This window comes from Mesorhizobium sp. M0800, assembly GCF_040320095.1.
Classification (GTDB): Bacteria; Pseudomonadota; Alphaproteobacteria; order Rhizobiales; family Rhizobiaceae; genus Mesorhizobium.
On record NZ_JAMYOZ010000006.1, the window covers coordinates 1 to 57,090 of the forward strand.

The following is a 57,090-nucleotide window of genomic DNA, read 5'->3' on the forward strand; positions in this document are numbered from 1 at the left end:
CCCGAGATCATCCAGTCTCGTCGGTAGTCCCCTCAGAACGGTCTCCCGTTCTAGTATACTCAACTACTCCCCTCCAGCCCTACTCCCCTACTCCCCTACTCCCCTACTCCCCTACTTCCCCACTACACATTCAGCAGCAAATACTCCCTCTCCCACGGGCTGATCACTTCCATGAAGGTCTCGAATTCCGCTCGCTTGATCGCCGCATAGGTGGCGGCAAATGACTTGCCGAGCAGCGCGCCGAGTTCTTCGTCAGCCTCGAACAGGTCGACGGCTTCGAGCAGGCTGCGCGGCAGGTCGATCTGGTCTTCGTTGGCGGTCGTCAGAACCGGCGGCTCGGCCTTGATCTTGTTGGTCATGCCGATCAGCCCGCAGGCAAGCGATGCCGCCAGCGCCAGATAGGGGTTGGCGTCGGAGGAGGGGATGCGGTTCTCGACGCGCCGCGCCGCCGGGTCGGAGCGGGGCACGCGGAAGGCCGTGGTGCGGTTGTCGTAGCCCCATTTGTTGTTGACCGGCGCCGAGGCCGACTGCGTCAGCCGCCGGTAGGAATTGACGTAGGGCGCAAACATCACCAGCGCGTTGGGCACATGTTTCTGCATGCCGCCGATGAAATGGAAGAAGGCCTCGGTCTCCGAGCCGTCCTCCGCCGAAAAAACGTTCTTGCCGGTCTTCTTGTCGATGATCGACTGATGGATATGCATGGCCGAACCGGGCTGCCCTTGGATCGGCTTGGCCATAAACGTGGCGTAGATCTCGTGCTTGAGCGCCGCCTCGCGGATGGTTCGCTTGAACATGAACACCTGGTCGGCGAGCTCGATCGGATCGCCGTGACGCAGATTGATTTCGAGCTGGCCGGCGCCCTCCTCGTGGATCAGCGTGTCGATCTCCAGGCCCTGGCTTTCGGAGAAATGGTAGATGTCGTCGATCAATTCGTCGAATTCGTTAACCCCGGCGATCGAATAGCCGGCGCCGCCGCCGATCGGCCGTCCCGATCGACCTACCGGCGGGGTCAGCGGATAGTCCGGATCGGGGTTCTTGCGCACCAGGTAGAACTCGATCTCGGGTGCCACGACCGGCCTGAGCCCACGCTTGTCATAGGCGGCAAGCACGCGCTTCAGCACGTTGCGCGGCGTGAACTCGACCGAGCGGCCGTCCTGGTGGACGAGGTCGCAGATAACCGCCGCGGTAGGGTCCTCCTCCCACGGCACCACCGTCAGCGTCGAGAGGTCAGGCATCAGCTTGAGGTCGCCGTCGTCCTCCGGATAGTGGAAGCCGTTGCCGTCCTCCGGATAGCCGCCGGAAATCGTTGTCATGAACACCGCCGAAGGCAGCGCCAGCGAGGTGTTGGAGGTGAACTTCTTCGATGGCATCATCTTGCCGCGCGCAACCCCGGCCTGGTCGGGTGTGATGCATTCGATATCTTCGATGCCGCGCCATTCCAGCCAGGCGCTGACTTCCTTCCAGTTCTTGACGCCACGTTGGTTTTTCACGAAGGCAGGCGTGCGGGCGCGTCCTCCGCGGCTCGACGGACGGACTTCCTTTTTTGCAGGCGGCATCAATCACCAGATTTGTTGCAGATTGTGGAGTATAGCCGTTGCCGACGACGAAAGGGAAGGGGAGCCGGCTGGCGTCCGCCTCGATAACCGGGGAACACAACGACTTCCGGACAAAAGCCTCCTGGTCTAGGGTCGGCGTCCCGCAACGCTGCAATTAATGGTCCCCATGCAACACAGCCGCAAACTGACAACGATCGGCTTCGATGCCGACGACACGCTGTGGCAGAACGAACAGTTCTTCCGCGTGACCGAGCAGCGCCTCGCCGCGCTGCTCGCCGACCACGCCGAGGAGGATCGGATTTCGGCAAGATTGCTGGAGGCCGAGAAGCGCAACCTCGCGGTCTACGGCTTCGGCATCAAGGGGTTCACCCTGTCGATGATCGAGACGGCGATCGAGGTCACCGAAGGCCAGGTGCCTGCCTCAACCATTGCTGAAATTCTCGCCGCGGGCCGCGAGATGCTCAGCCATCCGATCGAGCCGCTTCCGCATGCGCGCGAGACCGTGGAAAAGCTGGCCGGCGCTTACCGCCTGGTGCTGATCACCAAGGGCGACCTGTTCGACCAGGAACGCAAGCTCGCGCAATCCGGCCTGGGCGAGCTGTTTGATGCCGTCGAGATCGTCAGCGACAAGAGCGCGGCCACCTATACCCGCATCTTCAGCCGCCACGGCGACGGCCCGGAAAAGGGTATGATGGTCGGCAACTCGCTCAAATCGGACGTCGTACCGGCCATCGAAGCCGGCAGTTGGGGCATCCACGTTCCGCATGATCTGACCTGGGTGCTGGAACATGTCGAGCCGCCGGTCTCGGCACCGCGCTTTCGCCAGATAGCCAATCTCGGTGAACTGCCGGGCTTGATCGAGCGTATCGGCGAGATTGATTGATCAGGTCTGCAGCCGAGGCATCACGGTAGGCGTCAATTGCGGCTAATTGCGATCAGCCGGTCGATCACCGGCTGCAGCCGTTCGGTGGTGATCGGCTTGACGACCACTGCATCGAAGACGCTGGACAGGCCCAGGCTCTCCGGCGTGCCGGTCTTGACTGAAAGCAGGATCACCGACGGAAGCGATCTGCCTGACGCCCTTCGCAGTGCATCGATACCCGACAGCAAGGCGTCGCAGTCCCCATTCTCCGCACCGCCGTCGAGAACGACAGTCCCAGGAATCAGCGCGTGCAAGGCCTTTGCCGCGGTTTCGGGAGTTTCCGAGATCGGTTTGAGGCCGGACCGCTCGACGATTTTTGAAACCACGACGCGGTTGATCGGTGATTTTCCGACCACCAGCACCCGCGAGAAATCCGGGACCATCCGCGTCTCCATGTCCCGACTGACGAAAGGCAGCTGTTTTGCAGTCTCGATATCGCGATTCGCTGGGCACATGGCGGGGCAGGCCGTTGTTCAATGTTTCAATGCAGGGTTGAAACTCGAGAGGTAATTGGCGTGAGATCACTGCTCATGTCAAGCTCAAATGGCGTATCAGGAGAATATCGCAAGAAACATTAAAATTAAAATTAAGTGCTTTTCTTTGCCGCCGCCCGAAGAAGAAGTTCCCACCACAACCGGGCAGGCTCAGCTAAGTTTGGCTTTGCAGCGCGAACGCACGAACTCGCAGCCGTAGCCGGGTTGACGTAAGGTTGGACGAAGGCGAGTCGGGCCTGTCGCGAGCTTGTCGTATCGCCTCGCCGGACTACCCTTCCTCGTTGGCTAAGCACGTCTCTTTGACCGACGGGAGATGACGATGGAACTCGTGACTCACAAGAAATTCAAAAATGGCCGGTTGATGCCATGGGGAAAGGGTACGGTCGTTACCGGCGCAAAGGGGTTTGTCTACCTTTCCGGAAACACCGCGACGGCCGAGGACTACGATCCGATCGGCAAAAGCGGCGGCGCCGCCATTGGCGATGCAGCGGCACAGTGGCGCGCAATTCTCACCAATATCAAATCAGACCTGGAGGAGCTTGGCAGTGCGCTCGAGCATCTCATCCGGCTGACCTTCTTTGTTAAGGGGCCATTTCCAGATGGCGGCGTGCTGAGCTCGCCCAATTTTTCGCTTGGACGTCTTGGACGAATTCTTTGCCGTGCACTGCCCGAAGCACTGCAGCTACAACAACCCGCCGCCCTCGGAAGTTATTGGCGTTGCAGCGCTTGCGCAGCCTGATCTTGTCATTGAAATCGTTGCATTAGCGGCTCTGCCGGATTAGGCAAAGCCGCGGCGTGCAAGGTGCGATAGCATGCGCTCAAAAGAGGCGCGGTGCTATCGAGTTTGTCTGTCGTGGCTCCGCTGTGTGACGATGACCGGGATCAGCAGATCGCCCCAGTTGCCGTCGCCGCCATGGTGCCGTGCCGAGCGCACCAGTTCGACCGAGACGCCTGCCTCGACCGCCTTCATCACCGACTGATTGAGCCTGTGCAGATCGTTCGCCAGCATGCGGATGGTCGCCTGCTGGTCGACATTCATGCTGGTGGCCTGCTCTTCGGCCCGTTCCTTGACGCGGCTTATCGATGCCATTGGCCTTCTCCCTGTGTTGCCATGCCTGTTGTGTTGCCATGCCCGTTTGGGCGTTCCCTCTGTTCGTCTGCTATTCCGCCGCCGGCCTGAATTGGGCGCGCTCGGTCGATCCCTGCATGGCCGTGGTCGAAGACTGGCCACCGGTGATCGCCATCGAGACGGCATCGAAATAGCCGGTGCCGACCTCGCGCTGGTGCTTGGTGGCGGTATAGCCATTGGCTTCCGCGGCGAATTCCGCCTGCTGCAGTTCCGAATAGGCGGCCATCTGCCGCTCCTTGTAGCCGCGGGCGAGCTCGAACATGCCGAAGTTGAGCTGGTGGAAACCTGCCAGCGTAATGAACTGGAACTTGTAACCCATGGCGCCGAGTTCCTTCTGGAACTTCGCGATCGTTGCGTCGTCGAGATTCTTCTTCCAGTTGAAAGACGGCGAGCAATTATAGGCAAGCAGCTTGCCCGGATGGTGCTTGCGCACACCCTCGGCAAACGTCCTGGCCTGCGCCAGATCGGGCTTGGAGGTCTCGCACCAGATCAGGTCCGCATAGGGCGCGTATGCGACGGCGCGGGCGATGCAGGGCTCGATGCCGTTGCTGACACGATAGAAGCCCTCCGCGGTGCGGCCGGCGCCATAATCGACGAAGGGCTGGTCGCGCTCATCGATGTCGGAGGTCAAGAGCTGTGCCGCTTCAGCGTCGGTGCGCGCCACGACCAGCGTCGGCGTGCCCATGACGTCGGCGGCAAGCCGCGCGGCGTTGAGGTTGCGGATGTGTGCGGCGGTCGGGATCAGTACCTTGCCGCCGAGATGGCCGCATTTCTTCTCCGAAGCCAGCTGGTCCTCGTAATGGACGCCGGCCGCACCCGCCTCGATGAACGCCTTCATGATCTCGAAGGCGTTGAGCGGCCCGCCGAAGCCGGCTTCCGCGTCGGCGACGATCGGCGCGAACCAGGTGTCGACCGACAGCCCGTTGCCTTCCGAAGTCTCGATCTGGTCGGCGCGCTGTAAGGTGCGGTTTATGCGCTTGACCAGTTCGGGCGCGGCATTTGCGGGATAAAGCGACTGGTCCGGGTACATGGCGGAAGCGGTGTTGGCATCGGCGGCGACCTGCCATCCTGACAGATAGATCGCTTTCAGCCCGGCCCGCACCTGCTGCATCGCCTGGTTGCCCGACATGGCACCCAGCGCGTTGACGAAATCCTCTTCATGGATGAGCTGCCACAGCCGGTTTGCCCCCATTTCGGCGAGGCTCTGCCGGATCTGCACCGAGCCGCGCAGCCGCTTCACGTCGTCCGGCGAATAGGGCCTTTCGATGCCATCAAAGCGGCCTTGCGGCGCCGACGGGACGAGGTTGTAAAAGTTGGTCATTGATCACTCCAGGCGGTTTTGATGCCGGTTTAGGAAGGCGTCGCAGAGGGAAAATATGTGCGCCATATGTGTGACATCATTTACACGTCGGCACGACGCAAGCGAGGTAAACCTCCTGATCAGTCATAAAATAAGGGAAAACCTGTGTTGTGTTTGACTGATGAGAGCTGTAAATATGTCATGATTGTAAAGACAGCCATGCCATCGGCGGATGTAAATTTCTGTCAAGGAAACTCGATTGGCCGACCACAAAATCTTTGCCGGGCCGCGCATTCGTCGCATCCGCAACGCCAAGGGGCTGACCCAGACGGCGATGGCCGAAGGGCTCGGCATCTCGCCGTCCTATCTCAATCTCATCGAGCGCAACCAGCGGCCGCTGACGGTGCAACTGATCCTGAGGCTGGCAACCGTCTACAAGGTCGACCCACATGAATTGCAGGGCGAGGCGAGGGGGTCGGTCGCCGATTTGAAGGAAGTGTTTTCAGATCCGTTGCTGGCCGGCGAACTGCCGGGCGACCAGGAACTCATCGAGCTTGCCGAGGCGGCGCCAAACGCTTCCGCCGCTGTCATAAAGCTGTTTCGCGCCTATCGCGAGCAGGCCGAGCGATTGTCGGATATCAACGAGCTGCTCGCGCGTGAGGGCAAGGCGACCGCACTCTCCGGTGCCCGGCTGCCGATCGACGAGGTGCATGAGATTTTCGAACGCCGGCCGAATCATTTTGCCGCGCTCGAAGAGGAAGCCGAGGCATTCACGTCGGTGCTCGATCCTGGCGACGATCTGTTCAGTGCGTTGAAGGCTTGGCTGCGGCGTGAATTCGGCATCGTCGTCAAGGTACTGCCGGTCGCCACCATGCCCAACTGGCGCCGTCGCTATGACCGTCACTCGCAACGCCTGTTCCTGTCCGAGCGGCTGTCGCCATTCGATCAGCTGCGCGAGGTGGCTATGGAGGCCTGCCTGATCCGCATGAGCGTCGCTGTCGCCGCCGAGATCCAGGCGCTGAAGCTGACCACGGACGAAGCCCGCCGGCTGGCGCGTTTCGAGCTCGGCCGCTATGCCGCGCACGCTCTGATCATGCCCTATCAGCCTTTTCACGCCGCTGCGGTCCGCACCCGCTACGATATAGACATGTTGCGGTCGCGCTTCGGCGTTTCCTTCGAGCAGGCGGCGAACCGGCTGACCACGCTGCAGCGGCCGGGTGCGTCGGGTGTGCCGTTCTTCATGCTCGAGGTCGACAGTGCCGGCAATCGGTTCCGCAAGGCGGGCAGCCACGGCTTTCCGCAAAGCCGCTTCGGCGGCGGCTGTCCGAAGCTGCCGGTCCATGCCGCCTTCGCCCAGCCCGGCCAGATCCTGGTCGAGGCAGTGGAAATGCCCGACGGCGCGGCGTTCCTCTGCATGGCCCGCACGCTCGAAGGGCCGCAGGGCTCGTTTGCCGAGCGCCCGCGGCGCACCGCGCTGTTGCTCGGCTGCGACATCGGTTTTCGCGACGAGGTCGTCTATGGAGCGGCATTGCCGGGGCCGGCCGCCATCGGCAAGACCGGACAGAGCGCCGCTGCGCTGGCGACACCGGTCGGCCCTGCCTGCCGGCTGTGCGAACGCATCGGCTGCCTCGCCCGCGCCGAGCCACCCGTTACACGCCCGCTCGGCCTCGACGAGATGGTCACGGGACTGTCGGCGTTCGATTTCCAGTGATTCGGCTCCAGCAATATTGCGGCTGAATCTTCGACCAAAGGACCTCATCTGTTCCTGCGGCGGCAACCAGTAAGCTGGTTCGCGGTTGCCGGCCAAAATATTGATTCAGCCAAAATATTGATTCAGCCCGAATATTGATTCAGCATTGACGGTACGGTATCAAAAAAAGAACTGCGCAACGGTCGGGGGATCAATGATGGGCAGGACAGTTTTTTGGCTTGGCTTGGCGCTCGCGTTTTCGGCCGATCCCGCATTGGCTGAAAAGTCCTCGGATTTCTTCAATTCCTATCAACACTACAATGATGCCGGCAAGGCGTTCCTGGACAAGATCGATCCGAAGACCGGCGCGATAAATCTTGCCGAAGGCATCCATCTCGACCTCAAGGACAAGTTCTATTTTCTGGACAAGAAGGACACGCTCTCCGTCCTCACCGAAGCCTGGGGCAATCCGCCCGACTCTGGTTCCGATGCCCTCGGCATGATCTTTCCAGTCTCCCATGATCCCATTGCCGACAACAATTGGGGGATAGAGCTTCGCTGGGAAAAGATCGGTTACGTCGACGACAGCGACGCCGCGTCCATCGATTACAATGAACTGCTGCGCAACATGCAGTCAGACACTCTGTCCGGCAACGATCAGAGGGTAAAGGATGGCTATGCGCCCATTACGCTGATCGGCTGGGCGTCGCCGCCCGTTTATGATGCGGCCCACAAGCGCCTGCACTGGGCCAAGGAGCTGCAATTTGGCAACGATGCCGCCCATACGCTCAACTACGACGTCCGTTTCCTTGGCAGGGAGGGCGTCTTCGTGATGAGCTATATCGCGACGGTGGAACAATTGCCGGAGATAAGGCAAAGCCTGGATGAAGTGCTTGGTCTCGCGGACTTCAATACCGGCAAGACATACGCCGATTTCGTGCCGGGCGTCGATACGGTTGCGGCGATTGGCGTCGGTGGCCTGATTGCCGGCAAGCTGGCGGCGAAAGCAGGTTTTCTGGTCGTGGCGCTGATCGCGCTGAAAAAGTTTGGCCTGCTCCTGCTGATTCCGCTGGCCGGTCTCTGGCGTTTTATCCGCGGCAACAAGAGCACCTCGTAACGCATCATCGACAAGTCGCCTCGGATCATCGCCGGGCGAGGGGCGAGGCGCCCTCATCAGTGCGCCAAACGGAACATCGAACTGGATCACGCCCGGCCTTCTGCTTTGCGTTACGCGAATGAGGCACGTCTCTGTCGTCCATTGCACATCGTGCTGCTCCGAATTCGCCGACAGTCGTACCCATGACCGATACCGCATCATCTCCGGTTGCCGCTTCGCCGATCGTGTCGCCGCAAGGGGAACGCGTCGGCTTCCTGCTGGTATTCCTGTCGGCGTTGATGTGGAGCTTCGGCGGCAGCATTGCGCGCTTCATCGACAACGCCGACAGCTGGACGGTGGTGTTCTGGCGCTCGGTCTGGGCCGCCGCCTTCCTGCTCTGCTTCATGGTCTGGCGCGACGGCTGGCGTGGCACGCTGAAGCTGTTTCGCGGCATGGGCCTGGCCGGCCTTGCGGTGGCGTTCTGCTTCGCCACGGCGTCGACCTCTTTCGTCGTGGCGCTTGCCTATACCACGGTCGCCAACATCCTATTGATGCAGGCCGGCGTGCCGCTTCTGGCGGCGCTGTTTGCCTGGGCGCTGTTTCGCGAACGGGTGGCGGTGGCGACCTGGGTGGCGATCGCCGCCGTCATTGTCGGCGTCGCCATCATGGTGTCGGAATCGCTCTATGGCGCGGTGTCGCCGATCGGCGACGGGCTGGCGCTGCTCATCGCCGTCATGTTCTCGATTGCCACCGTCATCACGCGCCGCTTTGCCCATGTGCGGATGACGCCGGCGACCTGCCTCGGCACGATGCTGGCGGCCGCCTTTGCGGCATCGCAGGCGTCGGCGCTGGGCGTCTCCAGCCACGATATGGGCTTCCTCTTTGCCTTTGGCGTGATCAATCTGGGACTCGGTCTCGCCTTCTTCGCCACCGGAGCCCGGCTTGTTCCGGCCGCCGTCGCGGCGCTGCTCGGCACGTTCGAACCGATCCTTGGCCCGATCTGGGTCTGGCTCATCCATTCCGAGGTGCCGTCGGCGCGCACCATCGTCGGCGGTGCGGTCGTGGTCACCGCGCTGCTCGTCCATATCGGGCTCGAGTTCAAGCGTCAGACGCGGCCCGCGCGAGCGGGCGTCACCGGTGTGCCGTCACCTAATTGATGCAGTGCGCGCGTCAAAGCGAGATGAACCATTGACAACGTCGCAGCCGCGCGGGCAGGCTGCGATCACGGCAACAACAAGACAGGCGTATCTTGCCAAGTCTCCATGCCGGCCGCATCGAGGCCGGACAATATCGTCGTCTCCCTGCCCGCGCCGTAGCGAAAGCTTCCGACGGCGTCGGAACACCACCGACGCCACGCCAGGTCTTCGCTGTCGGCTCGCCGCCGAACGATAATGGCGCCGGCAATTCGCGCTTGTCGCCTGCCTGCAAGCCCAATACCTTGAAGCAAATGCCCAGCCGCGCGGACGCCGCGACGAACTGGCGACGGAACACTCATCAAAGGAGAATAGCATGACCCGCAAAGCGCTCTGGCTTTCGGCGACTTCGGCGTTTCTGGCAGTTTTCACCTTGGGCGCGCATGCCGAGGATCGCGTCGTCAACGTCTTCAACTGGTCGGACTATATCGACAGTTCGATCATCGACGACTTCACCAAGGAAACCGGCATCAAGGTCGTCTACGACACTTTCGATTCCAACGAGATCCTGGAAACGAAACTGCTCGCCGGCGGCAGCGGCTACGATGTCGTCGTGCCCAGCGGCAATTTCCTTGCACGCCAGATCCAGGCGGGTGTGTTCCAGAAGCTCGACAAATCGAAACTGCCGAATATTTCCAACATGTGGGATGTTATTTCGGAGCGGACCAATGAATACGACCCCGGCAACGAATATTCGGTCAACTATATGTGGGGAACGGTCGGAATTGGCTACAACATCAAGAAAGTGCAGGCGGCACTTGGCTCCGACAAGATCGACAGCTGGGATGTTTTCTTCAATCCAGACACACTGAAGAAGCTCAATGATTGCGGCGTTCATGTGCTGGACTCGCCGGCGGACATGATACCGGCTGCATTGAAATATCTCGGTCTTGACCCGAACAGCACGTCTGCCGACGATATCGCCAAGGCCGAGGAGGCTCTGCTCAAGGTCCGGCCCTACATCCGCAAGTTCCACTCTTCCGAATACATCAACGCCCTGGCCAACGGCGATATCTGCCTGGCGGTCGGCTTCTCGGGCGACATCTTCCAGGCGCGCGATCGCGCCGATGAAGCCAAGCAGGGTGTCGAAATCGGCTACTCCGTGCCGAAGGAAGGGGCGCAGATATGGTTTGATCAGATGGCGATACCGGCCGATGCACCGCACGTCGCCGAGGCACACGAATTCCTCAACTACATGATGAAGCCGGAAGTGATCGCCAAATCATCAAATGCCGTTCTGTACGCCAACGGCAACAAGGCTTCGCAGCAGTTCATCGACAAGGCGATCCTGGAAGATCCGGCGATCTATCCGGATGCAGCCACCTTGCAGAAGCTCTACACCGTATCGCCTTACGATCCCAAGACCCAGCGTATCATCACCCGCACCTGGACCAAGATCGTCACCGGCCAATAGCAATCTGACCAGGCCCCGGCAGCCGTTGCCGGGGCCGCTTTCTCATGGGGCAAGCAGCAGGACGGAGTGGGACATGAAATCGCTTGGCAGCATCCGCAGGGATTTTGCGCCATGGAACGATCCGAACGCCAAGCCATACATCCAGTTCGACAACGTCACCAAGAAATTCGGTGAGTTCACGGCGGTCAACAACCTGTCGCTGACCATTTTCGAACGCGAATTCTTTGCCTTGCTCGGGGCCTCAGGCTGCGGGAAATCGACGCTGCTCAGGATGCTCGCCGGCTTCGAGGAGCCGACCGCTGGCCGCATCCTGCTCGATGGCCAGGATCTGCGCGGCATTCCGCCCTACCGGCGGCCGGTCAACATGATGTTCCAGTCCTACGCCTTGTTTCCGCACATGACGGTGGAGAACAACATCGCCTTCGGCCTCAAGCAGGAAGGCATGGCCAAGGCCGACATCGACAAGCGCGTCGCCGAGATGCTGAAGCTGGTCAAGCTCGAGCAGTTCGCCAAGCGCAAACCGCACCAATTGTCGGGTGGCCAGCGCCAGCGCGTCGCGCTGGCGCGCTCGGTGGCCAAGCGGCCGAAAGTCCTTCTGCTCGACGAGCCGCTTGGTGCGCTGGACAAGAAGCTGCGCGAGGAAACCCAGTTCGAGCTGATGGACCTGCAGCAGAACCTCGGCCTCACCTTCGTCGTCGTCACCCATGATCAGGAAGAGGCGATGACGATGGCCGACCGCATCGCCATCATCGACAAGGGCGAGGTGATGCAGGTGGCGACGCCGGCCGAGGTCTACGAGGCGCCGGGTTCCCGCTTCGTCGCCGGCTTCGTCGGCAATGTGAATATGTTCGACGGCAAGATCGCGGCTGGCGAGGCCGGCAGCGCGAGCATCGATGCCGGCAACGGCATCACCATCCGGACCGAAAATGCCGGCAGTGCCGCCGCCGGAACATCCGTCACCTTCGCCATCAGGCCGGAGAAGATCAAGGTGTCCTCCACGAAACCGGCCGGTGCCGTCAACGCCATCGAGGGCGAGGTCTACGACATAGCCTATCTCGGCGACATGACCGTCTATCACGTCAGGCTGGACGACGGTCAGGTGGTGCGGGCGAGCACCATGAACGCGGCACGCCTCACCGAGGACCCATTGACCTGGAACGACCGCGCCTGGGTTTCTTTCCGCCCCGACGCCGGCGTCGTGCTGACGCGGTAGGGGCTGATCATGTCCGCTGTCACCGCCGTAACGAGCTCTCCGGCAAGCGCTGCCGGCAAATCCGCCTTGGTCAGGCTGGGAGCGGCCTTCGTTAGCCGGCTCGTCATCATAATCCCCTATCTCTGGCTGCTGTTCTTTTTTCTTGTCCCGTTCATCATCGTCTTCAAGATTTCGCTATCGCAGACAGCGATTGCCATGCCGCCCTACACGCCGGTGCTCGATTTCCGCAGCGGCATTTCCGGGTTTATCTCGGAATTCGGCGCGCTCAATTTCGACAACTATACCTGGCTGACGCAGGATGCGCTGTATTTCAATGCCTATGTGACGAGCGTCATCGTCGCCGCCATCTCGACGGTCCTGACATTGCTGGTCGGCTATCCCGTAGCCTATGGCATGGCGCGCGCCCCAGCGACGATTCGCCCGACCTTGCTGATGCTGGTGATCCTGCCGTTCTGGACCTCGTTCCTGATCCGTGTCTACGCCTGGATCGGCATCCTCAAGCCCGAGGGCCTGCTCAACCAGCTGCTGCTCGCCACCGGCATCATCAGCCAACCGCTGATCATCCTCAACACCTATACGGCGATCTTCATCGGCATCGTCTACTCCTATCTGCCGTTCATGGTGCTGCCGCTCTATTCGTCCTTGGAGAAGATGGACCATTCTCTGATCGAGGCCGCCAAGGATCTCGGCTGTCCGCCGACCAGCGCCTTTTGGAAGATCACCTTCCCCCTGTCGCTGCCCGGCGTCATCGCTGGCTGCCTGCTGGTGTTCATTCCCGCCGTCGGCGAGTTCGTCATTCCCGACCTGCTCGGCGGCTCGCAGACGCTGATGATCGGCAGAACGCTGTGGAACGAGTTCTTCGCCAACCGTGACTGGCCGGTGTCCTCCGCCGTCGCCGTCATCTTGCTGCTGCTGCTGATCGTGCCGATCATGCTCTTCCAGCGAGCCCAGGCGCGCGCCCAGGAGCAGGACCAATGAACGCGACCTGGAGCCGCTTCAACATCATTTCGATCGTGCTCGGCTTTGCCTTTCTTTACCTGCCGATCGTCCTGCTCGTCGTGTTCTCTTTCAACGAATCGAAGCTGGTCACCGTCTGGGGTGGCTTCTCGACGAAATGGTACGTGTCGCTGTTCCACAACCGGGGTCTGATGGACGCCACCTGGGTGACGGCCCGCGTCGGCGTCAACTCGGCAAGCGTGGCGACCGTGCTCGGCACGCTGGCGGCGCTCACCTTGACACGCTACACGCGCTTTCGCGGCCGGCTTCTGTTTTCCGGCATGGTGTTTGCGCCGCTGGTCATGCCGGAAGTCATCACCGGCCTGTCGCTGCTGCTGCTCTTCGTCGCCGTCGGCCTCGACCGCGGCTTTCTGACGGTGACGCTTGCCCACACCACGCTAACCATGTGCTTCGTCGCTGTGGTGGTGCAGTCGCGCCTGATCACTTTCGATCGTTCGCTGGAAGAGGCCGCGATGGACCTCGGTGCGCCACCGGTGAAGACCTTCTTCCAGATCACGCTGCCGGTTATCATGCCGGCTATCGTCTCCGGCTGGATGCTGGCCTTCACGCTGTCGCTCGATGATTTGGTTATTGCCAGCTTCACCTCGGGACCCGGCGCCACGACGCTGCCGATGAAGATCTACAGCCAGGTCCGCCTTGGCGTGACGCCGGAAATCAACGCAGCCTGCACCATCCTGATCGCGGTCGTCGCAGTTGGCGTGATCATCGCTTCGCTCGCAAACAAACGCCGCGAGGTGCAGCGCCAGCGCGACGAGCAGGCGGCGCAGCGAGGTTGAAGGCTCGCTACTCTCCCGAAACGCCGCGGCTTATCGGCGAGATGAACGGCGTGCTCCACGTGCCGCCGACGAAGAACGACGACTGCTTGGGCGCCTGGCCGTTCGTCTGCGTGGCAGCCTGGCTCGGCTGGACGATGCCGCCGGACAGCGCCAGCCCGCGTCCGGCATAGGATGCGATGCCGGAAAGCCAGATCTTGTATTGCGCGGAATTCACCTCGGCCTTGTCGATGCGCGCCACGCCGTTCGAAACGCTCGCCTTGAGTTCGGCCCCGTCGATCGGCAGCGTTCCGTCCGAGACGTCGTCCAGCGCGAAGAATCCGCCCTGTTCGGTGTGCTTGAGGAACGCCGGCAGGTTAAGCCGGCTCAGCGCACCCGCGCCGAACGTCGCGGACAGCGAGCCATTGGCGTTTTCGAAAATCGAGTCCCAGGTTCTGCCAGGCCCCTTGAGGATGACCGAAACGGTTCCAGTGCCGATCGGCACCAGCCGCGTCATCCCGGCCGCGGTGCCGAAAGCGCCGCCGTCGATATCGGAAGCAAGCAGCCGGATCTCGACTTCCGTGCCGGCGGGCTTGCGGTCGAAACGGACGCTGCTCTGGACGTTGCCGCCAAAGGCGGATGCATCCGAGATGTCGAAGACGGCAAGGCCGTTCTTGACCTGGGCGGTGGCGGCGACGTCGGCAAGCTGGATGGCGCCGGCGGTGGCATGCGCCGCCGACAGCCTGAGATCGAGATTGATCCGGTCGGCGAAGCTTGTGTCGATTTCGCCCGGGCCGGTGCCGCCGGCGGATGGCACCGGCGTAAAGGCGGAGAGAAATGATCTGAGGTCGAGCGTATCGAAGGCAAGTGTGCCGGAGATCACCGGCAGTGCCTCACCATAGGTGAAGTCCAGCGCACCCATTCCCGGGTTGTTGTCGAGGGTCAGGGCCGTGTTTTCAAATTTGACGCGCCCGGCCGTCGCCGTGATCTTGCTTGAAACCGAGATCGAGCCGATTGCGGCACCGGGCGCGATGCCGGCCTGCGACCATTCGAGCACGCGTCGGAGCGAAGGTGCGGCGAATGTTGCCTGGCCGTCGAAATAGCCGTTCTCCGACATGCTGGCGCGGCCGTCGAACGAAAAACTGGCCGGTGCCGCCTTGAAGGAAAATGTGGCCGGTGCTGTGCCGCCACCAAACAGCACGAGCGGGTTCGGCGATGCGGCGTCGATGGCAACACTTTCGCCGCGCCATATCCCGGTCGCCGACAGCGTCGCATTGCTGTTCATCGCGGCCCAGTTCGCCTGGCCGCTCAGGCTGCTCAATATCTCCTGGTCCTTGCCGCCGATGGCAGCCACTACGCGGCCGTCCCTGAACTCGACGGTGCCGAACGGATCTGTCGGCAGCTTGCCGAGATCCGGCTTGGCGGGATTTGTGTTGATCACCGCGCGGGCAGCATCGATCGAACGCGTAATGCGCCCGCCGCTAGGAATCGCAGGCAGGAAAAACCCGCTCGCAGTACGCTGAACCCGGATCGTCGGTCGTACCAGCCGCGCCGTCGAAAACACCACATCGCCACGCAGCGCCGCCATCGCTGAGAGGTCGACCTCGACCCGTTCGGCCTCGACCACGGGCGGCGCATCCGTCTCTGTCCATTGCGACAGCGTCACGTCGCTCAGGATCGCCCGGAAATTCGGCCAGACCTCGATCCGCGGCGCGCCGTCGATGGTGACCCTGAAACCGCTCCAGGCGCTCATTTCCCACGCGATACGGTCGCGTACGATACGGGTCGAGGCGATCAACGGCAAAGCTGCGACAACCAGCGCGATGACGATGACGGCTGCGCCGATCGCCCATATTCCGCGTCGGATCAAAGGTGATGGCATATCGCCCCGTATGCTTCCATTCCGACAAAATCGCCCGACGGGTGTAACCGACGGCTGACGCATTTCAAGTCTTTATGGCCCGGCGATGGCATTTGCGCACACCCTGACCGGCGCGGTCCAACAAAATCTTGCTCTGCTGTATCGCGATATGCATAAGCGATGCCAATGCATGTCGCCCAAAAGTGCGCAGCGGTTTTGGGATAAACGACATGCATAAAGACAAAAGTTTAAAGCGCGTCGCGTGAATCTCTTCAAACGTGACGTGCTTTAAGGAGGAACATTGATGGCTGACGACGCACCGCTCTGGATCCCGACGCAAGAGCAGATCGACGCGGCGCCGATGACTGCCTTCATGAACGCCGCGGCGAGCATGGCCGGCGAGGCTTTCTCCTCCTATACCGACCTGCATCGCTGGTCGATCGATCACCGCGAGACCTTCTGGAGCCTGGTCTGGGACTTTTGTGGCATCGTCGGCGACAAGGGCGAACGCGTGCTGGTCGATGGCAACAAGATGCCCGGCGCGACCTTCTTTCCTGAGGCAAAGCTGAACTTCGCCGAGAATCTCCTCAAGAAAACCGGGCTTGGCGACGCAATCGTCTTTCGCGGCGAGGATAAGGTCGAGCGGCGGCTGTCCTGGAACGAGCTGCATGCGCTGACCTCGCGCCTGCAGCAGCTTTTCCTGTCGCTCAAGGTGAAGAAGGGCGACCGCATCGCCGCGATGATGCCCAACATGCCGGAGACCGTTGCTGCGATGCTGGCGGCCGCCTCGATCGGCGCGGTCTGGTCGTCCTGCTCCCCAGATTTCGGCGAGCAGGGGGTTCTCGACCGGTTCGGCCAGATCGAGCCTGTCGTGTTCATCGCGCCGGACGGCTACTGGTACAATGGCAAGGCGATCGAAGTCGCCGACAAGATCGCGGCCGTGGCGGGCAAGCTCGCCACCGTCCGCAAAGTCCTCATTGTCGACTATCTCGGCACCTCGCTCGACGTCGCCGCGACCATCGGCAAGGCGGCTGCGCTGGAAGAGGCGCTGTCACCCTTTGCCGCAAGGCCTGTCGCCTACGAAAGGCTGCCGTTTTCGCATCCGCTGTACATCCTGTTTTCATCGGGCACGACCGGCATTCCCAAATGCATTGTCCATTCGGCCGGCGGAACGCTGATCCAGCACGTCAAGGAAGAACGGCTGCATGCCGGCCTGCTCGACGGCGACCGCTTCTTCTACTTCACCACCTGCGGCTGGATGATGTGGAACTGGCTGGTGTCGGGCCTGGCATCGGGCGCCACCTTGCTGCTCTACGACGGCTCGCCGTTCTACCCGGACGGCAATGCGCTGTTCGACTTCGCCGATGCCGAAAAGATGACCTATTTCGGCACCTCGGCCAAATTCATCGATTCCGTGCGCAAGGCCGGCCTGAAGCCGATCCGCACGCATGATCTTTCCAGCGTGCGCACCATCTCCTCGACCGGCTCGCCGCTGTCGCCGGAAGATTTCCGTTTCGTCTATGAAGGCATCAAGAAGGACGTGCATCTCGCCTCGATCTCCGGCGGCACCGATATCGTCTCCTGCTTCGTGCTCGGCGTGCCGATCGAACCGGTATGGACCGGCGAGATCCAAGGGCCCGGGCTCGGCCTTGCCGTCGATGTCTGGGACGATGACAGCCGCCCGCTCCGCCAGGAGAAGGGCGAGCTCGTCTGCACCAAGGCGTTTCCGGCGATGCCGATCGGCTTCTGGAACGACCCTGACGGCAGGAAATACAAAGCCGCCTATTTCGAACGTTTCGACGATGTCTGGTGCCACGGCGATTTCGCCGAATGGACCGTCCATGGCGGCCTGATCATCCATGGCCGTTCCGACGCCACGCTCAATCCGGGCGGTGTCAGGATCGGCACGGCGGAGATCTACAATCAGGTCGAGCAGATGCCGGAAATCCTCGAAGCGCTGTGCATCGGCCAGGATTTCGACAATGACGTGCGTGTCGTGCTGTTCGTGCGGCTGGCGGCCGGCGTTGAGCTCGATGCCGAGCTGGAAAAACGCATCCGCGCGAAAATCCGCACCGGGGCGAGCCCGCGCCACGTGCCGGCCAAGATCGTCGCCGTCAGCGATATTCCGCGAACCAAATCGGGCAAGATCACCGAGCTCGCGGTCCGCGACATGGTGCACGGTCGCGCCATCAAGAACAAGGAAGCGCTCGCCAATCCCGAAGCGCTCGAGCTGTTCCGCAACCTGCCGCAGCTTGCCGACTGACCCCGGGATCCAAGGTGGGAGCCGTTTTGAGGTCTCAGGTGTCGTTAACAAATTATCTCTTCGGAATTTACCTAGATTTCATGAGTGGTACACATTGGTAAATTTTCCGGCGTGCCGGTAAGGATTTGTTAAGGCCCGGCATCAATAGTCGTGCGTAACTTGAGGGAGAAATCCCGTTCCTCTTAGCCCCGAGAGGATCTGATTCGCTCAAGCCCCGTTGTGACAGCAATTCCAATTTCTCAAGGCGTCCTGTTGGACGCCTTTTTTCTTTGCGCAACCATAGCTAACCGGCGAGCACGCGGGTCGAGGGAAAGGCGACTTCGACCAGGGTTCCCTCGCCGGGCGTCGAGTTGATGGTGAACCGGGCCCGGTTCGCTTCGACCATCGCCTTGGTCAGCGGCAGCCCAAGACCCGTGCCGTCGCCACGGCCGCGCTTCAGCGCATTGATCTGCTTGAACGGCTTCAGCGCCTGCTCGATCTCGGACTGGCTCATGCCGATGCCGGTATCGCGCACGCGCATGACGACATCGCCGGAGATCTCGTAAGCCGTCGACACGATCACCTGGCCGCCGGCCTGCGTGTAGCGGACGGCGTTCGACAGGATGTTGAGCGCGATCTGCCGCACGCTGCGCAGATCGGCCACCACTTCCGGCAGCCGCGAGGCGAAGCTGGAGCGGATGATGACGCGTTCCCGGTTGGCTTGCGGCTGCATCATCGCCACGGTTTCGGCCAGCGTGTCGTTAAGCGACACCGCCTCATAGGCCATCTCCTGCTGACCGGCCTCGATTTTCGAAATGTCGAGCAGGTCGTTGACCAGATCGAGCACGTGGTTGCCCGAACGGTTGATGTCGCGCAGATAGTCGCGATAGCGGTCATTGGCCACCGGCCCGAATTTCTCGTCGACCATCAGCTCGGAAAAGCCGATTATGGCGTTGAGCGGCGTGCGGATCTCGTGGCTGATGCGGGCCAGAAAATCGGTCTTCTGCGACGAGGCGCGTTCGGCGACCGCGCGCGCCTGGGTCAAGTCCTCTTCGGCCCGCTTCCACTGGGTGATATCGCGCACCACTGCACAGAAGCCGCTGTCGTTGGGCAGCCTGCCGATGGTCATGAACAGCGGAATGAAACGCCCCTGCGCCTCGCGCCCGATCACCTCGCGGCCATCGTTCATCACGCTTGCAACGCCGGGCTCCGACAACCCCTCGAGATAGTCACGCGCCGCGCGCTGGCTTTCGATCGCAAACAGCGAGACGAACGGTTTGCCGGTCACCTCGTCGCTGTCGAAGCCGAACAGCGCTTCCGCCGGACGGCTAATTGAACGGATCGTTCCGTTACGGCCGATCAGCACGACGCCGTCGGTGGCGGTGTCGATGATGGTGCGCATTTCGGCAATGCGTGCCTTGAGCTCGGAAACATCCGGCTGCGTTTGGTCTTCGGCGGCGCCATGTGGAATGGCTGCTGCTTCGTCGTCGCCGGAACGGCGTACGACCAGCATCAGCGCCTTGCCGTTACCCCAGGGGACGGAGCGCAAAATCGCGTCGATCGGAAACTCCTGACCTTCGCGCGTTTTCAGCCGCAGAGCGCGGTCGCCGCCGTCCGAACTGCCGTCGTCGGCATAAGGGTCGGCAAACAGCGCGCCGAGCCCGCCGGCCTCGTCCAGGGCATTGAGCGTCGCATAGCCGGTCAAGCCGAGGAATTCGTCGTTCGCGTAATGCAGCTGGTCGCCGGAATGGATAAGCACCGGTACTGGCAGCTTGACGAGGATCGAGGTATCCGGCCCCTTGTTTTCCTCTCCGGCAAACGCCGACGGCACGAAGCCGTCGAGTTTGAGCGGTGGTGCCTGCGGCCGCGCGATGGGCGGCACCTGGCCGGCAACGTCGGCTGCGGCTGCGCTGTCCTCGGACCAATCCTCGCTGTCTTCGGCGTCACGGAAGTCTTCGGTCGTCATGCTGTCGTCGTCGCCATCCCGCGGCGCTTCGGCGACGATCGTTCGACGGTTCGTGCTGGGCTCAATGCCTTCCTGCGCTTCGTCGCTGGGTTCGCGGTCGGCATAGTCGAGCAGCGATCCGGAAACAGGGCGTGTGACGGGTTCGCCGGCTTGCGCCTCTGCTTCCGCCTCATCCGGCTGCTCGCCGTCAAGTCGGGCGAGGTCCTTCTGGTCCTCGGCATCGGCCTCGGGCGGTTCGGCGGCAGCCGCCTCGCTTTCCGGACCTGGTTCCGGCATCTCACCCTTGTCCGTCGGGCCGGCTTCTTTCAGCTTTGGCTCGTCGGTCTTGCCGGCTGCCTCGACTTTCTCAACCGGCTTCTGCTTTCCGGCGCTGGGCTGTTCTTCGGCCGGGGTGCTGTCCTTCTTGAGACGCTCGCCAATCTCGCGAAACGCGCTGCGTTCCAGCGTCGACAGGCCCTTGTCGTTGGCCGGTTGCCGGTGCTCGGCCAGCCGGATCACCTTGTCGGCAAAGCGCCGCTCGGGCTTTGGCACGATGGTCAACGCCGGCACTTCGCCCCTGAACGGATCGGCGGACTTAGGTGTCTCGGGGAGAGGTTCGATGGCTTCCGGCCCAACGCTCGCGGCGGGCTTCTCCTCGGCGACAAGGGCCATGCCGGCCGCGTCCGGATCGACCACCGCATCGCCGCTGCGGGCGACGCCGAAACCGCGAAAACCTTCGAAAACGCGGCTGCGGCTATAAACCGGGAGCGCCGCCAGATCGACGGGTATCTTCAGATCGGTGCCGGCGACCGGCCACAGCACGGAGCGGCCGGACCAGGTGTCGCGCCGTTCGAGCAGGCCGGCAATCTCGCCAGAAGCATCGAGGCCATAGGCGGCCGAAACATCCTCGAAGCGGCGGCCGATCACGTCGGCGGCAGGCTTGCCGACGAGCTCGGCAAATTCCGGCGACAGGGCGCTGAAATGGCCCTCCGCGTCGGTACGCCAGACGAAACGCATGGGCGCGGCGGTGCGATCGATCGCCGAAGCGCGGTGTTCGGCCGGGGAGGCGGCTTTGGTGGCTTTTGCGGCGCTTTCCGGCGAAGTATCCGCGCCGGCCTGCGAAGCGTCCGGGCTGGTCTCGACTTTGCCGGACGCAGCTGCCCCGGGCGGGACCTGCGCGTCGTCGCCGGCATTGAAGTACCAATGGTCATGCTGCGTCGGCGCGTTGCCAACCGTGCGGTGATCGTCGGCCGCGTCGGCAGGTTCGTGCTCCGCCGATGCCGAGGTGCCTTCCATCGCTGCAAGGTCGATCTCCGCCGCGCCGCTGCTGGCGATCGGCTGCTCGTTGTCCTGGTCCGTTGGCTGGGGAAGATCGCCACCGCTCGGTGCCGCTGCCGCCTCGGTTTCCCCGCCGGCGCGTTCGCCATCGGGGGCCTCGCCGTCAAGCCGGTCCTCGTCGATCACCACCAGCAGGTGCCGCTCTTCCGTCAGCCGGGCAAGGCCCGCGGGATAGGAGCTGGACCCACCCGGAACCAGGCGCTTGACGATGCGGTCGCTCTCGTTCGCCACGTCGGCGACAAGCGCGGCCAGCGTCTCAGGCCGGATGCCGAGCGCCGAAAAGCCGTCCGATGCGGCGTCGATATTGCCCTTGGCATCGACAAAGGCGATGTAGTGGCCGTCTTCCGTAAAGCCACCGATGGCGCGGTCGGCGATCTCGGCGGCGCTTCGCGAGCCGGTCTGCGCCGCCGGCAGCGCCAGCATGATTGCTTCCTCGCCATCGGGCATGGTCACCGCGCTGGCCAGGAAGCCGACGGCGCGGCTGGTCAGGCCGGTCGCCAGCCGGACCGTGATGGCACGGTCGCGGCCGATCTGCGGAAAACCGCTGGTCGCCATGATCTGGCGCCGGGCGATCAGCGGCAACCCTGCCGAGGCGCCGATGATAGCGCCGATGTCCGGATAGCCGAACACCGCCGCGCCGGGCCCGTTGGCCCAGATCACCTGCTCGAGATCTGCCGACAGAATGGCGATCGCGTCGCCTGCGGCGAAGCGCAGGCGGACGGCGTCGAGCACGGCGACATCGAGGAAGGAGTAGTTTTCAGCCGGCATGCGCTTGGCGACCCTCACAGAGCGGGCAATTTGCGGTTAACGCTTTGTTAATAAAAGCCGACGGCGCGAAGGTCCACAAGTCATAGCGTGCAACCAGCGGAATCTCTAGGCGCGTGGTTAACGCCGCGAACCAAATATTTTATGGTGCGATGCAACAAACATGTTGCAATGCACAAAATTTGCCTTTATATTGCCATGATAGATGAACGAGACGGCATTTTGCCAAAGCCGCTGCCGCTGAAAAGGATGGAAAATGTCCAGGACCAAGACCGCTGAAACGATCGAAAACGTTGAATTCCCGAGCTTCGACGCTTCGAAGGCCACCGACCAGATCCGTGCCTTCGCCGAAAAGGGCGTTGAGCAGTCGAAAGAGGCCTACGCCAAGCTGAAGACCGGCGCCGAGGAGACCCAGAAGGCTCTGGAATCGACCTACGAGACCGCCAAGTCCGTTTCCAGCGACCTGTCGCTCAAGACCATCGCCGCCCTGCGCGCCAATGCCGAAGCCGGCTTCTCGCATTTCGAAGCGCTGATCGGCGCCAAGTCGCTGTCGGAAGTCGTCGAGTTGCAGACCGCTTTCCTGCGCAAGCGCGTCGAAATGACCGTCGAGCAGGCTAAGGACTTCCAGGCGGTTGCTGCCAAGGCGGCCGAGGACGTATCCAAGCCGATCAAGACCGCCTTCGAGAAGGCCGTGAAAGAAATCAAGATCGCCTAATATTTGCGCACAGTTTGACGATGCATCAAAAGGTCGCATTTCGTCAGACAAATAGATGTGCGATATAGTGGCTTATGTGAATACCCGGCGGGTGGAACCTCCTCCCTCTGCTCACCGGGATGACCAGCCAGCACCTCCTCCCGCTGGCTCGTAACAGGAAAAGGCCGGCACCTCCTCCCGCCGGCCTTTTCTTTGTCCGGCGAAAAAATGACGCGATGCCGGAGCGATCTTTTGCTTTGCCAAAAGCCTTGAATTAAACTCCGATAGCCCGTATGGACGCATCGCCGAACGACAGAGCGGGTCCCGGAGAATGAACGTTCCGTCTGGATCTCGCTCGGGCAAGCGTGCCGTTGTAGCTCAGATGGTTAGAGCGCCGGATTGTGGATCCGGAGGTCGCTGGTTCGATCCCAGCCAACGGTACCATTCAGCTTTCAGCCAGGCTTCTGACCAATAGCGCAAGCGATCTCTACGATCCGGTTGCGGTCACCTGCGATCCCGCGCCTGACGCGCGGCGCGCAGGTGATCCACGAGGGCTCTCAGCTTCGGCGCGATATTCCGTCGGCTGGGGAAATAAAGATAGAAACCCGCAAACGGCGGAAAATAGCCGTCGAGGATTGGCACGAGCTCGCCGCGGTCGAGCCAGGGGCGGAATGTATCGGCCATGCCGAACGTGATTCCGGCGCCTGCAACGGCCAGCCGGATCATCAGCCACATGTCGTTGGTAGTGATCTCGGGCGCAACCGCCACGTCGAACTCGCGCCCGTCCTCGCCGAACTCCCACCGATAGGGCGAAACTCCCGGCGCCGGCCGCCAGCCGATACAGCGATGTGCCACAAGCTCGCGCGGATGGGCGGGTGCTCCGAACTTTTCGAGATAGCGCGGGGCGCAGACGGCCATCTGTCGCTGATCGCCCGATACCGGCACGGCAATCATGTCCTGCTCGATCACTTCGCCGAGCCTCACTCCCGCATCATAGCCTTCGGCAACGATATCGAATTCCTCGTCGGTGACCACAATATCCAGATGCACCTCGGGAAACCTTTCTGCAAAGGACGCCAGCAACGGTCCTGACAGAAAGGCCTCTGCGATCGACGAAACCGCGATCCGCAGGCGGCCGCGCGGGCGGTCCAGCAACTCCGTGGTGGCTTCGATTGCCGCGTTCACGTCGGCGATCGCCCGTGCGACGCTCGCCAGCAGGCGCTCGCCCGCTTCGGTCAGGTTGACGCTGCGTGTCGTGCGCTGCAGCAATGCGATGCCAAGGCGCTGTTCAAGCCTGAGGATGCTCTGGCTGACCGCCGAGCGCGTCACGCCCAGCCGGCCTGCCGCAGCACGAAAATTGCGTTCCTCGGCCACCGCGACGAAGACGGCAATTGCATTGAGATCGATATCCATTGGTTAGTCAAACTTACCATCGAGGTTAACGGCGGGCGGGTTATCGCGACAATGCCACGGCTCTATCTCTGTCGCAACGGCAAGAAGGCTTGATCCTCCCGATCCAAGCCGAAGCCGACCGACAAGGAGATATCCCATGACATCACTCCCTTCCTCCTGGGACCTGGATGGAAAAGTCGCCCTCGTGACCGGCGCGGCACGCGGCATCGGCCGCTGCGCGGCGGAACTGCTGCGGGCGCGGGGCGCCCGGATCGTGGCAAGCGATCTCAGCGACAGCGTACGCGAATTGGAAGCCGAGGATGTGGCAACGCTGGTCGGCGATGTCGCCGACGAGGACCTGGCCAGACGCTCGGTCGAACTCGCCGCGAAGCGCTTCGGACGACTTGACATCGTCGTGAACAATGCCGGTCGCACGCTCAACAAACGACTGACTGAGACCTCGGTCGACGACTATGACCGCATTCTGCAGATCAACGCGCGCGGCAGCTTCGTTACTGCCCGTGCCGCAGTGGAATTGATGGCTGCCGGCGGTAGCGGCGCGATCGTCAATGTCTCGTCGATCTCGGCCGTCGCGGCCTTCGAGACGCAGGCGGCCTATGCCTCCTCCAAGGCGGCTGTCGCACAGCTGACCAAGGTGATCGCGATCGAATACGGGCGCATGGGCATTCGCTGCAACGCCGTTGCCCCTGGCGTGATCGAAACCGACATCATGGAAGGTGTGGTGGAGAATGGCCGGGAGATGCTGCGCAGCTTCGGCGGCGCGCATCCAATCGGCCGGATCGGCCAGCCGCAAGAAGTTGCCGAGGCCATCGCCTTTCTTGCCTCGCCGGCATCCAGCTTCATCTCCGGCGCCCTGCTTCTGGTCGATGGCGGCTACACTGCCCAGTGACCCCAAATAAGGCTGACGCACCGCACGCCATCCCTTCACAAAATAATCACAGACCAAAAGGATCATCTCGATGACCATGAACAGAGTTGTTCTGATCACCGGTGCCTCCAGCGGCATCGGCGCTGGCATTGCCCGCGAGCTTGGCGCGGCAGGTGCGAAGCTGATGCTCGGCGCACGCCGCACCGACAGCCTTGAAGCGCTTGCGGCCGAAATCGAGGCAGCTGGTGGAACGGTTCGCGTGCGAGCGCTCGACGTCACCAGGAGGGAGGATGTCGCAGCATTCGCCGATGCCGCCCGGGCCGAATGGGGCCAGGTCGATGTCATCGTCAACAATGCGGGCGTCATGCCGCTGTCGGCCATGGCAGCCATGAAGGTCGACGAGTGGGAGCTGATGGTGGACGTCAACATCAAGGGTGTTCTGTACGGCGTCGCGGCGGTTCTGCCGGAGATGACGGCACGCGGCTCCGGTCACATCATCAATATCGGTTCCATCGGCGCACTGGCCGTCTCGCCCACGGCTGCCGTCTATTGCGCAACGAAATACGCTGTCCGCGCGATTTCCGATGGGCTCCGCCAGGAGAGTGACGATATCCGCGTAACCTGCATTCATCCTGGCGTGGTGGAAAGCGAGCTGGCGAACACGATCTCCGACGAAGCCGCTGCCGCCGCCATGAAAACCTGGCGTGCTATTGCCCTGCAACCCGATGCAATCGCCAGGGCAGTGCGCTACGCAATCGAACAGCCCGACGATGTCGACGTAAACGAGATCGTCGTGCGTCCGACGAAGGCGGCGCATTGATGCGATCCACTTTGGCCGCAGTGCTTACGCGTATTGCCGTTGCTGTAGCTCCAACCGGCCTGACCCTTCCTGCAACTCCAATCCTTGCGGAGGAACCAATGCCGCACCAAGATCATCCCTATGTCGGAATGTGGGTCACCGAGGATCGCCATATCAGGCACGAACTCCTGCCGAACGGCCGTTATGACGAAGCGCGCGGTGACCTCGAGAGCGCCTATCGGGGACGCTATCAAGTGCAGGGCAACCACATAGAATACTGGGACGATACGGGCTTCACCGCGGATGGTGAGTTCGTCGAAGGCGTCCTCTATCATGCCGGCATGATCCTTTACCGCCAGCGATAGAGAGCCACCCTGAGACAAGCACTTCAGGGTTCCACAAGACGCTATTGCACGCCTTGCATGAGGCGCTCGGCAGTTTGCACCGCAAGCCTCGCCACACCACATATGTCCCAGCAAGCGCGGCGGAAAGAAGCAGGATCGCGAGCAGAGTCGACATTGCAAATGGTTGTCACTATATAGCGGCGGCTTTGACGGCTCGCCTCTTACATGGTGCCGGCGAGAGCGCGGTAAATGTGCTAGTCATTGCGACATCTATTGTGATCTAAAACGGCTTGAAAACCGAAAAAAAGCAAATAGAAACAATAGCGCGGGTCGAACGAGTTTCGTCGAGAGAATCAGTCCTCAAGAACTAGAACGTGCTCCTTGAACCCTCCATTCCCTTCAGCTCTGTGGACCTCGGACAAGTTCGGCTTGCCGGGCGAAGCCGACTCGGCTCGAATGGCAGCACGCATCTTTTCGAAGATGCCGACGTTTATGATTACCAACCGGCATAGCCGCTAGGGAAACAGCAGTATGAGTGAACACGCGATCGAGTTCTTGCGCGGGTGGATCGGCGAAAAAGTCCACTGCCAGCCCTCGCCAGCCAGAATTGAGAAGCAGGCCGAGACCCTCGCCAGGGAATGTGCGGCCAAGGCTGCCGAAGCCGGCATACCCCTGGAGGATATCCAGGAAGAGGTCGGCGACATTCAGGAGCTCATTGCTTCGAGGCTCGAAGAGGCGGCCGAGGCCGACCAGGACGAGCAGAATTCCAACAAGCCTGCCGGCTGACGGACCGCCCCGGCAAAACCTGCCGGGCGAACAATGCCTGTCTGATGCAGTTGCGCGGTCCTATCGCCGCGCAGCCTTGCCAAATCTCTCCTTGAGCCACTCTTTCGGCAATGCCGGCACGAAATTGCCGTCGCGCCCGGTCATGTCTTCATTGGCGACCAGCGCGTTGAGGATGGCTTCCTCCACGCTCTGAACGACGGCGTCGAAGAACGGGTTGATGTCGGCATCCGGTATATAGCCGGCGCTGACCAATTTGCCGGCCGCGCCGCGCGCCGCGTCGGGATTGGCCGTGCTGAAGGCCAGAAAGATATCGCCGGACGAATTATATCCATAGCCGCCGATCAGCGCGACGCCGAGCGGCACGCGTTTCGCCAGTCTTTTCAACTGGTGCGGCATGAATGGCGCATCGGTGGCGACGATCGCGATGATCGAGCTCTTTTCCGCTCGCGGCGTGTTGTCCCGGATCGCCGGTTCGGCGAGTTCCGCTCCGGCTCTGATACCACGGATCACGAGGTTTCGCCGTGCACCGAAATTCGACTGGACGAAGCAGCCGATCGCGAAACGCTCTCCATTCCAGTCGACGCTGCGCGAGGATGTGCCGGACCCTGCCTTGAAGCCGAAGGTGATCATGCCTGTGCCGCCGCCGACGCTGCCCTCTTCGATCGGCCCGCTTTCAGCCGTTTCGAGCGCGGAAAACACGTGCTCGAAGCTCACATGGTGGCCGTTGGTATCGTTCAGGAAGCCGTCGTAAGTCTCGCCCGCCACCGGCAGCGCCCAGGCGCTGTCGAGCGATTGCGGCAGCACCGTCTGCATCCAGCGCAACGTTGCGTCGCGGCTGACGCCGCAGGAATGCGTGTTGGTGATGGTGATGGGAAGATTGAACGCTCCGAGCTCCTCTATCAGATGCGAGCCGGTCAGTTCGCCATTGCCATTGGCGCTGAACACGCCGGCAAACGCAGGGACGGCCAACTCGTCTCTGGGCCGTGGCAGGATCGCGGTCACGCCGGTGCGTACCGGACCCTTGCCGACGACGAGCGGCCCATCCCCTGAGATCAGCGTCGTATAGCCGACCATCACGCCGGGCACATCGGTGATGGCATTGAAGCGGCCTGGCGTGCCCTCGAATGGGATCGCGAAGGCACGGGCGCGCAGTTTGCCCGAGGGCGTCGCAAGATGCGGGTCGGTCATTTCTTCCTCAGAAAAGCGAACCTTGGCCGCCCGGCGCCTTGAGCTTGGCCGCGGGCTTGGCAACCGTCTTCGGCCGCGCCGTGCCACTGATGGCGACTGCATCGGCGGTGCCGTCGGCGAACTCCAGCGAAAGCGCCATTCCCGACACCACTTCCGCCGCATGCTTGACCACCGCGCCGTCCGCATCCTTGACCAGCGCGAAGCCTCGCGCCAGCACGGCCTTGTGCGAGAGCGTCGCCAGCAGCCGGTCTGCCTGCGTCAGTTTTCCACGCAGACGGTCCAGCCGCCGCGAAATTGCCTGGTCCTGCCGCCGCGTCAGTGCCAGCAGGGCATCGCCTTGCAGTTTCTGCCGTCTTGCGATCGGCGCCGGTGACAGTCTGGTCGCCGTGCGCGAAAACCGCGCCCGACGCTCGCGCACGATGGCGAAGAAAGCCGCTTGCGCACGGGCGAGGTCGCGGCGGGTCAGAGTGCGGGCTTCGTTCATGCGCCGCGACAAAGTCGCCGGCGTCAGCCGCTGCCCCAGAAGCCTGGCTCGCTTGCGCTCGACGCTGACCGACAGCGCCCGGCCGAGCCGGCTCGTCGCCTCGTCGAAGCGCCGCCGCGGCAGCGCCAGCAACTGGTCGGGCGAGGGCAGCGCACGGGCGGCCGCGCGTGCCGCCTGCCGCTTGCGTTCGAAATTGCGCGACAGTGCGGTCTTCAACCGCGCGCCAAGGCCGGCAAGCGTCGCTTCGAGGTCGACCTTGACCGGCACGGCGATCTCGGCGGCGCCTGTCGGCGTCGGCGCCCGCACATCCGCCGCCAGATCGATCAATGTCCAGTCGGTCTCGTGGCCGACCGCGGAAATCACCGGAATGGCCGAAGCGGCGACGGCCCGCGCGAGGGCTTCGTCGTTGAAGCCCCACAGATCCTCCAGGCTGCCGCCGCCGCGCGCCACGATCAACAGATCGGGCCGCGCGATGGCGCCGTCCCATGGCAGTGCGTTGAAGCCGTTGACGGCAGCGGTCACTTCCGCACCCGCCGTCTCGCCCTGCACCCGCACCGGCCAGACGAGCACGTGCAGTGGAAACCGGTCCTTGATGCGGTGGATGATGTCGCGGATGACGGCGCCTGTCGGCGATGTGACGACGCCGATGACGCAGGGCATGAACGGCAGCCGCCGCTTGCGTGCCGCGTCGAACAGGCCTTCGGCCTGCAGCCGGCGCTTGCGCTCGTCCAGCAGCGCCATCAGCGCACCGGCACCGGCCGGCTCGAGATTGTCGATAACGATCTGGTAGTTCGACTTTCCGGGATAGGTGGTGAGCCGGCCGGTGGCGATCACCTCCATGCCTTCCTCTGGACGGAATTTCAGCCGGCTCATCGTGGTCTTCCACACCACGGCGTCGAGCCGCGCGCGATCGTCCTTCAGGCAGAAATAGGCATGGCCGGAGGAATGCGGTCCGCGATAGCCGGAAATCTCGCCGCGCACGCGTACATTGCCGAAGACGTCCTCGACCGTACGCTTCAGCGCGCCGGAAATCTCGCTCACCGTATATTCGGTGGCGTTGGTGCGTGATTCGGATGCTGCGTCGCTCATCGGCCGATTGGGGGACGATTGCTGGCCGGCGTCAAGGCGGCCGTGTTCGATGTCCGCCCCAATCGCGCGATCACCAGCCCGGCAGGATCTGGTTCGGCTTGGTCCGCTTCATCTTGGCGAAGGCGAGGGCGGCGAAATCGAACGTGCCGGTCTCCTCGCCGAGTGGCACGGAAATATTGTCGAGGCTCTCCGAAATGTGGCGCGCAAGCGCGTCGACGATCTCCGGCCGCGAGGTCTGACCGCGCATGATGCCGATGCGGCAATCGGGCAGGGCGCCGAAACCGTCGGCCTCGCCCAGCACCCGCATGCCGGGCCGCAGGGCGCATTCCGGCAGCACCGAGATCGCCAGACCGGAAAGCACCGCGGCGGCGATGACGGTGGCAGAGAAGCTGGTGAACAGGATGCGATAGTCGCGGCTCTGCTGATCGAGCACGTCGGCGGCGGCCCGCCGCCAGATGCAGTTCGGCCGGCCGAAGGCCATCGGCAGGATCGGCTGCTCATGCGTCGCATGGTTGGCCGAGGTAACCCACAGCAGCGGTTCGCGCCGCACCACTTCCGACTGGCCGCGCGCGTCGTTGTGCGTCACCAGCGCCAGGTCGAGATTGCCGCGCTTGATGTGTTCTACCAGTCCCGGCGTCGGTTCGCAGATAACGGTCAGTTCGACATGCGGGTTGGAACGGGCAAACCGCGCCATGATCTCTGGCAGGAAGCGATCGGCATAATCGTCCGGCGTGCCGATGCGGATGGTGCCTTCGAGCCGGCGGTCGTCGAAGGCGGCCAGTGTTTCCTTGTTGAGATAGAGCAGCCGCCTTGCGTAGGAGAGCAGTCTGTCGCCTTCCTCGGTCAGCCTGTTGGTGCGGCCATCTTTTTCGAACAGCGGCTTGCCGATCCGTTCCTCCAGCCGCCGCATCTGCATCGACACCGCAGACTGGGTCCGATGCACCGCTTCCGCCGCGCGGGTAAAGCTGCCGGTGTCGACAATCGAGATGAAGGTCTGCAACTGATCGAGATCGAGCGGCGCTTTCATTGGCCTAATCCATCATTGATGCTGATGCTAAAGATTAGAAACATTCGTTGGATTAATCAATCGGGCCATGGCAAATTCCCATTGTCCACATGAAGCGAATGCATGTCGCCCAAAAGTGGGCACCGGTTTTGGGGCGACGACATGCATCATCTTAGGTGAATCGAAGCCGGAACGGCCGCTGTCGCCAGCGCCCGATCGACCGGTTTCGCCCGTTCGAATGTGAAGGAGACCGACATGGCTACGTTTGATTTCGCTACCGAGACCTCGCGCATCACCTCGCGTCCGGCCGTTGCGACGCGCGTGGCCAATGCGGCTGCCAATGTTTACCGCGCCTGGAGAAACCGCCGCGCCTTTTACCGCCTCGGCGAGATGTCGGATGCCGAGCTCGCCGACATCGGCCTGACCCGCGCCGACCTGCACGTCGCTGTCGGTGTACCCTTTGGCCGCGATCCAACCGAGAGGCTTCGCGTCATCGCGGTCGAGCGGGCCGAAACGATCGAGGATCTTGCCCGCAAGGTCGTGTGATCGCGTGGTTTCGCCGTTCGGGCGCGTTGAACCTTTTTGAGGCACGACGCCACTAAGTTACGCAGGCTCCCCACTCCCTGCCGGATCCCCCCGGCCAGCCTGCGCGCTGCCCGGTCCTCCCAGGACCGGGCTTTCTTTTTTGGGCGACACTGATGATTGGTTGCCGGTGTCTGGTCTAGCGCCGGCCCATGCCCTGCTTGAACTGGTCGAAGATCGACTCCATGCCTTTCTGGTAGTCGTCGCGCTGCTGGGCGCCTGTCTCGAACATCTTGCCGAACAGGTCGTCAAACGGATTTCTCGGCCTGCCGCTCGGATTGGCCTGCGGCTGCGGCGCCTGGGGTTGCTGCGGCGCCTGACGCGGCTGAGACTGTTGTGCGCCACCGCCGAACATGTCCCGCAGCACCTTGCCGAGCGGATTGTCACCATAAGGGTTCTGTGTCTGCTGGGGTTGGTTCTGCGGCTGCTGTGGCTGTGGTGCACCGCCGCCGAACATATCCTGCAGCACCTTGCCGAGCGGATTGTCACCATAAGGGTTCTGTGTCTGCTGCGGCTGGCTTTGTGGCTGCTGCCCGCCGCCGAACATGTCCTGCAACACCTTGCCCAGCGGGTTGTCGCCGTAAGGGCTCTGCGTCTGTTGCGGCTGCTGCCCGCCGAACATATCCTGCAGCACCTTGCCGAGCGGGTTATCCGTGGGGCCTGCAGGCTGAGGGGTCGGTGCCTGGCTGCCGCCGCCAGCCTGCCGCATCATCTGCTCGATGAGCTCGCCAAGCGGATTGCCGCCACCGCCTGCCGCATGCATCTGCCCGCCTAGCTGGTTGGTGGTCTGCTTGAATAGCCCGCCCATCATCATCGAGGCGATTGCCGGCAGCATCTGCTGCAACACCTGCTGGCTGACGCCGCTCGCCTGCGCGGCCTGGCTGGCGACGGCCCGCGACAGGTCCTTCGAGCCGAACAAATGGCCGAGAATGCCCTTGCCTTCATCGAGGCCCTGCGGCGAGAAGGCCCGGCTTGCATCCTCGAAATATTTGGCGTGCTGGCCGCTGGCCATCGCCGTCATGAAGGAGCCGAGCCCATAAGGGTCCGCCGTGTTGCGCTTCAGCCCCTGCGAAAAGGCCGGCAGCAGCGCCGCGACCGCCGCCTGCGTCTGCTGCTGCGAAAGCCCGAACTGCTGGGCCAGCGCCTGCATGCCGTTGCCGTTCTGGGCCTGTGCCAGAATATCGAACAAGGAAGGCATTGTTTTCTCCTCCGGGAAAATCCTCGTTGGAGAAGCCTAATTCGTTTCCATCACTGATTGAAGCGAATTTGCCGGACCATCGGCCAAGCGGATAGCGAAGCGTTAATACGCGTATTCCATGAACACCGGCTCGATCGAGCCGCCCCAGCGTGTGTGGTAGGCCGAGAGCATCTCTTCGGCGCTGGTCGTGCCGCGCGCGACGACCTCGTCCAGCGTGTTGAGGAACGAGGTCTCGTCGTAGCCGTCGCGGTTCTTGCGGCCGCGGTTCTTCAGTCCCATGCGCGAGATGACGAGCACGTCGCGGGCGATCTCGCGCAATATCGTGTTGCGGAAGGGCGCCGAAATGCCCTGTTCCGGCACTGCGTTGCGCATTGCCAGCACTTCGTCGTAGCTCCAGCTCGAGGTCAGCGCCTCGGCGGCGTCGAGCGCAGCCGCATCATAGAGCAGCCCGACCCAGAAGGCCGGCAGCGCGCAGATGCGCCGCCACGGCCCGCCATCGGCGCCGCGCATTTCGAGAAAGCGCTTCAGCCGCACATCCGGGAACAGCGTCGACAGATGGTTCGCCCAGTCGCCCATCGTCGGCAGCCCGTCCGGCAGTTCGTTGCGGGCAGCACCCGCCATGAACTGGCGGAAGGTGATGTGCGTCATGTCGTGGTACTGGCCGTCGCGGATGACGAAATACATCGGTACGTCGAGCGCCCATTCGACATAGTCGGCAAAGCCGAAATCGGGCGAGAAGCAGAACTCGAGCAGGCCGGAGCGCTGATTGTCGGTGTCGCGCCAGATCTCGCCGCGCCAGCTCTGCAAGCCGTTCGGCCGGCTTTCGGTGAAGGGCGAGTTGGCAAACAGCGCCGTCGACAGCGGCTGCAGCTTCAGCGACACCTGCATCTTGCGGCGCATGTCGGCTTCGCTCTCGAAGTCGAGATTCACCTGGATGGTGCAGGTCCGGTACATCATGTCGAGGCCCTTGGTGCCGACCTTGGGCATGTAGCGGGTCATGATCTCGTAGCGAGATTTCGGCATTTTCGGCGTCTCGGCCAGCGACCATTTCGGGCTGCCGCCAAGGCCGAGAAAACGAATGCCCATCGGTTCGGCGATCTCGCGCACCTGCGCCAGATGCGCATTGCCTTCGCGGCAGGTCTGGTGGATCGTCTCCAGCGGCGCGCCGGACAGTTCGAACTGGCCGCCGGGCTCCAGCGAGATCGCGCCCTGGCCGGTCGGCTCGACCAGTCCGATGATGCGGCCGGCATCCATGATCGGGTCCCAGCCGAGTTTGTCCTGCATGCCCTCGAGGATGGCGCGGATGCCGCGCTCGCCGCCATACGGCACCGGCGCATTGCCGTCGACATAGAACGGGAATTTCTCGTGCTCGGTGCCGATGCGCCATTTGTCGCGCGGCTTGTTGCCTTCGGCCAGGTGCTCGACGAGTTCGTCGACGCCTTCGATCGGCCGGAAATCGGTAGTATCGCGCGCCATAATAGCCCTCCGCACATGGCCCCGAAAACTGGCTTCGATTTTCGGAAAGGATCATGTGCCCAATCAAATGCTACAGCGTCCTTTGCGCGCCCGAAAGGACACGCGGCCACTGCCGGCGCTAGATGGACGAAATGTCAGTAGCCGATCAAGCGAAAAATCCTGAGCCAGCGGGTAACTGGAATTGATCACCAATCGCCGATTGTCGCCTGGATCAGCGCCAGTGCCGCCACCGCCGCCGTGTCCGCCCGCAGGATGCGCGGCCCGAGCGGAATCGCGGTAACGAAAGGCAGCGCTCTCAGCATCTTGCGTTCCTCGTCGGAAAAGCCGCCCTCCGGTCCGACCAGCAGACCGAGCTTTCTCTCCCGCACCGCCTGCAATGCCGGCAGGGGATTGTTGGTCGATGCATCCTCGTCGCAGAAGATCAGCCGCCGCTCGCGGTCCCAGCCCGCCAGCAGGCGCTCGAATTTTTCCGCTTCGCGCAGCTCTGGCACCGCCAATATGCCGCATTGCTCGGCCGCCTCGACGACATTGGCGCGCAGCCGCTCGATCCCGGGTTTTGCCACTTGCGTATGCTGGGTGATGACCGGCTGCAGGATGCCGGCGCCCATCTCCACCGCCTTTTGCACGAGGTAGTCGAGCCGCCCCTGCTTTAGCGGCGCGAAGCAATAGACGAGATCGGGCAACGGCGGCTGCGGCCGCTGCAATGCCAGCACCTTCAGGCGTACAGCTTTCTTCGATTTTGCCGCGATCGCCGCCGACCATTCGCCGTCGCGCCCGTTGAAGACCAGAATTTCGGCGCCTTCGCCGAGCCGCAGCACGTGCGAGAGATAATGGCTCTGCTGCGGGCCGACGTCGAACTCGATGTCCGGTCCAAGCCCGTCCGGCACGAACAGCCGCTGCATCTTGTAATTGGCGCGCATCGCCGAGGAATGCGGCAACGTCACCCTCGGCGTCAAGCCTCGGCGGAAGGATGCCAGACAGGCTCGTAGCCTTTCTGCAGCACCGAAACAGTTGTCGCTGGCGTGAGCAGGCGGATTGGACCGTCGGTAAAACCGCCGAACGCCACCGGTTCGCCATAACCGCCGAAACTCCAGGGCAGCGCGGCGCCATCAAACAGGGCGTACGCCCTGTTTCCTGACGAGATCATCGTGCTGTCCGGCAAGTCCGCAAGCGCTTCCGGTTTCAGTCTCGTCGCTCGTCCGCCCGAGGCCAGGCGCTCCTTGTGCAGGCGCTTGTCGAGTTGCGGCGCGCGTGGCTCGGCAATGCCGAAGGCGTCGCCGAAACGCCGGACAAAATCCCTGGCCCGCTCGCGCCGGCAGAAGAAGCAGGGACGGTGGCCAGCGGCAAGTGCCGTCACCTCGTCGAGAAAAAACAGTTCGGTCCAGCCGGCCTTGCCGCCAGCCCGGTTGCGGCCCATCGGCTCGCGCCGCACGTTGCCGAATTCGCAGACGCAGATGATCCAGCCTTGCAGCGCCCAGCGCTTCTTCAACAGCGTTCTCGTCTCGGGGTCGTGAATGATGCCGCGATTGCCCATGAACAGGCCGCGCTCCGGCACGGCATGGATGGCGCCGAACGGGTCGACCCGGTTTTGCAGTGGCATAGGCGTTCCCTGTTGGCTGCAATGCTGGTGCCATGATATCGCTCGTTGCATCAATTTCATGTCAGCAGGTTTCGATGCGGGTCTTGGTTGTCCAGAACTTCGACAATGAGGGCCTTGGCCAGATCGGCGCGGCCCTTGTCGAGGCGGGCACCGATATCGACCTGCGCCGTCCCTACCGCGGCGACGCGCTGCCGCAAGATAGCGGCGGGCATGACGCCATGGTGGTGCTCGGCGGCGCCCAGAATGCGCTGGACGACGAGCTCTGTCCTTATTTTCCGGGTCTGCTCGAGCTGACACGCGACTTTGCCGAGAGGGATCGCGCGGTGCTTGGTATCTGCCTCGGCAGCCAGTTGGTCGCGCGCGCCTTTGGCGGCGAGAACCAGATCGGCGGCGCGTCGGAGTTCGGCTGGCACGAGGTCGCGCTCACCGCGGCGGCGCAGGCCGATCCGGTGCTCGCCGCCTTGCCTGAAAAATTCCCGATCTTCGAATGGCACGACGACACCTTTGTCTTGCCCGAGACTGCCGTGCGGCTGGCCGGCAATGCCGTCGCCGAGAACCAGGCGTTCCGCATCGGCCGCGCCGTCTATGGCTTCCAGTTTCATTTCGAGGCGGACCGGCCGATGGTTCGCGACTGGAGCACGTCCTTCGCACCGCTGATCGCCGAACGCCATCCGGATTGGGCCGTCCGGCTCGACGACGAAATGGCCCGCAACGGACCGCAAGCCGATGCCGCCGGCCTGGCCATCGCCCGCGCCTGGGTGGCGACGATCTGACGGCCCATATAGTCAACGTATTTGGCGACGTTGCATATTTGGCACGCGGCGGCAAATCCGCCGGGGATAACGCGTTTCATCCTTGGCCTGTGTCTGTCCGCCAGCCTAAAAGGCGCGCGCTCTGCATCTTGCGTGCAACCGCGATGAACCTTTCCTGTGACCCGCGCGACACACCGCCGATACAGAACATGCCTAGAAGCGCGAAACCGTCAGACATTTGCGACGTACTTCGCGTTTCAACGCATTGGTAACCCGCTCGTGCATAGATGCAGAAAGCTCAACAAGAGATGACGTCCGTGAAAGCAGCCTTTTTGTCCTTTGCCATGTTGTCGGCCATCGTCTTGTGCGGCCTCGGCATTTATTCCGCCGACGCAGCCAACAACCACAATGCCGTTGACGGCTACGGAGTCACCGCCGCGCTTCACTAGCCTTCGCCGTCCAGGGCGCCGCGAACGCGAAGCGGAGCGCAGGCCCTCGGATCCCATGCCGTGACTTTCAAGCGTCGCAGCCTCGGCTGAATATCAACTAGCCCGCTCACCCGTCACTGTCAGGATATGCTTGTCAGCGCCGTCCACCACGAGCGCGGTGAGGTTTCCCGACTGCCAGGCGAGGGTGTCGACATTGACGCGGTTGCCGGTGATCTCGGCCTTGGGCACCGGCGTATGGCCGTGCACCACGATCTTGGGATAAAGACCGGTGTGGTCGTGGAAGACCTCGCGGATCCAGATCAGGTCCTGCCGGCTCTGGTTTTCCAGCGCAATGCCGGGCCGGATACCGGCATGGCAGAAGAAGAAGTCGCCGAATGTCACTGAAAAGGCCAACGAGCGCAGAAATTCGAGATGGTTCTGCGGCACCGCCTCGATCAGCGCGGCATGGCCTTGCCGAAGCGTCTCCGCCTTGCCGAACCAGTAGGCGTTCGCTGTCAGCGCGACACCATAGGACAGCGCCGTCTGGATGCCGCCATAGCGCATGAACAGACCGTCCGGATCGGGGACATCGAGAAAATCGAGGAAGCCGACATCATGGTTCCCGGCCAGCATCAGGTGACGTGGATCGCGTTTTTGTGCGTCGATCAGGAAATCGATGACGCCCTTGGAGTCAGGGCCCCGGTCGACATAGTCGCCGAGATGGATCACGCGCCAATCGGCAGCAGGCTTCCACTCCAGTTCGCTCTCGATCCGGCGGTGCATGGCGGTCAGCAGGTCGAGCCGACCGTGCACATCGCCGATCGCATAGAGGCGCATACCTTCCGGTCCGCGCGCGTCGAAAAAATTGATGCCGGGCTCCGTCAATGCCTGCGTCGCCTCCGTGGTCATGCCGTCACGGGACTTTAGCGCCGAAGCTGATCCTTGCCCATGTCGGTGACCAGGCGCTTTCCGCACAGCGCCAGCGTTATGTCCATCTCCTTGCGGATGATTTCCAGCGCCTTGGTAACGCCTTCCTTGCCGAGCGCGCCGAGGCCGTACAGGAAAGGCCGGCCGATATAGGTGCCCTTGGCGCCAAGGCACAGTGCCTTGAGCACGTCCTGGCCGGAACGGATGCCGCCGTCCATATGCACCTCGATCGCGTCGCCGACGGCATCGGCGATCTCTTCCAACGCCATGATCGACGACGAGGCGCCGTCGAGCTGGCGGCCGCCATGGTTGGAAACGATGATCGCGTCGGCGCCCGTCCTGGCCGCCATCAGCGCATCTTCCTTGTCGAGTATGCCTTTCAGGATCAGCTTGCCGCCCCAGCGCTCCTTGATCCAGGCGACGTCCTTCCACGACAGATGCGGATCGAACTGCTCCTTCGTCCACGACGACAGCGAGGCGAGGTCGCCGACGCCCTTGGCATGGCCGACGATGTTGCGGAAGCTCCGGCGCTTGGTGCCGGCCATGCCGACGCACCAGCGCGGCCTCGTCGCCATCTGCCAGAGGTGCTTCGGCGTCATCCGCGGCGGCGCCGAAAGCCCGTTGCGGATATCCTTGTGGCGCTGACCGAGGATCTGCAGGTCGAGCGTCAGCACCAGTGCCGAACATTTCGCCGCTTTTGCGCGATCGATCAAATCGAAGACGAAGTCCTTGTCGCGCAGCACATAGAGCTGGAACCAGAACGGCTTCCTGGTCACCGACGCGACATCCTCGATCGAGCAGATGCTCATTGTCGACAGCGTGAACGGCACGCCGAACTCCTCCGCCGCCTGCGCCGCCAGCATCTCGCCGTCCGGATGCTGCATGCCGGTCATGCCGGTCGGCGCCAGCGCGACCGGCATCGACACCTTCTCGCCGATCATGGTCGATTCCAGCGAGCGGTTGTCCATGTCGACAAGCACGCGCTGGCGGAACTTGATCTTCTGGAAATCCTCTTCGTTGGCGCGGTAGGTGCTTTCGGTCCAGGCGCCGGAATCGGCGTAGTCGAAGAACATCTTCGGCACGCGGCGGCGCGCCAGGTCCTTGAGGTCGGCGATGGTGAGAATGCTGCTCATGGATCTTTTTTCCGCTGGTTCTTCGCTGGTTCGTCGTTGAATTTTCTGGGCGGTGCCTACGGCTGTTTTCTTGCCGGCTCACCGCCACCGGGCTCGGAGCGCTGCCTGAGCCTCAGCCGCGACACGCGCTGCCAGTCGCCGCTGCGCTCGGCCTCGGCCATCGACCGTTCGACATAGGAGATGTGGTCCATCGCCGCCTGCCGCGCGGCGGCTGCATCGCCGGCCTTGACCGCCGCATAGATTGCCCGGTGCTGCGAAAGCAGCGCCTCGCGCGCGCCCGGCACGTTGAACACCAGCCGCCGGTTCTGGAACACGCCTTCCGACAGCAGCCGATAACAGGAGCGCAGCGTGTGCAGCAGGATGATGTTGTGCGCGCATTCGCAGATCGCGTGGTGGAACTCGACGTCGATTTCCGCCTCGTCGTCGAAATTGCCGGTCCGGTGCGCCTCGTCCATACGTGCCATGATGCGGTCGAGCAGCGCCAGATCGTCCGATGTGGCACGCCGCGCCGCATATTCCGCCGCCACCGCCTCGATCTCCCGGCGGTACTCCAGATAGTCGGTCACCGCCTTGCGATGCATCGACATCAGGTCGGTCACCGGCTTGGTGAACAGCTGGCCGATGACATCGGCGACATGGGTGCCGCCGCCTGGCCGTGTCGTCAACAGCCCGCGCCCTTCCAAGGCTTTCAAGGCATCGCGCAGGATCGGCCGCGACACCTCGAACTGGCGCGCCAGTTCGCGCTCGCCCGGCAGCCGGTCGCCGGTGCGCAGGACGCCTTCGAGGATCAGGCTCTCGATCTGCTGCACCACCTCGTCGGCGGTGCGCGAATGCTCGATCCGGGAGAAAATGTCGCTCAAACGGGATGCCTGGGGGTTGAACCGATGTCGCGCAAGATAAAGCCGGCGTCGCCAACTGGTCAAATTATTTATCCAATTCGCCGGGGGCCGGGTCCGTTTCACAGCCGCGGCGCCATATCATCTTCAGCTAAATTGGGCGTTTGCGTCCCCTGGCGATTGCCTCTAGAGGGACATCATTGCCAAAGGGCTCACAGAAGCCCGGGGGACCAGCCGTGCCAGACGCCGACCCGTCCAGCCTCGAATTCCAGCTGCGCGCCAAAGCCGTGGGCGGCACCGTCATGGGCTTTCCGGCGCATGAAGGTCGGCCGGGCGCGCTCGGCGAGGTCCACGCCCGGCCGCAGCCGCTGGTCGAAAAGCCGCGCGTGCTGGTGCAGCTTTCCTTCATGACCGAAGCTGGATCCGGGATCGATCAGGCCGTGCTTTCCGAATTGTCGCGACGCCTCGGCATCGCCGCGCCCGACCCTCACGCCCGCCACCACGCGATGAAATGGGGCAAGGGCTCGCTGCGCTGGGAACGCCACACGGAATTCTCGACCTATCTCTGGGAAGGCCCGCTCGCCGAAAACGGCAGGGGGCAAGAAGACACACCCTTCGGCAACGGGTTTTCGCCGCCGGGCACGGTGATTTCCGGCATCAGGCTGGAGATCCGCAAATGGACGCCGGCGAACGAAAAACTGATCGCCGGCTTCGACCCGACCAGCCTGTGCTATTCGCTGGTCGAGCGCGGCAACGCGGCCATCGTCACCGATTTCCGTCAGGATGGCGACGGCTTGACCCGCATGCTGGTGCTCGACCGCGGCCTGACCCCGGCGCGCACCGGGGCACTGTCGCAGCGGCTGATCGACATCGAGACCTACCGCACGCTGGCCATGCTTGGGCTGCCGCTGGCCCTGACGCTGTCCGGTCGCGCCCGCCGCATCGAAGACAGGCTGGCCCAGACCACGTTGGAAATGAAGGTCGCCGAGACCCGCGACAGCCAGACGCTACTTGCCGACTTGACCGAACTGGCCGCCGAACTGGAGGCCGATGCCGCCTCCAGCCTCTACCGCTTCGGCGCCAGCCGCGCCTATGACGGCATCGTGCGCGAACGGCTGGAGGCGCTCGACGAAGAGGCGGTGCCCGGCTACGACACCTGGGGCGGTTTTCTGCAGCGCCGCGTGGCGCCGGCGATGCGTACCTGCCGTTCGGTCGAGGAGCGTCAGGCCAACCTGTCGACGAAGCTCACCCGTGCCACCACACTGCTGCGCACCTGGGTCGACGTCGAGGTCGAGAAGCAGAACCGCGATCTTTTGGCATCGATGAACAATCGCGCCCGCCTGCAATTGCGGCTGCAGCAGACGGTGGAGGGGCTCTCGGTCGCCGCGGTTTCCTACTATGTCGTCGGCCTCATCGGCTACGTCGCCAAGGGCGCCTCGATCTTCGGCCATGCCTTCGCGCCGGAAATGGTCACCGCCGCCTCGGTGCCGCTCGCCATCGTGCTCGTCTGGTGGGGCGTGCGCCGCGTCCGCCGCATGCACTCCGAACCAGGCAAGCAGCCGGGCGAGTAGTGTGGGGCGCAGCGGCAGATTGCCGCTGCGGAAGGCTGTCTCGGCCATAGGCCTCTCATCCCGGCCAAAGCGGCATTTGCAAGCGACCACCGTCGCTGGTAAAAGATTTTTACCAGTCGATCGAAGGAGGCTGTCGATGTCCGGCCCTGCCATGCCGAAACCAGACGACACCACGATGCGCCGGCGCGACGAGATCGTCGCCGATATGCGCATCATCGTGCCGGGCGAGGGCGTCGTCGACGCCGCCAATGCCATGCGCGCCTTCGAGAGCGACGGGCTCACCGCCTACCGGCAATTGCCGCTGGTCGTGGTGCTGCCGCAGACCGTGGCCCAGGTCTCGCGGGTGCTGAAATATTGCAGCGACCGCAACATCCGCGTCGTGCCGCGCGGCTCCGGCACCTCGCTCTCCGGCGGTGCGCTGCCGCTCGAAGACGCGGTGCTGCTGGTCATGAGCCGCTTCAACCGCATCCTCGAGATCGATTTTCAGAACCGCGTCGTCGTCGCCCAGCCCGGCGTCACCAATCTCGGCATCACCACCGCCGTCGAGCAGGAGGGCTTCTATTACGCCCCCGATCCATCCTCCCAGATCGCCTGCTCGATCGGCGGCAATGTCGCGGAAAATTCCGGCGGCGTGCACTGCCTGAAATACGGTCTCACCGCCAACAATGTGCTCGGCATCGAGATGGTGCTGATGAATGGCGAGGTGGTGCGCCTCGGCGGCAGCCATCTCGACGCGGAAGGCTACGACCTGCTCGGCGTCATGACCGGCTCCGAAGGACTGCTCGGCGTCGTAACCGAGGTCACCGTACGCATCCTGAAGAGGCCGGAGACGGCGCGTGCCCTGCTGATCGGTTTCCCGACCAGCGAGCAGGCCGGCCAATGCGTTGCCGACATCATCGGCGCCGGCATCATTCCGGGCGGCATGGAGATGATGGACCGTCCGGCCATCCACGCCGCCGAGGATTTCGTCCAGGCCGGCTATCCGCTCGATGTCGAGGCGCTGCTGATCGTCGAGCTGGACGGGCCGGGTGTCGAGGTCGACCATCTGATCGGCCTGGTCGAAGCCATTGCTTTTAGGAACGGCTCGACCACATGCCGCACGTCGCAGTCGGAACAGGAGCGGCTGAGCTTCTGGGCCGGCCGCAAGGCGGCTTTCCCGGCGGTCGGCCGCATCTCGCCCGACTACTACTGCATGGACGGCACCATCCCGCGCAAGGAACTGCCGCGCGTGCTCGCCGGCATGCGCGAGCTGTCGGAGAAATACGGGCTCGGCGTCGCCAATGTCTTCCACGCCGGCGACGGCAATCTGCACCCGCTCATCCTCTATGACGCCAACGTGCCGGGCGAACTCGACAAGGCGGAGAGTTTCGGCGCTGACATATTGCGGCTCTGCGTCAAGGTCGGTGGCGTGCTGACCGGCGAGCACGGGGTCGGCGTCGAGAAGCGCGACCTGATGCCGGAAATGTTCAACCAGATCGACCTCGACCAGCAGATGCGCGTCAAATGCGCCTTCGACCCCAACCATCTTTTGAATCCCGGCAAGGTCTTCCCGCAATTGAGGCGATGCGCCGAGCTCGGGCGGATGCACGTGCATCGCGGGCAAGTGGCGTTTCCGGACATTCCGAGGTTTTGAGTGCGTATGTTAGCGCTTGAACACCCCCCTCTGTCCTGCCGGACATCTCCCCCTCAAGGGGGGAGATTGGCAGCTTCGGCGCCTCGCCCTCCTGTTAACGCTGGAGATTGGCGAAGCCCGACGCAGCATCCGATCTCCCCCCTTGAGGGGGAGATGTCCGGCAGGACAGAGGGGGGCGCGAAGGAACGCGACGTTCCCGCATTTGCCAATGCCGCGTCCGTCCCATGACCACCTTCACCCCATCCACGGCCGCCGAAGTCCTCTCTACCGTCCAATGGGCGGCCGCGGAAGACTCGCCGCTCGAAATCCTCGGCCACGGCTCCAAGCGCGGTATCGGCCGGCCGCAGCAGAGTGAGCATACGCTCGACCTTTCCAAACTCTCCGGCGTCACGCTTTACGAGCCGGCCGAACTGGTGCTGTCGGCAAAAGCCGGCACGCCGCTGGCCGAAATCGAAAGCCTGCTTGGCGAAAACGGCCAGCAACTGGCCTTCGAACCGATGGATTACGGCCCGCTGCTCGGCGGTGAGCCAGCGCGAGGCACGATCGGCGGCGCACTCGCCGCGAACCTTTCCGGCCCGCGCCGGCTGAAGGTGGGTGCTGCGCGCGACCATATCCTCGGCATAGCAGCCGTTTCCGGGCGCGGCGAGGCCTTCAAGTCGGGCGGCCGCGTCGTCAAGAACGTCACCGGCTATGATCTGTCCAAGCTGATGGCCAACAGCTGGGGCACGCTGGCGGTGCTCACCGACGTCACCTTCAAGGTGCTGCCTGCTGCCGAGACCGAAGTCACGCTTGCCATCCGCGGCCTGCTCGACGATCACGCCGCCGCCGCCATGGCGCTGGCGCTGGGTTCCAGCGCCGAAGTGTCGAGTGCTGCCCATCTTCCCGAACGGGTCGCCGCGCGGGTCGCTGGCGGCAGTCTGGGCAGCGATGCCGCGACGCTGCTGCGCATCGAGGGCTTCGGCCCGTCGGTCGCTTACCGCATTGCCGCGCTGAAAGACCTGCTGAAAAACGCTGGGCCGCTGCAGGAGATTTCCGGTTCGGTCTCGTACTCGGTCTGGCGCGATGTCCGCGACTGCGCGCCGTTCGCCGATGGCAGCGAAAGGCCGGTGTGGCGCGTCTCGATGGCGCCGTCGCGGGGCCACCAGATGGTGCTGGCGCTGCGCATGCAGGCCCCGGTCGATGCCTTCTACGATTGGCAGGGCGGGCTGATCTGGCTGCGCATGCAGCAGGACGATCCCGAGGCCGGCCTGTTGCGCGGCCTGATCAGAAGACATGGCGGCGGCCATGCGACGCTGGTGCGCGCAACCCCTTCGCACCGCGCCGCCGTGCCGGTGTTCGAACCGCAAGCGCCGCAACTGGCAGCACTGTCGGCGCGGCTGAAGGCCGAATTCGACCCGAAGAATATCCTCAATCCCGGCCGTATGGCGCCTAGCGCAAGCTCTGCTACTCTCGCGCCGGCAACCGAGGGAGGAGCACAATGAGCGATCCAGGCCAAAACGGTACGTCACGCCAGACCGACCGCTGGCTGGAGCCCGGCCCGACCAACGCGCTGGTCATCTACATCCTCTATCTCGCCGGCCTAGCCATCGGCGTCAGCGGCATTGTCGGCATCGTCCTGGCCTATATCAATCGCGGTAAGGCCGGCGGATTCGTCGAAAGCCACTACACATTCCTGATCCGCACCTTCTGGATCGGCCTGCTCTATGCACTGATCTCGGCGCTGTTGATGATCGTGGTCATCGGTGTCGTGCTGATGGTCGCGGTCGCCGTCTGGTTCATCGCACGCTGCATTCTTGGCCTGCAGGCGCTGCAGCGCGGCGAGGCGGTCAAGAACCCGGAAAGCTGGTTTCTGGGATTATGAGCATGATCCCCAAAAGTGGGTACCGGTTTTGGGAAAAGATCATGCTCAAACGGTAAGGATTCGTTTACGTGCAGACCAATTTCTCAGCTGCCCAGCTCGCCGATCCGCATGTCGCGGAATCGGAGAAGATCCTGCGCAAATGTGTGCATTGCGGCTTCTGCACCGCCACCTGCCCGACCTACGTGACGCTCGGCAACGAACTGGATTCGCCGCGCGGCCGGATTTATCTGATCAAGGACATGCTGGAAAACGGACGGCCGGCCGACAAGCAGATCGTCACTCATATCGACCGCTGCCTGTCCTGCCTCGCCTGCATGACCACCTGCCCGTCGGGCGTCAACTACATGCATCTGGTCGACCACGCCCGCGTCCATATCGAGGAGACCTACAAGCGTCCGCTGGCCGATCGCCTGACACGCGCCATGCTGGCCTTCGTGCTGCCCTATCCCTCGCGTTTCCGCGCGGCGCTCAAGCTGGCGAAGCTCGGCCAGCCATTCGCCGGCCTGTTTGAGAAAATCCAGGCATTGAAGCCTTTGGGCGCGATGTTGAAGCTGGCCCCGGCATCGGTCCCGGCAGTCTCGCCGATGGCCTCGCCGGGCGTCCATGCCGGGCAGGGCGCGAAGAAAAATGGCCGCGTCGCCATCCTCACCGGCTGCGCGCAATCCGTGCTCGATCCCGGCATCAACGACACGACGATTTCGCTGCTGACCCGGCTTGGCGTTGAGGTCGTGGTGCCCGAGGGCGAGGGCTGCTGCGGCGCGCTGGTGCATCATATGGGGCGCGAGGACGCTGCCTTGGCGTCGGCCCGACGGAACGTCGACGCCTGGACGCGCGCCATCGAGCAGGGTGGACTCGACGCCATCGTCATCACCGCATCCGGGTGCGGCACCACCATCAAGGATTACGGCTTCATGCTGCGCCTCGATCCGGCCTATGCCGACAAGGCCGCGCGCGTGTCGGCGCTGGCCAGGGACATCACCGAATATCTGGCAAGCCTCGACCTGCCCGAGCCGGTCCGCAAGCCGGGCACCATCGTCGCCTATCACTCGGCCTGCTCGATGCAGCACGGCCAGAAGATCACCCGCCAGCCGAAGGAGCTTCTGGTCCGTGCCGGCTTCATCGTGCGCGAGCCGCGCGAAGGGCATCTGTGCTGCGGTTCGGCCGGCACCTACAACATCCTGCAGCCCGAGATTTCGGCGACGTTGCGCGACCGCAAGGTCAGGAATATCGAGGCGACCGGTGCCGAAATCGTCGCCACCGGCAATATCGGCTGCATCACCCAGATCGCTTCTGCCGCCAAGCTGCCGGTGGTGCATACGATAAAGCTGCTCGACTGGGCCTATGGCGGCGAGCCGCCAAAATTGGTTTGATTGCTGCGCACCCGCCGATGAGACTGCCGAGATGCCCAACCCAAAGTCCGAAGAGATTGGAACCGTCGTTCGGCTGCTGTCGGACAGATCGCCGGCGACGTTCCAGGCCAGCTATGGCGAATGCCAGACAATCATCGCTCGTCATCTCAAGGATGGGTCCGAATTCCTGTTTGCGCTCATAAAGGCAGCGGTAGAAGCCGACGTCCAGCAAGACAATCTGATTATCGACGCCGTTTCGTTTCTCGACGACGCGCATTTGGCTCGTCTGGCATTTTTCCTGCAAGAGGAAGTGAAACGCGGAATAGACGTGGAGGATCTGCTGGCTCACGTCGCCTTGCAGGCGCCGGAATTGTTTCCAGACAGTACCTTGGGCGACATTCCCGATTTCGCAGACTGGCTGACGCATGATGATCCTCGTTCGCCGCCGGCATGTCATCATTTCAGCTTTGAGGAAGGCGCTCCGAGCGACATGTCTTTTCCGACGCATCGCTATCATCCTACCTGGCATCTGCCGGCGACTGGCAGGCCACTTATGGTCGGCGGCGAAGGATCGGCAGTGTGCCCGACCTGTCGAGAGCGACTGATACATCTGATTACGCTGGACGATCTTGGGAGTGAGCTGACGATGCCTCTTCCCAGACTCCGTATCGAGACCTGTGCGAATTCTCTCGAACCGACCTATTATTCCCACGACGCTGCCGGTGTGCCGACGCCGATCGCGCCTCTGCATTCGCCCTACATTGAGAGGCCTGCAAAAGCCGCCGAGAAAAGAACTGTTCGGTTGGCGCCGACCCCTAAACGGTGGCTCAGGCAGTCGTACGGGATAAGCAATTCAAGGCAAAACCTGTTTCGGCTTGGCGGGCTGCCGTCATGGATTCAGGGACCGCAGTTTCCAGTCGTTCCCGGAACGGATCGGGAAATGAAATTTCTTCTTCAGTTCGATTCACTCGCCGGTTTCTTCTGGGGCAGCGGCGGCGTGCTCTACGTCTTCTGGGATGACGAGTCCCGGATCACCTGCCATGTGCCGCAATGCACGTGACGAAAGCGCCTACTCCGCCGCCAGCCGGTCTGCCGTGCCGTAGGTGGCCTGGTAGCGGGCGCGCTGGCGGCTGAGCGCTACCATCGTGTTGCGCAGCAGGATCGCCACCGTGATCGGGCCGACCCCGCCCGGCACCGGCGTGATCCAGGAGGCGACTTCCTTGACGCTTTCGGTGTCGACGTCGCCAACGATGCGGCTTTCGCCGTCCGGCCCGATCTCCGAATTGATGCCGATGTCGATCACGGCAGCGCCGGGCTTCACCATGTCGGCCTTGATCAGCCGCGGCCGGCCCACGGCGACGAACAGCGCGTCGGCGCGGCGTGCGTGTGCCGCCACCGAACGCGTCATGTGGTGACAGACGGTCACCGTCGCGCCTTCGCTCATCAAAAGGAAGGCGATCGGCTTGCCGACGATCTCGGAATGGCCGACGACCACCACCTCGAGCCCCTTGAGGTCGAGGCCGGTTTCCCTGAGCAGTTCGACCGAAGCGGCGGCGGTGCAGGGCGCCAGGTCGAGCTGGTTGTAGACGATGTTGCCGATCGAGGCCGGATGCATGCCCTCGACATCCTTGAGCGGATGCACCGCCGCCTGCAGCGTCTTGATCGGAATGTGCACCGGCACCGGCCGCTGGATGATGATGCCGGTGACGCGCGGGTCGGCGTTAAGCCCGTGGATTGCCGCTTCCAGCTCGCCGGCGGTGATGTCGGCGCGAAAGCGCCTTTCCTCGAAGCCGATGCCGGCCAACCCGGCCTTGGCGCGCTGGTTGCGGACATAGACGTCGACCGCGGCGGTATCGCCGACGGTGATCGACACCAGCTTGGGCGGAAAGCCTTCGGCGGTGGCGATCGCCGCGTCCTCGCGCACGCCGGCGATGATGCGTTGGGCAACCGGGCCGCCCCTGAGATAGCGGCTGTCATCGGAAAGGGACATCGGGATGGGGCCTTTGTCTGGATTTTAGCCGCCACATAGCAAAGCAACCGCGAAAAGGCAGCGCGAAAAGCGAACCGCCATGCCGGTCGCGCGACGTGCCGGCGAAATCTTCCCGTCAATTCCTGCTGGCGGAAACAAAAAGGGCAGCACGGCTTGCCGCGCTGCCCTTTCGTGACTGGCCGCATCCCCACACGGCCCGTCCCCCGTTACTCAATGCTCCCGAGGCTTCTGAGCAGAATCATCGGTGAGGTCAACCGCAGATTACATCACTACAACCGTCGTGCCAACATTGACCCGCTCGTAAAGGTCGACCACGTCCTCGTTGCGCATGCGGATGCAGCCCGACGACACCGCGCCGCCGATCGTCCAGGGCTGATTGGTGCCGTGGATACGGTACTCGGTCGAGCCGAGATAGAGCGCGCGTGCGCCGAGCGGGTTTTCCATGCCGCCGGCGAGATAGGTCGGCAGATAACGGCCCTTGGCGGCTTCGCGGGCGATCATCACCGCCGGCGGCCGCCAATCCGGCCAGACGCGCTTGTTGGTGACCTTGTGGGTGCCGGACCATTCGAAGCCCGGCTTGCCGGTGCCGACGCCATAACGCCGCGCCTTACCGTTTTTCCCGACCAGATAGAGGAAATTCTCTCGCGTATCGATGACGATCGTGCCCGGCTTCTGCGGGCCGTCATAGGCGACTTCCTGCGGCAGATAGATCGGGTCGATCTGCGGCCGCATCACCATGCGCTTGGCCGGCGCCTGCACCGCTGCGGTGCGCAGCTGATCGGGTTCGGCCAGCCGCCGGTAGCGCCGTTGCGGCTGCGCCTCTTGCCGGCTCTGCCGCACGATGCCCGGCGCATGGCCGAGCTGCAGCACCCAGGGCGCCGAAAGATCTGGGCTGACCACCACCGGCGGCCTCTCGGCATAGCGGTCGTTGGCATTGGCGGCGCCGGCCGCAAGCACGGCCGCGGCGCCGAACAGGGGGAACAAGAATGTCTTCATCGCAACGCACCTTGATCGTCGAACATGCCGGGGTGCAAAGCCTCCCCGATTTCGCCGACATTGGGCGCGAAGCGGCAACCGAAACATGAATCGGAATGCGTAAAATGCCGATCTGTCAGTAAAGCTTTTGGTGTGGTTACCGCCCGGTTCAGGAATCTGGTAAAGCCGCGGTAAAGGCCGCGTCAAAACGCGTTAACGCCAAGACACGAACGGAATTCCGCCATGGATGAAAAGACAGGTCTGCTTGCCGGTCCCGACGGCATCGCCCGCTGCTTCTGGCACGGCAACCTGCCGGATTATCTGCACTACCACGACCACGAATGGGGCCGGCCGGTCGCCGACGACCGCCGCCTGTTCGAGAAGATCTGCCTCGAAGGTTTTCAGTCGGGCCTGTCCTGGCTGACCATATTGCGCAAGCGCGACAATTTCCGCGAGGCGTTTGCCGGCTTCGATGTCGACAAGATCGCCGCCTTGACCGACGCCGATGTCGAGCGCCTGCTCGGCAATGCCGGCATCATCCGTCACCGCGGCAAGATCGTCTCGACCATCAACAACGCCAAGCGCGCCCGCGAACTCATCGACGAGGCCGGCTCGCTGGCCGCCTGGTTCTGGAAATTCGAGCCCGGCCCGCACGAGCGTCCCGAGATCATCGACCTCGCGCATTTGCGCGCCAATCCGACGACGGCCGTCTCGGTCCGCATTTCGAAAGAGCTGAAGAAGCGCGGCTGGAGCTTTGTCGGCCCGACCACCGTCTACGCCTTCATGCAGGCGATGGGGCTGGTCAACGACCATCTCGAGGGCTGCGTCTGCCGCGAGCCGGTCGAGGCGGAACGGAAAGCGTTCAAGCGGCCGAAATAGCGGCTCAGGCGCCGCCGGCGCCGGCGAGGAAAAACCCGGCAAGGATGGCCGCCAGCGCGGCGAACACCGGATAGATCACCAGCAGTCCGGTCATCAGCACATCGCGCATGGTCGGTCCGCTGCGCTGTTGCGCCGCGATCTCGAACGGTCCGGCGATTTGCTTCGTCTTCGGCGCATAACCATCGGCCGGCCGCAGCCGGACCGAGGCGTCGCGTGCGCCGCTATCGATGATGTCGAACTTCTGTAGCGTGGCCATGGCCCCGAACCCTTGTTTCGGCGTGCTTATCGGCCCGGATTGTGTCGGCACGATGCCGCGCGCATGGCGCAATTGTTTCAGCTTCTTTTTCTTGCCTTCTCGCAAGGGGAGCAGGGAGAAGCGCAAACCCTTGCCTTCTCCGGGCTGCATCGGTAGGACACGCCGACCCGAAATAAGTCCACCGTTTACATAGCAAAGTACCCATCCCATGGCCGACAAATCCGAAAAGATGAAAGCGCGGCTGCCGCGCGGCTTTGTCGACCGCGCCGCCGACGATCTGCGCGCCGTCGAGAAGATGATGGCCAGGATACGCTCGGTCTTTGAGCTTTACGGTTTCGAGCCGGTCGACCAGCCGCTGATCGAATACACCGACGCGCTCGGCAAATTCCTGCCCGACCAGGACCGGCCGAACGAGGGCGTGTTCTCGTTCCAGGACGATGACGACCAGTGGCTGTCGCTGCGCTACGACCTGACCGCGCCGATGGCGCGCTTTGTCGCCGAGAATTTCGAGCGCCTGCCGAAACCCTATCGCAGCTATCGCTCCGGCTGGGTGTTCCGCAACGAGAAGCCCGGTCCCGGCCGCTTCCGCCAGTTCATGCAGTTCGACGCCGACACGGTAGGCACGCCGGGTGTCGCCGCCGATGCCGAGATGGCGATGATGATGGCCGACGTGATGGAGGCGCTCGGCATCAAGCGCGGCGACTACGTCGTCCGCGTCAACAACCGCAAAGTGCTCGATGGCGTGCTGGAGGCGATCGGCCTCGGCGGCGACGAGAACGCTGCCCGCCGGCTGCAGGTGCTACGGGCGATCGACAAGCTGGACAAGCTGGGCGTCGGGGGCGTGCGCCTGCTTTTGGGCGCCGGGCGCAAGGACGAGAGCGGTGATTTTACCAAGGGCGCCGGGCTGGGTAACGCGCAAATCGATGTTGTGATCAGCTATTTCACGGTCATGGCGCAGCATGATCCCGAACAAATTGTCCAGACACTGGGATCTATCACCCCAGGGCTCAGCAATCTTGTCGAGGAAAGGAAACTCGAACATCTGGGCATAACGAATGCCTCGTTTGTTGAGGGTCTTGCAGAGTTGGAGCAGATAAGAACCATGGTCGCACAAAGCGGCTACGGTGAGGATCGCATCCGCATCGATCCCTCGGTCGTGCGTGGCCTCGAATATTACACCGGCCCGGTCTACGAGGCCGAGCTGCTGGCCGAAATCCCCAATGAGGACGGCCAGATCGTGCGCTTCGGCTCGGTCGGCGGCGGCGGACGTTATGACGGCCTCGTCTCGCGCTTTCGTGGCGAGCCGGTGCCGGCGACCGGTTTTTCGATCGGCGTCTCGCGCCTGATGACGGCGCTGAAGAACCTCGGCAAGCTCGATACTTCCGATGTCATCGCGCCGGTCGTCGTGCTGACCATGGACAAGGATACGGAAAGCCTCGGCCGCTACCAGAAGATGGTGGCCGAGCTGCGCGCCGCCGGCATCCGCTCGGAAATGTATCTCGGCGGCGCCGGCATGAAGGCGCAGCTGAAATATGCCGACCGCCGCGGCAGCCCGGTCGCCGTCATTCAGGGCGGCGACGAGCGCGCCAAGGGCGAGGTGCAGATCAAGGACCTGATCGAGGGCGCGAAAATGTCGGCCGAGATCGACGACAACGCCGAATGGCGCGCCGCACGACCGGCGCAGGTGACCGTGGCGGAGAGTGAGCTGGTCGCCGAGGTGAAGAAGATACTGGCGGCGCAGGCGGCCGACCGAGCGAAGGGTGGCGCGTGAGCACCCCCCTCTGGCCTGCCGGCCATCTCCCCCTCAAGGGGGGAGATTGGATATCGCGCCTGCTTTCGCCAAACTCAAGCGTTGGAGAGAAGACGCCGAGGCTGAAGCTGCCGATCTCCCCCCTTGAGGGGGAGATGGCCGGCAGGCCAGAGGGGGGTGCCTCGCGCTCCACATTCCCATGACCCCGCGCCCCGCCATCGCATCCGACATCACCAGCCTCTTCGCCGCGCGCAACACCCATGCGGTCGAGGTTGCCGTGCTGCAGCCGGCCGATCCGTTCCTCGACATGGCCGGCGAGGATTTGCGCCGCCGCATCTTTCTCACCGAGAGCGAGACCGGGCAGACGCTTTGCCTGCGGCCGGAATTCACCATTCCGGTCTGCCTCGACCACATTGCCAGCCAGGCCGGCACGCCGCGCCGCTATTGCTATCTCGGCGAGGTGTTTCGCCAGCGCCGCGAGGGCGGCAACGAGTTCTTCCAGGCCGGCATCGAGGACCTTGGCGACCGCGACACGGCCGCCGCCGATGCGCGTTCGCTGGCCGATGCGCATGCGCTGCTTTCGCTGGTGCTGCCCGGCCGGGAGCTGGCGGTCACACTCGGCGACCAGACCATTTTCGAGGCGGTGCTGGCCGCCCTTGGCCTGCCGCGCGGCTGGCGCATGCGGCTGGCGCGCGCCTTCGGCTCGGCGCCGATGCTGGAGGCGGCGCTTGCCGATCTGGCCAATCCGCCGCGCAACAGCCAGCTCGCCGGCGCGGTCGCCACCCTTGTCCTCGACGGCGATCTTGACGGTCTTTCGGCGCATGTCGCCGGTGGCATGGAAGAGGCCGGGCTGTCGGCAACGGCCGGGCGTTCGCCGTCCGAGATTGCGCGGCGCCTGATCGAGAAAGCCGAACTGCGCAGCGTGCGGCTGTCGAACGAGGCGTTTGCGGCGCTGAAGAGCTTTTTGGCCATCGACGTGCCGCTCGACAGCGCCGCCGGGGCGCTCGAAAGTTTTGCGATCGATGCCGGGCTTTCACTGGGGGCTGCGCTGGAGAATTTCGCAGCCCGCGCCGCGGCCATACAAAGCCTCGGCCTGCCGATGTCTGAAATCAGCTACGACGCCGCCTTCGGCCGGCCGCTCGATTACTACACCGGCCTGGTCTTCGAGATCGCGGCGCAGGATGGCGATCGGCCGCTCGCCGGTGGTGGCCGCTACGACCGGCTGCTGACGCTGCTCGGCGCCAAAACGCCGATCCCCGGCGTCGGTTTTTCCGTCTGGCTCGACCGCATCGAGGCGCTGCGGGAGACGGCGCCATGATCACGCTGGCGATCCCGTCGAAAGGCCGGCTCAAGGAGCAGGCGCTGGAGGTGCTGGCCAAGGCCGGACTTGCCGTCAGCCTGCCCGGCGACGAGCGCAAATACCGCGCCCGCATCGACGGCCTTGACGGCGTCGAGATAGCGTTCCTGTCGGCCTCGGAGATATCAGGCGAAATCGGCCAGGGGTCGGTCGATCTCGGCATCACCGGCGAGGACCTTTTGCGCGAAAACCTCGCCGATTGCGAGACGCGCGCCGAAATCATCGCCCGCCTCGGTTTCGGCAATGCCGATGTCGTCGTCGCCGTGCCCGACATCTGGCTCGACGTCGATACGATGGCCGACCTCGACGACGTCGCCGCCGATTTCCGCCAGCGCCACGGCCGGCGGCTCAGGATCGCCACCAAATACTGGCGGCTGACCCAGCAGTTCTTTTCGCAAAAGCACGGCATCCAGGTCTATCGCATCGTCGAAAGCCTCGGCGCCACCGAGGGTGCGCCGGCGGCCGGATTGGCCGATATCGTCGTCGACATCACCACGTCAGGTTCGACGCTGCGCGCCAACCATCTCAAGGTGCTGGCCGACGGCGTCATCCTGCGCTCGCAGGCCTGCCTCGTCGCGTCGCGGAAGCAGCGCGCGGCGGCCGACGAGGCGACTTTGCGCGATATTGCGGCCAGGATGGCATCGGTGAATTCAGGCTGACGTCGCCAATCTCCCCCCTTGAGGGGGAGATGTCGCCAAAGGCGACAGAGGGGGTCGGTACGTCTTGACGCGACTCTCCTAACGGACAGAACAGGCAGGTGCTCCACGCGAGACGACCCCCTCTGGCCTGCCGGCCATCTCCCCCTCAAGGAGGGAGATTGGCAGCTTGGCCGCACTGCCGACCTGAAGCGATTTTCTTGACGTACAGCAATTTTGTTCTTGCTTTGTGCCGGCAGCTATGCTACTAATTTCGCTATGGTGCCAATTGGCCCCGAAGACCCGCCCTCCGTGGCGGGTTTTTTATTTTCGGCCCTTACAGGCGAGTTCCCACCCAGCCCTGCCATCGGCGGGATTTCCACCACCCCGCCGGGCTGATAGGCTCGGCCTGTCTGCGGAGGACACGGCGATGCCGATCAATCTCGACGAGTTGAAGAATGCCAGCAATTTGCGCTCCAGGCGCGATGGCGGTTCGTTCATTGCGCCGGTCGACGGCACGGCGCATGTCTCGGGCGAGCGCAGCGTGCCGCTGCTCAACCTGACCATCCCGGCGCTGTTTGCCGATACGGTCGGCAAATACGGCACGCTCGATGCCGCCGTCTTCGTCGAGCAGGACAAGCGCTTTACCTGGGAGGAACTGTCGGAGACGGTCGATGCGCTGGCCGCCGGCTTCCTGGCGCTCGGCCTCGAGAAAGGCGATCGCGTCGGCATCTGGTCGCCGAACCGCTGGGAATGGCTGGTGACGCAATTCGCCACCGCCCGCATCGGCCTGATCCTGGTCAACATCAACCCGGCCTATCGGTTGGTCGAGCTGGAATATGCCTTGAACAAGGTCGGCTGTAAGGCGCTGGTCACCGCCGCCAAGTTCAAGAGCTCCGACTATCTCGGCATGATCGAGACGCTGGCGCCGGAGATCGCCAACGCTGCGCCGGGCAAGCTCGACGCCAACAAGCTGCCGGCACTGAAGATCGTTATCCGCATGGACGAGGAGAATTCTGCGGGCATGTTCAATTTCGCCGACGTGCTGGCGATGGCCGGCCGCGACGAGCATGACAAGCTCGACCGGATTTCAGCGGGGCTGAAACCGGACGACGCCATCAACATCCAGTTCACCAGCGGCACGACAGGTGCGGCCAAGGGCGCGACGCTGACCCACAACAACATCGTCAACAACGGCAATTTCGTCACCGCGGCGATCCGGCTCACCGTCGACGACCTGCTGTGCATCCCGGTGCCGCTCTACCATTGCTTCGGCATGTCGATGGGCACGATGGGCTGCGTCACCAAGGGCGCGACCATGGTTTTCCCGAGCGAGGGGTTCGATGCCGGCGCCACCCTGAAGGCGGTAGCGACGGAACGCTGCACCGCGCTCTACGGCGTGCCGACCATGTTCGTCGGCCTGCTCGACCATCCGGAGTTCGCCTCCTTCGATCTCACCAGCCTGCGCACCGGCATCATGGCCGGCTCGCCATGCCCGATCGAGGTGATGAAGAAGGTGGTGTCGCTGATGCATATGGCTGAGGTGACCATCGCCTACGGCATGACCGAGACCAGCCCGGTCTCGTTCCAGAGCAGCGTCGACGATCCCCTGGAAAAGCGCGTCTCGACCGTCGGCCGCGTCCATCCGCATGTCGAGGTCAAGGCCATCGACGCCGAAGGTGCCACCGTCGCCGTCGGCGCGCCGGGCGAGCTCTGCACGCGCGGCTATTCCGTGATGAAGGGCTATTGGGACGATGAGCAGAAGACCCGCGAGGCCATCGACGCCGACGGCTGGATGCACACCGGCGACCTCGCCACCATCGATGCCGAGGGCTATTGCAACATCGTCGGCCGGGTCAAGGACATGGTCATCCGCGGCGGCGAGAACGTCTATCCGCGCGAGGTCGAGGAGTTCCTCTATCGCCACCCCAAGGTCAAGGAGGTGCAGGTGTTCGGCATTCCCGACCCGAAATATGGCGAGGAGCTGTGCGCCTGGATCGTGCTCAAGCCCGGCCAGATCACCACGGAGCAGGAGATCAAGGCGTTCTGCGCCGGCCAGATCGCCCATTTCAAGATCCCGCGCTACATCCGCTTCCGCACCGAATTGCCGATGACGGTGACAGGCAAGCCGCAGAAATTCCTGATGCGCCAGGCGATGGTCGACGAACTAGGATTGGTGACGCAGAAGACGGCGTGAAAAAAGGCTTCCGTTTGTATCTACGCGTGACGGAGGCGTTGTTTGGGCAACATATTTGAGGGGTGGTCCATGCGGATTGGGTTAGGCGTGCTTTTCCTGGCAACTCAGCTGGCAGCCACCGCGGTGCTGGCGCAGACGGCGGCCGAGCGTGAGGCCTGCCAAGCAGATTACCAGAGATTGTGCAAGGGCGTGTTGCCGGGCGGTGGCCGCGTTGTCAAATGCCTGGCCGGTCACATGAGCGAGCTGACGCCCGAATGCAAGAAGGTCGTCAAGGCCAACACGCCCGGCTAGCGCGCGAGCTTCCTGCGGGTGACATGATGTTTTGGACCAGAGGACAGGCGAGGTGTGCGGGGGCAGGAGGCAGCGCAATCGCGACGGATTCTTGCGAAGAGGACCCCCACCCCTAACCCCTCCCCACAAGGGGACGGGGACTTCCGGTGGCGCCGACCTCGGCAAATTGCCTGCGTTTCGGCGCCAAAGGGAAAGCAAGGGCGCGCGGCAGCGTTCCCTCCCCCTAGGGTGGGGTCCTCTTCGCAAGAATGCGTACGCGATTGTCCTTCCCTTGTGGGGAGGGGCTAGGGGTGGGGTACGCTGCGATGGCGTCATGACCTGTCATATGCGATTTCTCTGGATGGTCGCGGTGCGCAACAGTGGTTGCAAATCGCCCTTCCACGGGATTTGCGGGAAGGCAAGAAGGTGACAGTGAGTGGTTTCGCAAGATCGGCGGTTTCCTACGGCATGCCGCTGGCCGCGCTGGCGATGGCTGTCGCGGTCAGGGCCAGCGGGGTGTCGGTCGACGAAGGGTCGCTGGGCACCAGGATATTTATCGGCGCGCTGTCGAGCGCGATCATGTTCATCACCATTTTCGTGGTGCTCGACCACGCCGAGGCGGTGGCCAGGCGGGTTGGCGAGCCGTACGGCACGTTGGTGCTGACCATCGCCGTGACGGCAATCGAAGTGTCGATCATCGTTTCCATCATGCTGCACGGAGCCAACAACCCGACGCTTGCGCGCGAATCCGTGTTCTCGACGGTGATGATCACCTCCACCGGTGTTGTCGGCATGTGCCTGACGTTTGGCGGCTGGCGCCATCGCAAGCAGGCAATC

General features: G+C 63.3%; 51 protein-coding genes and 1 tRNA gene (1 of these 52 only partly in view). 32 read left to right on the forward strand and 20 right to left on the reverse strand.

The annotated features are described in order from the left end of the window. Positions 1-122: 122 nt before the first annotated feature. Positions 123-1,556, reverse strand: a complete 1,434-nt coding sequence (locus NKI18_RS09895; RefSeq protein WP_352457076.1) for a glutamine synthetase family protein — start codon at positions 1,554-1,556, stop codon at positions 123-125. A gap of 166 nt (positions 1,557-1,722) precedes the next feature. Here NKI18_RS09895 and NKI18_RS09900 point away from each other — a divergent pair, with 166 nt between their 5' ends. Then, positions 1,723-2,439, forward strand: a complete 717-nt coding sequence (locus NKI18_RS09900; RefSeq protein ID WP_352622588.1) for an HAD family hydrolase — start codon at positions 1,723-1,725, stop codon at positions 2,437-2,439. Between the two features lie 32 nt (positions 2,440-2,471). On the opposite strand, the gene NKI18_RS09905 is transcribed toward NKI18_RS09900, so the two are convergent. Further along, on the reverse strand, positions 2,472-2,861 hold the full coding sequence (locus tag NKI18_RS09905; RefSeq protein WP_352622590.1) for an ANTAR domain-containing protein: 390 nt from the start codon (positions 2,859-2,861) through the stop codon (positions 2,472-2,474). 430 nt (positions 2,862-3,291) lie between these two features. Between NKI18_RS09905 and NKI18_RS09910 the strand changes: the two genes are divergently transcribed. Beyond that, a complete protein-coding gene (locus tag NKI18_RS09910; protein WP_352622592.1) occupies positions 3,292-3,711 on the forward strand; it encodes a Rid family hydrolase in 420 nt (139 codons plus the stop codon). A gap of 96 nt (positions 3,712-3,807) precedes the next feature. Here NKI18_RS09910 and NKI18_RS09915 read toward each other — a convergent pair whose 3' ends face one another. Both NKI18_RS09915 and aceA read right to left on the reverse strand, forming a co-directional pair. Next, positions 3,808-4,062 (reverse strand): SMc00767 family acetate metabolism repressor, encoded by a 255-nt coding sequence (locus tag NKI18_RS09915; protein ID WP_023677446.1) that lies wholly within the window; start codon positions 4,060-4,062, stop codon positions 3,808-3,810. Positions 4,063-4,132: 70 nt separating this feature from the next. Continuing rightward, a complete protein-coding gene (gene aceA, locus NKI18_RS09920; RefSeq protein WP_352622594.1) occupies positions 4,133-5,422 on the reverse strand; it encodes an isocitrate lyase in 1,290 nt (429 codons plus the stop codon). Between the two features lie 238 nt (positions 5,423-5,660). Here aceA and NKI18_RS09925 point away from each other — a divergent pair, with 238 nt between their 5' ends. The 7 genes from NKI18_RS09925 to NKI18_RS09955 all read left to right on the forward strand — a co-directional run bounded on the left by NKI18_RS09925 (position 5,661) and on the right by NKI18_RS09955 (position 13,800). After that, positions 5,661-7,112, forward strand: a complete 1,452-nt coding sequence (locus NKI18_RS09925) for a helix-turn-helix domain-containing protein (RefSeq protein ID WP_352622596.1) — start codon at positions 5,661-5,663, stop codon at positions 7,110-7,112. 196 nt (positions 7,113-7,308) lie between these two features. Further along, positions 7,309-8,208, forward strand: coding sequence for a DUF2167 domain-containing protein (locus tag NKI18_RS09930; protein ID WP_352571625.1), 900 nt, complete (start codon positions 7,309-7,311; stop codon positions 8,206-8,208). A gap of 182 nt (positions 8,209-8,390) precedes the next feature. Further along, positions 8,391-9,344, forward strand: a complete 954-nt coding sequence (locus NKI18_RS09935) for a DMT family transporter (protein WP_353019570.1) — start codon at positions 8,391-8,393, stop codon at positions 9,342-9,344. A gap of 352 nt (positions 9,345-9,696) precedes the next feature. Beyond that, complete coding sequence (locus tag NKI18_RS09940) at positions 9,697-10,794, forward strand: polyamine ABC transporter substrate-binding protein (RefSeq protein WP_352622598.1); 1,098 nt, start codon at positions 9,697-9,699, stop codon at positions 10,792-10,794. A 73-nt stretch (positions 10,795-10,867) separates the two neighbouring features. Next, the gene (locus NKI18_RS09945) at positions 10,868-12,007 is read left to right on the forward strand and encodes an ABC transporter ATP-binding protein (protein ID WP_023677452.1); all 1,140 of its coding nucleotides are present in this window, start codon (positions 10,868-10,870) and stop codon (positions 12,005-12,007) included. Positions 12,008-12,016: 9 nt separating this feature from the next. Beyond that, positions 12,017-12,985 carry an ABC transporter permease subunit gene (locus NKI18_RS09950; protein ID WP_353019574.1) on the forward strand — a complete coding sequence of 323 codons (969 nt, stop codon included), beginning with the start codon at positions 12,017-12,019 and terminating at the stop codon, positions 12,983-12,985. Further along, positions 12,982-13,800 carry an ABC transporter permease gene (locus NKI18_RS09955; protein WP_353019577.1) on the forward strand — a complete coding sequence of 273 codons (819 nt, stop codon included), beginning with the start codon at positions 12,982-12,984 and terminating at the stop codon, positions 13,798-13,800. The genes NKI18_RS09950 and NKI18_RS09955 overlap by 4 nt, the downstream gene beginning before the upstream one ends. Before the next feature lie 7 nt (positions 13,801-13,807). Here the strand turns inward: NKI18_RS09955 and NKI18_RS09960 are convergent, their stop codons facing one another. Beyond that, entirely contained in the window at positions 13,808-15,658 is a 1,851-nt protein-coding gene (locus tag NKI18_RS09960; RefSeq protein ID WP_353019580.1) for an AsmA family protein, read from the reverse strand. Positions 15,659-15,941: 283 nt separating this feature from the next. On the opposite strand from NKI18_RS09960, the gene NKI18_RS09965 reads away from it, so the two are divergent. Beyond that, a complete protein-coding gene (locus tag NKI18_RS09965; RefSeq protein ID WP_352614781.1) occupies positions 15,942-17,900 on the forward strand; it encodes an acetoacetate--CoA ligase in 1,959 nt (652 codons plus the stop codon). A gap of 283 nt (positions 17,901-18,183) precedes the next feature. On the opposite strand, the gene NKI18_RS09970 is transcribed toward NKI18_RS09965, so the two are convergent. Continuing rightward, positions 18,184-21,930 (reverse strand): PAS domain S-box protein, encoded by a 3,747-nt coding sequence (locus tag NKI18_RS09970; protein WP_352614783.1) that lies wholly within the window; start codon positions 21,928-21,930, stop codon positions 18,184-18,186. A gap of 253 nt (positions 21,931-22,183) precedes the next feature. On the opposite strand from NKI18_RS09970, the gene NKI18_RS09975 reads away from it, so the two are divergent. Both NKI18_RS09975 and NKI18_RS09980 read left to right on the forward strand, forming a co-directional pair. After that, the gene (locus NKI18_RS09975; RefSeq protein WP_254819298.1) at positions 22,184-22,642 is read left to right on the forward strand and encodes a phasin; all 459 of its coding nucleotides are present in this window, start codon (positions 22,184-22,186) and stop codon (positions 22,640-22,642) included. A 346-nt stretch (positions 22,643-22,988) separates the two neighbouring features. After that, positions 22,989-23,065 (forward strand) — tRNA-His (locus tag NKI18_RS09980). Positions 23,066-23,125: 60 nt separating this feature from the next. Here NKI18_RS09980 and NKI18_RS09985 read toward each other — a convergent pair. Continuing rightward, the gene (locus tag NKI18_RS09985; protein WP_353019584.1) at positions 23,126-24,034 is read right to left on the reverse strand and encodes a LysR family transcriptional regulator; all 909 of its coding nucleotides are present in this window, start codon (positions 24,032-24,034) and stop codon (positions 23,126-23,128) included. Positions 24,035-24,170: 136 nt separating this feature from the next. On the opposite strand from NKI18_RS09985, the gene NKI18_RS09990 reads away from it, so the two are divergent. The 4 genes from NKI18_RS09990 to NKI18_RS10005 all read left to right on the forward strand — a co-directional run bounded on the left by NKI18_RS09990 (position 24,171) and on the right by NKI18_RS10005 (position 26,831). After that, positions 24,171-24,923, forward strand: coding sequence for an SDR family NAD(P)-dependent oxidoreductase (locus NKI18_RS09990; RefSeq protein ID WP_352614787.1), 753 nt, complete (start codon positions 24,171-24,173; stop codon positions 24,921-24,923). A gap of 70 nt (positions 24,924-24,993) precedes the next feature. Further along, positions 24,994-25,722, forward strand: coding sequence for an SDR family oxidoreductase (locus NKI18_RS09995; RefSeq protein WP_352614789.1), 729 nt, complete (start codon positions 24,994-24,996; stop codon positions 25,720-25,722). Next, positions 25,722-26,066, forward strand: a complete 345-nt coding sequence (locus tag NKI18_RS10000) for an Atu4866 domain-containing protein (RefSeq protein ID WP_352614791.1) — start codon at positions 25,722-25,724, stop codon at positions 26,064-26,066. The genes NKI18_RS09995 and NKI18_RS10000 overlap by 1 nt, the downstream gene beginning before the upstream one ends. Before the next feature lie 510 nt (positions 26,067-26,576). Further along, positions 26,577-26,831, forward strand: a complete 255-nt coding sequence (locus NKI18_RS10005; protein ID WP_023719384.1) for a DUF768 domain-containing protein — start codon at positions 26,577-26,579, stop codon at positions 26,829-26,831. A 60-nt stretch (positions 26,832-26,891) separates the two neighbouring features. Here NKI18_RS10005 and NKI18_RS10010 read toward each other — a convergent pair whose 3' ends face one another. From NKI18_RS10010 to NKI18_RS10020, 3 genes are all read right to left on the reverse strand, one after another. Further along, entirely contained in the window at positions 26,892-28,019 is a 1,128-nt protein-coding gene (locus tag NKI18_RS10010) for a DmpA family aminopeptidase (RefSeq protein ID WP_352614793.1), read from the reverse strand. 7 nt (positions 28,020-28,026) lie between these two features. Continuing rightward, positions 28,027-29,592 carry an exodeoxyribonuclease VII large subunit gene (gene xseA, locus NKI18_RS10015; protein WP_352614794.1) on the reverse strand — a complete coding sequence of 522 codons (1,566 nt, stop codon included), beginning with the start codon at positions 29,590-29,592 and terminating at the stop codon, positions 28,027-28,029. Between the two features lie 70 nt (positions 29,593-29,662). Beyond that, a complete protein-coding gene (locus NKI18_RS10020; RefSeq protein WP_023680469.1) occupies positions 29,663-30,619 on the reverse strand; it encodes a LysR substrate-binding domain-containing protein in 957 nt (318 codons plus the stop codon). Positions 30,620-30,853: 234 nt separating this feature from the next. Between NKI18_RS10020 and NKI18_RS10025 the strand changes: the two genes are divergently transcribed. Next, positions 30,854-31,144, forward strand: coding sequence for a DUF1127 domain-containing protein (locus tag NKI18_RS10025; protein WP_352614796.1), 291 nt, complete (start codon positions 30,854-30,856; stop codon positions 31,142-31,144). Positions 31,145-31,319: 175 nt separating this feature from the next. On the opposite strand, the gene NKI18_RS10030 is transcribed toward NKI18_RS10025, so the two are convergent. The 4 genes from NKI18_RS10030 to NKI18_RS10045 form a co-directional block, all read right to left on the reverse strand. After that, complete coding sequence (locus NKI18_RS10030; protein ID WP_352614798.1) at positions 31,320-32,378, reverse strand: DUF937 domain-containing protein; 1,059 nt, start codon at positions 32,376-32,378, stop codon at positions 31,320-31,322. Positions 32,379-32,480: 102 nt separating this feature from the next. Next, complete coding sequence (locus tag NKI18_RS10035) at positions 32,481-33,854, reverse strand: glutamate--cysteine ligase (protein WP_352614800.1); 1,374 nt, start codon at positions 33,852-33,854, stop codon at positions 32,481-32,483. A 185-nt stretch (positions 33,855-34,039) separates the two neighbouring features. Continuing rightward, a complete protein-coding gene (locus tag NKI18_RS10040) occupies positions 34,040-34,774 on the reverse strand; it encodes a 16S rRNA (uracil(1498)-N(3))-methyltransferase (protein WP_352615279.1) in 735 nt (244 codons plus the stop codon). Positions 34,775-34,806: 32 nt separating this feature from the next. Beyond that, entirely contained in the window at positions 34,807-35,454 is a 648-nt protein-coding gene (locus tag NKI18_RS10045; protein ID WP_352614802.1) for a hypothetical protein, read from the reverse strand. Between the two features lie 74 nt (positions 35,455-35,528). Here NKI18_RS10045 and NKI18_RS10050 point away from each other — a divergent pair, with 74 nt between their 5' ends. Both NKI18_RS10050 and NKI18_RS10055 read left to right on the forward strand, forming a co-directional pair. Then, positions 35,529-36,227 (forward strand): type 1 glutamine amidotransferase, encoded by a 699-nt coding sequence (locus NKI18_RS10050; protein WP_352614804.1) that lies wholly within the window; start codon positions 35,529-35,531, stop codon positions 36,225-36,227. Between the two features lie 266 nt (positions 36,228-36,493). Then, complete coding sequence (locus NKI18_RS10055; RefSeq protein WP_353019592.1) at positions 36,494-36,655, forward strand: hypothetical protein; 162 nt, start codon at positions 36,494-36,496, stop codon at positions 36,653-36,655. 93 nt (positions 36,656-36,748) lie between these two features. Here NKI18_RS10055 and NKI18_RS10060 read toward each other — a convergent pair whose 3' ends face one another. Genes NKI18_RS10060 through NKI18_RS10070 form a run of 3 tightly spaced genes read right to left on the reverse strand, consistent with a single transcriptional unit; the run spans position 36,749 to position 39,554 of the window. Continuing rightward, positions 36,749-37,519 (reverse strand): metallophosphoesterase, encoded by a 771-nt coding sequence (locus NKI18_RS10060; RefSeq protein WP_352615281.1) that lies wholly within the window; start codon positions 37,517-37,519, stop codon positions 36,749-36,751. A 38-nt stretch (positions 37,520-37,557) separates the two neighbouring features. Next, positions 37,558-38,694 carry an alpha-hydroxy acid oxidase gene (locus NKI18_RS10065; protein WP_352614806.1) on the reverse strand — a complete coding sequence of 379 codons (1,137 nt, stop codon included), beginning with the start codon at positions 38,692-38,694 and terminating at the stop codon, positions 37,558-37,560. 56 nt (positions 38,695-38,750) lie between these two features. Further along, positions 38,751-39,554 (reverse strand): FCD domain-containing protein, encoded by an 804-nt coding sequence (locus NKI18_RS10070; protein WP_353019595.1) that lies wholly within the window; start codon positions 39,552-39,554, stop codon positions 38,751-38,753. A 212-nt stretch (positions 39,555-39,766) separates the two neighbouring features. Between NKI18_RS10070 and NKI18_RS10075 the strand changes: the two genes are divergently transcribed. The 6 genes from NKI18_RS10075 to NKI18_RS10100 all read left to right on the forward strand — a co-directional run bounded on the left by NKI18_RS10075 (position 39,767) and on the right by NKI18_RS10100 (position 47,004). Further along, a complete protein-coding gene (locus NKI18_RS10075; RefSeq protein WP_352614810.1) occupies positions 39,767-41,101 on the forward strand; it encodes a DUF3422 family protein in 1,335 nt (444 codons plus the stop codon). Positions 41,102-41,237: 136 nt separating this feature from the next. Continuing rightward, positions 41,238-42,734 (forward strand): FAD-linked oxidase C-terminal domain-containing protein, encoded by a 1,497-nt coding sequence (locus NKI18_RS10080; RefSeq protein WP_352614811.1) that lies wholly within the window; start codon positions 41,238-41,240, stop codon positions 42,732-42,734. A gap of 224 nt (positions 42,735-42,958) precedes the next feature. Continuing rightward, the gene (locus NKI18_RS10085) at positions 42,959-44,215 is read left to right on the forward strand and encodes an FAD-binding protein (RefSeq protein ID WP_352614813.1); all 1,257 of its coding nucleotides are present in this window, start codon (positions 42,959-42,961) and stop codon (positions 44,213-44,215) included. Then, the gene (locus NKI18_RS10090; RefSeq protein WP_352614815.1) at positions 44,212-44,595 is read left to right on the forward strand and encodes a DUF4870 family protein; all 384 of its coding nucleotides are present in this window, start codon (positions 44,212-44,214) and stop codon (positions 44,593-44,595) included. Before NKI18_RS10085 ends, NKI18_RS10090 begins: the two co-directional genes overlap by 4 nt. A 68-nt stretch (positions 44,596-44,663) precedes the next feature. After that, the gene (glcF, locus tag NKI18_RS10095; protein ID WP_352614817.1) at positions 44,664-45,965 is read left to right on the forward strand and encodes a glycolate oxidase subunit GlcF; all 1,302 of its coding nucleotides are present in this window, start codon (positions 44,664-44,666) and stop codon (positions 45,963-45,965) included. Next, the gene (locus NKI18_RS10100) at positions 45,937-47,004 is read left to right on the forward strand and encodes a hypothetical protein (protein WP_352614819.1); all 1,068 of its coding nucleotides are present in this window, start codon (positions 45,937-45,939) and stop codon (positions 47,002-47,004) included. Before glcF ends, NKI18_RS10100 begins: the two co-directional genes overlap by 29 nt. 9 nt (positions 47,005-47,013) lie before the next feature. On the opposite strand, the gene NKI18_RS10105 is transcribed toward NKI18_RS10100, so the two are convergent. After that, entirely contained in the window at positions 47,014-47,934 is a 921-nt protein-coding gene (locus NKI18_RS10105) for a bifunctional 5,10-methylenetetrahydrofolate dehydrogenase/5,10-methenyltetrahydrofolate cyclohydrolase (RefSeq protein WP_352614821.1), read from the reverse strand. A 261-nt stretch (positions 47,935-48,195) separates the two neighbouring features. After that, positions 48,196-48,930, reverse strand: coding sequence for a L,D-transpeptidase (locus NKI18_RS10110; RefSeq protein WP_023680452.1), 735 nt, complete (start codon positions 48,928-48,930; stop codon positions 48,196-48,198). 222 nt (positions 48,931-49,152) lie between these two features. On the opposite strand from NKI18_RS10110, the gene NKI18_RS10115 reads away from it, so the two are divergent. Then, positions 49,153-49,788: a DNA-3-methyladenine glycosylase I gene (locus tag NKI18_RS10115; RefSeq protein WP_353019601.1), complete on the forward strand. Its 636-nt coding sequence runs from the start codon at positions 49,153-49,155 to the stop codon at positions 49,786-49,788. A gap of 4 nt (positions 49,789-49,792) precedes the next feature. On the opposite strand, the gene NKI18_RS10120 is transcribed toward NKI18_RS10115, so the two are convergent. Further along, positions 49,793-50,194: a hypothetical protein gene (locus tag NKI18_RS10120; RefSeq protein WP_352614825.1), complete on the reverse strand. Its 402-nt coding sequence runs from the start codon at positions 50,192-50,194 to the stop codon at positions 49,793-49,795. Between the two features lie 58 nt (positions 50,195-50,252). Between NKI18_RS10120 and hisS the strand changes: the two genes are divergently transcribed. From hisS to NKI18_RS10150, 6 genes are all read left to right on the forward strand, one after another. Then, positions 50,253-51,815, forward strand: a complete 1,563-nt coding sequence (gene hisS / locus NKI18_RS10125; protein WP_352614827.1) for a histidine--tRNA ligase — start codon at positions 50,253-50,255, stop codon at positions 51,813-51,815. 178 nt (positions 51,816-51,993) lie between these two features. Then, positions 51,994-53,112 (forward strand): ATP phosphoribosyltransferase regulatory subunit, encoded by a 1,119-nt coding sequence (locus NKI18_RS10130; protein ID WP_352614829.1) that lies wholly within the window; start codon positions 51,994-51,996, stop codon positions 53,110-53,112. Continuing rightward, a complete protein-coding gene (hisG, locus tag NKI18_RS10135) occupies positions 53,109-53,810 on the forward strand; it encodes an ATP phosphoribosyltransferase (protein ID WP_352614831.1) in 702 nt (233 codons plus the stop codon). Before NKI18_RS10130 ends, hisG begins: the two co-directional genes overlap by 4 nt. A gap of 406 nt (positions 53,811-54,216) precedes the next feature. Next, entirely contained in the window at positions 54,217-55,983 is a 1,767-nt protein-coding gene (locus NKI18_RS10140; RefSeq protein WP_352614833.1) for an AMP-binding protein, read from the forward strand. A 69-nt stretch (positions 55,984-56,052) separates the two neighbouring features. Continuing rightward, entirely contained in the window at positions 56,053-56,274 is a 222-nt protein-coding gene (locus NKI18_RS10145; protein ID WP_352450969.1) for a cysteine rich repeat-containing protein, read from the forward strand. 411 nt (positions 56,275-56,685) lie between these two features. Beyond that, positions 56,686-57,090: the 5' end (the start) of a calcium:cation antiporter gene (locus tag NKI18_RS10150; protein WP_352614835.1), read on the forward strand. The gene runs 699 nt beyond the window's last position; the window shows 405 of its 1,104 coding nt (coding positions 1-405); it begins with the start codon at positions 56,686-56,688; its stop codon lies beyond the right edge, outside the window.

Bases quoted from the DNA above. Each gene is read 5' to 3' on its own strand.
- NKI18_RS09895 (WP_352457076.1), bottom strand. From the start codon at position 1,556: ATGCCGCCTGCAAAAAAGGAAGTCCGTCCGTCGAGCCGCGGAGGACGC.
- NKI18_RS09900 (WP_352622588.1), top strand. From the start codon at position 1,723: ATGCAACACAGCCGCAAACTGACAACGATCGGCTTCGATGCCGACGAC.
- NKI18_RS09905 (WP_352622590.1), bottom strand. From the start codon at position 2,861: ATGGTCCCGGATTTCTCGCGGGTGCTGGTGGTCGGAAAATCACCGATC.
- NKI18_RS09910 (WP_352622592.1), top strand. From the start codon at position 3,292: ATGGAACTCGTGACTCACAAGAAATTCAAAAATGGCCGGTTGATGCCA.
- NKI18_RS09915 (WP_023677446.1), bottom strand. From the start codon at position 4,062: ATGGCATCGATAAGCCGCGTCAAGGAACGGGCCGAAGAGCAGGCCACC.
- aceA (WP_352622594.1), bottom strand. From the start codon at position 5,422: ATGACCAACTTTTACAACCTCGTCCCGTCGGCGCCGCAAGGCCGCTTT.
- NKI18_RS09930 (WP_352571625.1), top strand. From the start codon at position 7,309: ATGGGCAGGACAGTTTTTTGGCTTGGCTTGGCGCTCGCGTTTTCGGCC.
- NKI18_RS09935 (WP_353019570.1), top strand. From the start codon at position 8,391: ATGACCGATACCGCATCATCTCCGGTTGCCGCTTCGCCGATCGTGTCG.
- NKI18_RS09940 (WP_352622598.1), top strand. From the start codon at position 9,697: ATGACCCGCAAAGCGCTCTGGCTTTCGGCGACTTCGGCGTTTCTGGCA.
- NKI18_RS09945 (WP_023677452.1), top strand. From the start codon at position 10,868: ATGAAATCGCTTGGCAGCATCCGCAGGGATTTTGCGCCATGGAACGAT.
- NKI18_RS09950 (WP_353019574.1), top strand. From the start codon at position 12,017: ATGTCCGCTGTCACCGCCGTAACGAGCTCTCCGGCAAGCGCTGCCGGC.
- NKI18_RS09955 (WP_353019577.1), top strand. From the start codon at position 12,982: ATGAACGCGACCTGGAGCCGCTTCAACATCATTTCGATCGTGCTCGGC.
- NKI18_RS09960 (WP_353019580.1), bottom strand. From the start codon at position 15,658: ATGCCATCACCTTTGATCCGACGCGGAATATGGGCGATCGGCGCAGCC.
- NKI18_RS09965 (WP_352614781.1), top strand. From the start codon at position 15,942: ATGGCTGACGACGCACCGCTCTGGATCCCGACGCAAGAGCAGATCGAC.
- NKI18_RS09970 (WP_352614783.1), bottom strand. From the start codon at position 21,930: ATGCCGGCTGAAAACTACTCCTTCCTCGATGTCGCCGTGCTCGACGCC.
- NKI18_RS09975 (WP_254819298.1), top strand. From the start codon at position 22,184: ATGTCCAGGACCAAGACCGCTGAAACGATCGAAAACGTTGAATTCCCG.
- NKI18_RS09985 (WP_353019584.1), bottom strand. From the start codon at position 24,034: ATGGATATCGATCTCAATGCAATTGCCGTCTTCGTCGCGGTGGCCGAG.
- NKI18_RS09990 (WP_352614787.1), top strand. From the start codon at position 24,171: ATGACATCACTCCCTTCCTCCTGGGACCTGGATGGAAAAGTCGCCCTC.
- NKI18_RS09995 (WP_352614789.1), top strand. From the start codon at position 24,994: ATGACCATGAACAGAGTTGTTCTGATCACCGGTGCCTCCAGCGGCATC.
- NKI18_RS10000 (WP_352614791.1), top strand. From the start codon at position 25,722: ATGCGATCCACTTTGGCCGCAGTGCTTACGCGTATTGCCGTTGCTGTA.
- NKI18_RS10005 (WP_023719384.1), top strand. From the start codon at position 26,577: ATGAGTGAACACGCGATCGAGTTCTTGCGCGGGTGGATCGGCGAAAAA.
- NKI18_RS10010 (WP_352614793.1), bottom strand. From the start codon at position 28,019: ATGACCGACCCGCATCTTGCGACGCCCTCGGGCAAACTGCGCGCCCGT.
- xseA (WP_352614794.1), bottom strand. From the start codon at position 29,592: ATGAGCGACGCAGCATCCGAATCACGCACCAACGCCACCGAATATACG.
- NKI18_RS10020 (WP_023680469.1), bottom strand. From the start codon at position 30,619: ATGAAAGCGCCGCTCGATCTCGATCAGTTGCAGACCTTCATCTCGATT.
- NKI18_RS10025 (WP_352614796.1), top strand. From the start codon at position 30,854: ATGGCTACGTTTGATTTCGCTACCGAGACCTCGCGCATCACCTCGCGT.
- NKI18_RS10030 (WP_352614798.1), bottom strand. From the start codon at position 32,378: ATGCCTTCCTTGTTCGATATTCTGGCACAGGCCCAGAACGGCAACGGC.
- NKI18_RS10035 (WP_352614800.1), bottom strand. From the start codon at position 33,854: ATGGCGCGCGATACTACCGATTTCCGGCCGATCGAAGGCGTCGACGAA.
- NKI18_RS10040 (WP_352615279.1), bottom strand. From the start codon at position 34,774: ATGCGCGCCAATTACAAGATGCAGCGGCTGTTCGTGCCGGACGGGCTT.
- NKI18_RS10045 (WP_352614802.1), bottom strand. From the start codon at position 35,454: ATGCCACTGCAAAACCGGGTCGACCCGTTCGGCGCCATCCATGCCGTG.
- NKI18_RS10050 (WP_352614804.1), top strand. From the start codon at position 35,529: ATGCGGGTCTTGGTTGTCCAGAACTTCGACAATGAGGGCCTTGGCCAG.
- NKI18_RS10055 (WP_353019592.1), top strand. From the start codon at position 36,494: ATGCAGAAAGCTCAACAAGAGATGACGTCCGTGAAAGCAGCCTTTTTG.
- NKI18_RS10065 (WP_352614806.1), bottom strand. From the start codon at position 38,694: ATGAGCAGCATTCTCACCATCGCCGACCTCAAGGACCTGGCGCGCCGC.
- NKI18_RS10080 (WP_352614811.1), top strand. From the start codon at position 41,238: ATGTCCGGCCCTGCCATGCCGAAACCAGACGACACCACGATGCGCCGG.
- NKI18_RS10085 (WP_352614813.1), top strand. From the start codon at position 42,959: ATGACCACCTTCACCCCATCCACGGCCGCCGAAGTCCTCTCTACCGTC.
- NKI18_RS10090 (WP_352614815.1), top strand. From the start codon at position 44,212: ATGAGCGATCCAGGCCAAAACGGTACGTCACGCCAGACCGACCGCTGG.
- NKI18_RS10100 (WP_352614819.1), top strand. From the start codon at position 45,937: ATGGCGGCGAGCCGCCAAAATTGGTTTGATTGCTGCGCACCCGCCGAT.
- NKI18_RS10105 (WP_352614821.1), bottom strand. From the start codon at position 47,934: ATGTCCCTTTCCGATGACAGCCGCTATCTCAGGGGCGGCCCGGTTGCC.
- NKI18_RS10110 (WP_023680452.1), bottom strand. From the start codon at position 48,930: ATGAAGACATTCTTGTTCCCCCTGTTCGGCGCCGCGGCCGTGCTTGCG.
- NKI18_RS10115 (WP_353019601.1), top strand. From the start codon at position 49,153: ATGGATGAAAAGACAGGTCTGCTTGCCGGTCCCGACGGCATCGCCCGC.
- NKI18_RS10120 (WP_352614825.1), bottom strand. From the start codon at position 50,194: ATGCAGCCCGGAGAAGGCAAGGGTTTGCGCTTCTCCCTGCTCCCCTTG.
- hisS (WP_352614827.1), top strand. From the start codon at position 50,253: ATGGCCGACAAATCCGAAAAGATGAAAGCGCGGCTGCCGCGCGGCTTT.
- NKI18_RS10130 (WP_352614829.1), top strand. From the start codon at position 51,994: ATGACCCCGCGCCCCGCCATCGCATCCGACATCACCAGCCTCTTCGCC.
- hisG (WP_352614831.1), top strand. From the start codon at position 53,109: ATGATCACGCTGGCGATCCCGTCGAAAGGCCGGCTCAAGGAGCAGGCG.
- NKI18_RS10140 (WP_352614833.1), top strand. From the start codon at position 54,217: ATGCCGATCAATCTCGACGAGTTGAAGAATGCCAGCAATTTGCGCTCC.
- NKI18_RS10145 (WP_352450969.1), top strand. From the start codon at position 56,053: ATGCGGATTGGGTTAGGCGTGCTTTTCCTGGCAACTCAGCTGGCAGCC.